This window comes from Spirillospora sp. NPDC049024 (assembly GCF_040649235.1).
GTDB lineage: Bacteria > Actinomycetota > Actinomycetes > Streptosporangiales > Streptosporangiaceae > Spirillospora.
In genome coordinates, this window is sequence record NZ_JBEZFD010000035.1 from 1 (window position 1) to 55,943 (window position 55,943).

A 55,943-nucleotide genomic window follows, 5' to 3' on the forward strand; every position below is an offset into this window, starting at 1 on the left:
GCCGCCCGGCTGCTGGCGCGGCGGCTCGGGCGGCCCGTCCCGCACGGCTTCGTCGCGGCGGGCGGCCCGCCGCTGGACGAGGTCGTCGCGGGACTGCGCGAAGGCGGCGCCCGCCGGGTCGCTGTAGCGTCCTACCTGCTGGCGCCAGGCCGCTTCCACGACCGGATGCGGGCGTGCGGCGCGGACGCGGTGGCGGCGCCGCTGGGCGCGCACGGCGCGATGGCCCGGCTGGTCCTGCGCCGCTACGACGAGGCGCTGCTCCCGCTCGCGACGCCGGCGTCGGCCCGCTGACCCGGCTCGCCCGGCCCGCCCGGCCCGTCCTGCTCCGGCGGGGCGGGCGCGTCGGCGAACCGGTCGTCGTGGTGGGCGAGGACCCGCAGCAGCAGCTCCTTGAACAGGCGCGTCTCGCCGGGGGACAGCGCTCCGAACAGGGTCTCGTCGAGGCGGGCGCGGTCGTCCAGGCACGCGCCGAGGAACAGCCGCCCGTGCTCGGTGGCGTCCAGCGCGTACCGGCGCCGGTCCCGCGGGTCGCGGCGCCGCCGGACGTGCCCGGCCCCCTCCAGCGCGTCCACGATGCCGACGAGGTCGCCGGCGTCCATGCGCAGCCGCTCGGCGACCTGGCGCTGCGACAGCGGCCCGTGCCGGACCACGCACGACAGGACCAGCAGGTACGGCAGCCTCGGCTGGCCGGGGGACAGCCGGGCGGAGGTGCGCCGCACGAGCCGGCCCGTCTCGAACAGCAGGTAGACGGGCGACTCGCGCAGGGGATCGGGCCGGTCCTCCACGACTGCTCCCTCAGGGGTCTTGGCAAGTCCTATTTCTCTTGACCTGAGAGATAGGTTATCCCTACCGTTGGATGGCCCAAAATATGGGTGTTCGCTCCAATCGCGGAGGGAGGCCCCATGCCGGACGGGGGACCGGCCGTCGAGGTCGACGGCCTGACCAAGAGGTTCGGCGACGTGGAGGCCGTGCGGGGGATCGACTTCACCGTGCGGTCGGGGGAGATCTTCGGTTTCCTCGGCCCGAACGGCGCGGGCAAGTCCACGACGATCAACATGCTGTGCACCCTGCTGCGCCCGAGCGGCGGCAGCGCGCGGGTCGCCGGGTTCGACGTGGTGCGCGAGCGCGACGCCGTCCGCCGCAACATCGGGCTGGTCTTCCAGGACCCGACGGTCGACGGCTACCTGTCGGGCGAGCAGAACCTGCGCTTCCACGCCGAGCTGTACGGGGTGCCGCGCGCCGCGACGGCCGCCCGGATCCGGCAGGTGCTGGAGATGGTCAACCTGTGGGACCGGCGCCGCGACCTGGTGCAGACCTACTCCGGCGGGATGAAGCGCCGCCTGGAGATCGCGCGCGGGCTGCTGCACTCGCCGCGGGTGCTGTTCCTGGACGAGCCGACCGTCGGCCTGGACCCGCAGACCCGGGCGTCGATCTGGGAGTACATCCGGCAGCTGCAGGCCGCCGAGGAGATCACGATCTTCATGACGACGCACTACATGGACGAGGCCGAGTTCTGCGAGCGCATCGCGATCATGGATTCGGGGCGGATCGTGGCGCTCGACACCCCCGAGGCGCTCAAGGCCGGCGTCGGCAAGGACCGGATCCGCATCCAGACCGCCGACGACGGGGCCGCGATCGCCGCGCTGAAGGACCGCTTCGGGCTGGAGGCCGTCGTATCGGAGGGCGCGGTCGCGTTCCCGGTGGCCTCCGGCGAGGCGTTCGTCCCGCGCCTGTTCGCCGAGCTGGGCGTCCCGATCAGGTCGGTGAACGTGGCGCGGCCGTCCCTGGACGACGTGTTCATGTCCTTCACCGGCACCACGATCCGCGACGCCGAGGCCTCGGCGAGCGACGGCATGCGCGTCGCGATGCGCGCGATGAGGAGGTGACGATGGCGAGCACGGCCGAGAGGGCAGCGGCGGGCGCCGAGGTCGTCCGGGTGCGGGTGCCCGAGCGCGGCCTGCGGCAGGACCTGCGCGCCGTGAAGATCGTCCTGCACCGGGAGCTGATCCGGTTCTGGCGCGACAAGCTGCGGATGGTGTCCGGGCTGGTCCAGCCGGTGCTGTGGCTGCTGGTCATGGGCACCGGGCTGTCCAACCTGATGGCCAGCGGCGGCGGCGCCGCGGGGGCCGTCGACCTGAAGACCTTCATCTTCCCCGGCGTGTGCGCGATGTCGGTGATGTTCACCGCGATGTTCTCCGCCGGCTCGATCGTGTGGGACCGCGAGTTCGGGTTCCTGCGCGAGATGCTCGTCGCGCCGGTCAGCCGCAGCGCCATCGTCGTCGGCAAGTGCGTGGGGGGCGCCCTGGTGGCGACCCTGCAGGGCGCGGTGATCGTGTCGCTGGCGGGCCTCGCCGGCGTCCCCTACGACCCGGGGCTGCTGCTGGAGCTGCTCGGCCTGATGTTCATCGGGGCGTTCGCGCTGACCGGGTTCGGCGTCATGATGGCCGCGCGGATCACCAGCATGCAGTCGTTCTTCGGCCTCATGCAGATGGCGATGATGCCGATGATGTTCCTGTCCGGGGCCCTGTACCCGCTGAGCGGGCTCCCGGCGTGGCTGACCGTGCTGACCCGGTTCAACCCGCTCACCTACGCCGTCGATCCGCTGCGCCACGCGGTGTTCTCCCGCCTGGACGTCTCGCCGGAGCTGATGCGGACGTTCGACCCGGGCGTCACCTGGGGCGGCTGGGTGGTCCCGATCTGGCTGGAGGTCCTTCTCGTCCTCGGCATGGGCGTGGGCCTGATGGGCGTGGCCATCCTGCAGTTCCGCCGCGCCGACTGACGGAACGCGGAAGGGCCCCGCGTGACCGCGGCGGTCACGCGGGCCCTCCGTTTGCCGGGCCTGCGACGGGTCAGACGGCGAAGTCCAGCAGCGGCCGGGCGTTGCTGGGGTGCCGCAGCTTGGACAGCGACTCCTTCTCCAGCTGCCGGATCCGCTCGCGGGTCAGCCCGAGGGCCTTGCCGATCTCGTCCAGCGTGCGCGGCGTCCCGTCGTACAGCCCGAACCGCATCGCCATGATCTTGGCTTCGCGCGGGGACAGGATGTCGAGGGTGCGGCGCAGCTGGTCGGCCATGAGCTGGCGGTCCACCAGCTCCGAGGCCTCGGGGCTGTCGGTGTCCTCGATGAGGTCGCCGATGCGGGTCTCGCCGTCCTCGCCGATGGTGGAGTCCAGGCTGATCGGCTGGCGGCTGGTGCGCAGCAGCTCGCGGACCTGCTCGGGGCTCTTGTCCAGCTCGGCGGCCAGTTCCTCGGGGGTGGGCTCGCGGCCGAGCCGCTGGTGCATGTCGCGCTCGACGCGGCTCAGCTTGCTGAGCATCTCCAGCACGTGGACGGGCAGCCGGATCGTGCGGGCCGAGTCGGCGAAGCCGCGCTGGATCGCCTGGCGGATCCACCACATGGCGTAGGTGGAGAACTTGTAGCCCTTGGAGTAGTCGAACTTCTCCACGGCGCGGATCAGGCCGAGGTTGCCCTCCTGGACGACGTCCAGCAGCGACAGGCCGCGGTCGGAGTACTTCTTGGCGACCGACACCACGAGCCGGAGGTTGGCCTCCAGCATGTGGGCCTTGGCGCGGCGGCCGTCGGCGGCGACCCATTCCAGGTCGGCGCGCAGGGCGGGGGAGAGGTCCTCGGTCTCCAGCTTGTGCTCGGCGTACAGGCCGGCCTCGATCCGCTTGGCGAGGTCGACCTCCTGCTCGGCGGTCAGGAGCTGGCGGCGCCCGATGGCCTTGAGGTAGGTGTGGACGGAGTCGCCCATCGTGGTCGACTGGTCGTCCAGGTCGGCGGAGGTCTCCTCGACCTCGACCTCGGTGACCTCGAACCCCTCCTCGACCGGGGCGTCGCCCTGCCCGCCCGGCCGCGGCGCGGCGCCGGCGGACTTGGCGGTCCGCTTGGCGGCGCCCCTGCGGGCGGCATGCCTCTTGGCGGCGCCGGCGGAGGTGTCCTGGGCGGTCTCCCCACCGTCGTGGTCGGCGGCCGCGGCCATCTTGCGGACGGCGTCGGACTCGCCCGCCAGGCTGATGCCGGCCTCGGACAGCTCGCGCAGGATGGAGCGGCCCTGGGCCGGGCTGATGCCGGCGGTCTCGAAGGCCCCCCTCACCTCGTCGAGCGAGAGGCGCCCTTGGGCGCGGCCACGCTTCAGGAGGTCGTTGAGCGCGGGGCTCGGCGACTCCGTGAGCGGGGTCTCGACGGCGCTTCGCGGCATGGGGACACCCCCCTCCCTTCGGTGTGTGAGTGCGGCGCTGGATTGTGTTCGCTCGTGGCGCACGCACTTAACGGAACGTCGCAGGACGGGCCTGTTGTTCCCGGCCCCATCGCCGGGCGGCGCTCCGCCGGGGGATCGTGAAGGAGCGATCCAGACGGTCGTGGTGCCCGCAGCCAGCGGTTTCACACCCGCCGAACCACCCCGTTCCTACCTTACTTCGTAAAGGCCCCGGGTCGGCGACGACGTGAGAAAGGCCACTACGCCTCCGGACTCTTGGGCCGCAATGTCCGACCATAACGTGCGATGACGCGTTCGCGCAGCTCAGGGTCGTCGCGGGGCACCGGTTCGAGGAAGACCTCGTCGATCTCCTCGTGCGCGGCGCGCAGGTCGCGGGCCATCCGGACGCAGGCCCGCTCGACCTCGGCGGCGGTGAGGGAGTCGCGGAAGTCGAGCCGGGCGCAGACCAGGACGCGGTCGGCGCCGAAGGTCACCGTGACGATGTCGACGACCCACTCCACCTCGGGCGCGCCGCCGAGGCGCGCGCGGACGTCGGCGACGATCCGCGGGTCGGCCTGCGAGCCGATCAGCAGGTTCAGGTTGATCCGGCCGAGCACGAGCGCGACGGCGGTCAGCAGCACGCCGATGAGCAGCGAGCCCACGGCGTCCCAGGTGGCCGACCCGGTGAGCTGGTGCAGGCCGAGGCCGCCGAACGCGATGACCAGGCCGACGAGGGCCGCCGAGTCCTCCAGCAGGACGCTGACCGCGGTGGGCTCGTCGGTGCGGCGGATGTAGGCGCGCAGCGGCAGGTCCTCCGCCCGCGCGGCGGCCCGGACCTGCCGGACGGCCTGCTGCCACGAGACCGCCTCCAGCACGAACGCCACCCCGAGCACGGCGTACCCGACGATCGTGCCGGACTCGGCGGCGCCCCGGTGCCCGGTGAGCGTCTGGATCCCCTGGTAGAAGGAGAACAGCGCGCCCATCCCGAAGATCGCAACGGCGACGAGCAGGGTCCAGATGTAGCGCTCCTTGCCGTAGCCGAGCGGGTGGCGGCGGTCGGCGGGGCGCCCGCTGCGGCGCAGTCCCACCAGCAGCAGCACCTCGTTGAAGGTGTCGGCGATCGAGTGCGCGGCCTCGGCGGCCATCGACGCCGACCCGGTGATCAGCGCGGCGACGACCTTGGCGACGGCGATGCCGAGATTGGCGGCGAACGCCAGCGCGACGGTCAGGCGGCTCTCGTCGTGCGATCCGCCGTCCCGCCGCTCTTCGACCTTTCGCCCGCCGCTCTGCGCCGCCATGATCCGTCCTCTGCCCAGGGGGTCGCCGTGCCATGCGGGTGCTCCGCGGCCCGGCCGTCAACGCTCGGGGTTCAGTGCGCGGGGGCGCGGAGCCGGGCGCGGTCGGGCTTGCCGGACGCCAGCAGCGGGATGGCGTCCACCAGCTCCAGCTCGCGCGGCGCGGCGTACGGGGGCATCGTCTCGCGGACGAACGCGCGCAGCTCGGTCAGTTCCGGCAGGCCGGACGCCGCGGGGACGACGACGGCGGTGACCCGCTCGCCCCACTCGGGGTCGGGCCGGCCGACCACGACGACGTCGCGGACCTTCGGGTGCCGCGACAGCACGGTGGCGATCTCCCCCGCGACGACCTTCTCGCCGCCGGTGTTGATCACGTCGTCCAGGCGGCCGCGGACGCGGAGCCGGCCGTCCTCTACGGCGCCGAGGTCCTGGGTGAGGAACCACTCGCCGTCCCGGGCGGCGGCGGTCAGCTCGGGCCGCAGCCGGTAGCCGGTGAACAGCGACGGGCCGGCTAGGCGGATCCGGCCGCCGTCACCGAGCGCGACGCGCATGCCGTCCAGGGGCGTGCCGTCGTAGACGCAGCCGCCGCACGTCTCGCTCATCCCGTAGGTGGTGAACACGCGGGCGCCCCGCCCTCGCGCCTCGGCCAGGAGGCCGGGCGAGGCGGCGGCGCCGCCGAGGACGATCGCGCCGAGCCGCGACAGGTCGGCGCCGATGTCCAGGAGCCGGCGCAGCTGGGTGGGGACGAGGGAGAGGTGGAACCCGCCGGCCTCGGCGACGGCGGCGGCGTCGAAGCGGGGCGCGATGACCGGGTCGGTGCCGGCGACGAGAGCGCGGACCAGGACCTGGACGCCGGAGATGTGGCTGGTGGGCAGGCAGCACAGCCACCGGTCGCCGGGCCCGGCCCCGATGCGGGCGAGGGTGCCGGCGGCGGAGTGGCGCAGCGCGCCGGCCGGCAGCTCGACGAACTTGGGGGCGCCGGTGGACCCGGACGTGGCGATCAGCACGGCCGTGTCGGCGCCGACGGGCGCGTGCCCGCCGGCGGGGGAGTGGGGAACGACGCCGCCGGCCGTCTCGACCGCGTCCGGCGCCAGGGCGTCGAGGAGTCCGCGCAGCGCGGCCTCGGGCAGGTCGGGGGAGAGGGGGCAGATCGCGGGGCCGCCGTCCAGGGCGTCGGCCAGGGCTCGCAGCAGGCGGGGGCCGGGCGGCAGGACGACGGCGTGCAGAGGGCGATCCATGATCTCATCAGCGTAGACGACCCCGCTGAACGCGTTCAAACGCGGGGCCGGTTGAATGGAGCCCGAGCGCCGCGCCCCGGCCGCGGCGCGGTCGCCCGACGGAGAGGAAGACATGGTCTCGGAGCTGTTCGACGCGGACGCCTGGAAAGAGGTCGAGGGGTTCGGCTTCACCGACATCACCTACCACCGGGCCGTCGACCACGGGACGGTGCGGGTGGCGTTCAACCGCCCGGAGGTGCGCAACGCGTTCCGTCCGCACACGGTGGACGAGCTTTACCGGGCGCTGGACCACGCGCGCATGTCCAGCGACATCGGCTGCGTGCTGCTGACCGGTAACGGGCCGTCGCCCAGGGACGGCGGCTGGGCGTTCTGCTCGGGCGGGGACCAGCGGATCCGCGGCAAGGACGGCTACAAGTACGCCGAGGGCGAGACGTCCGACACGATCGACCCGGCGCGGGCGGGGCGGCTGCACATCCTGGAGGTGCAGCGGCTGATCCGGTTCATGGGCAAGGTCGTCATCTGCGTGGTGCCGGGCTGGGCGGCCGGGGGCGGGCACAGCCTGCACGTGGTGTGCGACCTGACGCTCGCCAGCCGGGAGCACGCGCGCTTCAAGCAGACCGACGCGGACGTGGCGAGCTTCGACGGCGGCTTCGGGTCGGCGTACCTGGCGCGGCAGGTGGGGCAGAAGTTCGCCCGGGAGATCTTCTTCCTCGGCGACACCTACGACGCCGAGGCCGCCCACCGCATGGGCATGGTGAACGCCGTCGTCCCGCACGCCGAGCTCGAGGCGACGGCCCTGGAGTGGGCGCGGAAGGTCAACGGCAAGAGCCCGACGGCGCAGCGCATGCTGAAGTACGCCTTCAACCTCATCGACGACGGCCTCGTGGGCCAGCAGGTCTTCGCCGGCGAGGCGACCCGCCTGGCCTACGGCACCGACGAGGCCGCCGAGGGCCGGGACTCCTTCCTGGAGAAGCGCACCCCCGACTGGTCGCGTTTCCCCTGGCACTACTGACCGTCCGAGCCCTACGTTGCTGCGGCCGGTCGGCTCACGCTCGCCCTTGGTCGACGGTGCATGCGGGTGCTGCCAGGCGGTGACCTGACCCCCGCGAACCGGTGGCCGCGGTGCGATCCGGCGCGGGGGAGCGGGTGCGGCGGGCATGAACGGGTCGGGGCGGCGTTGCCCGTCACCATTCGATACGTTCTCGGTGGTACTACTAAGGGTCCGAGCGCACGGTGTGATCCGGAAATGCCGTGATTGACGGTCAGGGGGTCGGCGGGTGCGGGTGTACTCCATCCCGATGCGGACGCGGTTCCGCGGCGTGACACGGCGGGAGGGCGCACTGCTGCAGGGGCCCGCCGGCTGGGGGGAGTTCTCGCCGTTCGCCGAGTACGGTCCCGCCGAGTGCGCCCGCTGGCTGGCCGCGGCGCGCGAGGCCGCGGCACAGGGCTGGCCCGCCCCCGTCCGCGACCGCGTCCCGGTGAACGCGACGATCCCGGCGGTCGGCCCGGAGCGGGCGTTCGAGATGGCGCGGGAGTCCGGCTGCCGGACCGCGAAGGTGAAGGTCGCCGAGCGCGGCCAGACCGACGCCGACGACATGGCGCGGGTCGAGGCGGTGCGCGCGGCGCTCGGACCGCAGGGCAGGATCCGGGTCGACGCGAACGGCGCCTGGGACGTCGACCGCGCCGCGCGGATGGTCCGGTCGCTGGACCGGTGGGAGCTGGAGTACGCCGAGCAGCCCTGCGCGACGCTCGAGGAGCTGGCGGCGGTGCGGCGGCGGGTGGACGTGCCGATCGCCGCGGACGAGTCGATCCGCCGCGCCGAGGACCCGCTGAAGGTGCGTGCGGCGGACGCCGCCGACGTGGCGGTGCTGAAGGTGCAGCCGCTCGGCGGGGTCGCGGCGTCGCTGCGGGTCGCGGAGGCGTGCGGGCTGCCGGTGGTGGTGTCGAGCGCGGTGGAGACGTCGGTGGGGCTGGCGGCGGGGGTGGCGCTGGCCGCCGCGCTGCCGGAGCTGCGGTACGCGTGCGGGCTGGGGACGCTGTCGCTGCTGGAGGGCGACGTCGTGCGCGACCCGCTGCGTCCGGTCGCGGGGGAGATCGAGGTGCGCCGGCCGGTGGTGGACGAGGAGGCGCTGCGCCGCTGGGAGGTGCCGAGCGCGCCCTGGCGGGAACGGGCGCTCGCCGCGCAGTCCCATCTGGACGGCCCCGCGGTGGTCGAGGTGGCGCGGTGAACCCGGCGACCGCGCTGGCGACCGTCCTGGTCGACGAACTGGTGCGCTGCGGGATGACCGACGCGGTGCTGGCGCCGGGATCGCGGTCGGCGCCGCTGGCGCTGGCGCTGCACGCGGCCGAGGAGGCGGGCCGCCTTCGGCTGCACGTGCGGATCGACGAGCGGTCGGCGTCGTTCCTCGGGCTCGGCATGGCGAAGCGGTCGGGGCGCCCGGTGGCGCTGGTGTGCACGTCGGGCACGGCGGCGGCGAACTTCCATCCGGCGGTGGTCGAGGCGCACGAGTCCGGCGTCCCGCTCATCGTGATCACGGCGGACCGGCCGCCGGAGCTACGCGACACGGGCGCGAACCAGACGATCGACCAGGTGAAGCTGTACGGGACGGCGGTGCGGTGGAGCACCGAGATCGGCGTCCCGGAGAACCGGCCGGGGATGGTGGCGTACTGGCGGTCGCTGGTGAGCCGCGCGTGGGGGCTGGCGCAGGCGCCCGTCGCGGGGCCGGTGCACATGAACGCGGCGTTCCGCGAGCCGCTGATCCCCGACGGTGACGAGACGTGGTGCGAGCCCCTCGACGGGGACGCGACCGGCGCGTGGACGAAGGTGCGTCCGGCGACGCCCGGTTCGGTGCTGCACGTCCCGCCGACGCGGCGCGGCGTCCTGGTGGTGGGCGACGGTGCCGTGAACGTCAAGCGGTACGTGGCGGCGGCGTCGATGGCCGGCTGGCCCGTCCTCGCCGAACCGAACGGCAACGCCCGCTACGGCGACCACGCCCTGTCGTCGCACCATTTCCTGCTGGGCGTCCCGGAGTTCGTGGAGCGGCACCGCCCCGAGGTCGTGGTGACGCTGGGCAAGCCGGGCCTGTCGCGCCCGCTGCTGTCGCTGCTGCGCCGCGCCGAGGAGCACATCGTGCTGGCGCCGGATCTGGCGCACTGGCCCGACCCGGTCCGCTCGGCGACGCAGGTGGCGCCCGACGTCGAGATCCCGGTGGTGTCGGGCGACGACACGTGGCTGAAGTCGTGGCGCTCCGCCGACCAGGCCGCCGCCGCGGCGGTGGACGCGGTCCTGGACGCCGTGCCCGAGGTGAGCGAGCCGCGGCTGGCCCGCGACCTGGTCGCGGCGCTGCCGGGCGGGTCGCTGCTGTTCACGGCGGCGAGCATGCCGATCCGCGACCTGGACCAGGTGATGCGGCCGCGCCGCGGCATCCGGATCATGGCCAACCGGGGTGCGAGCGGCATCGACGGGCTGGTGTCGACCGCGATCGGCGCGGCGCTGGTGCACAGCGGCCGCTCCTACGCCCTCCTGGGCGATCTGGCGTTCCTGCACGACCAGAACGGCCTGATCGTGGGGCCGCGGGACCGCCGTCCCGACCTGGCGATCGTCGTGGTGAACAACCAGGGCGGCGGGATCTTCTCGCTGCTGCCGCAGGCGGCGCTGCGCGGCCCGTTCGAGCGGGTCTTCGGCACCCCGCACCAGGTCGACCTGGAGGCGGTCGCCGCCGCGCACGGCGTCCCGTACCGGCGGCTCGGCGCCGCCGCGGAGCTGCCGAAGGCGCTGGCGGGGGAGGGGCTGCGGATCATCGAGGCCCGCACCGACAGGGAAGCGAACGCGGCCCTGCACGCCGACCTCCGCAAGGCCGCGCAGGCGGCCGTCCGCAACATCCTCGCCTGACCTGCGAGGACCCGAGCGCCACGGAACGGCGGCGTCCCCGACCTTACTTCAACATTCAAATTACAATGTAAAGGCCTCGGGCTGGATGCATCCCCACCCTGTCAGCCAAGAAAACAAACCCCACACCTGGAACGGAGCCCATCGGTCGGGGAGAGAACCGGCCTAGCCGCCTTGGCCTAGGTCTACGTGAGGTTTTGGAGCATGGGCTCGCGAGGGGACGAGCAATGGTTCGGGTATGTCCGCTCGGGGCGGAGGTCAGCCGAGGAGGCGTTCGCGGAGGGCGTCGGTGTCCTCGGTGGTCCAGCCGTGTCCGGCGAGCCAGCCCAGGGTCCCGCCGTGCTCCTCGTCGACGCGGGTGAAGAGCTTCTCCATGATCGCGGCGTGGGGCCGGTGGCTGTCGGCGGGGCGGGAGTCGAGATCGGCGGCGTAGGTGTCGCTGGCGCGCAGCCGCCGCAGGATCGCTTCGAGGCGCTCGCCCGTCTGGGCGTAGTCGGCGACGATCGCCTCGCGGGTGACGCCGGCCACGTCGAGGGCGAGGGCGCAGACGACGCCGGTGCGGTCCTTGCCGGCGGCGCAGTGGACGAGCGCGGACCCGTCGGTGCGGGTCATGACGCGCAGGGCGGCGACGACGGAGTCGCCCCGGTCGGCGAGGTAGCCGAGGTAGTGCCCGGTGGAACGGTCCTGTTCGGGGCCGTCGGATGCGCGCTCCTGCCAGGGCAGGGCTTTGGCGACGTCGGCGGCGACGTCGGTGTGGCGGCCGCCTTCGGCGAACAGCGACAGCTGGTGGATCGTCACGGACGGGACGCGGGTGAGGGGGCCGGGCCCCTCGAGGCGGACTTCGGCGTCGCTGCGCAGGTCGATGATGTTCTTGAGGGCGTAGTCGTCCAGGAGGAGCCGGACGTCGGCGACGGACAGGTCCTGGAGGTTGTCGGACCGGAGAACGCGTCCGCGCCGGGTGGTGCGGCCGTCGACCGTGGGGAGGCCCCCGAGGTCGCGGGCGTTGACGGCGCCGTCCAGTTCGATCCACCGAGAGTCGTCGTCCATGACTTGTGACCCTATATGGAGGCCCTGTCCCGGCTTCGGCGCAGGGTCCCGGTTCCGCCGCTGGTCGCTCGAGCGGGTGGGAGGGCCGCGCGGTACCGGGACCTGGGAGCCAGGTGGTGAATGGCTCCGCAGCGGGGCGACCGGGCGGTCTCACACTCCGTAGTTTTCGAGGCGTCTTCATCCGCGCCCCGCGCGATGTCCCGTCCTCCGGCGATTGGAGCCTCGATGCCCGCTACCCTGTCCGCCCCGTCCCGACCGTCCGAGCGGTCGGCCGGCAGTGATTTCGCGCCGCTGGCGCGGCGCGTCCGCGGGAGCGGTCTGCTCGACCGTCGGCGCGGCTACTACGCGTGGGCGATCGGGCTGAACCTGGCGGCGACCGCGGCGGTGTGGGCGGCGGTCGCGTGGGCGGGGGACAGTTGGTGGACGGTCCTGCTGGGCGTCCCGCTGGCGGTGCTGTCGGCGCGGACGGCGTTCCTCGGGCACGACTCGGGGCACCGGCAGATCGCGCGGAGCCCGCGGGGGAACCGGTGGCTGGGGTTGCTACTCGGGAACCTGCTGCTGGGCATGGGGCATGGGTGGTGGAACGACAAGCACAACCGGCATCACGCGAATCCGAACCATGTCGGCAAGGACCCCGACGTGGGGGAGGGCGTGCTGGCGTGGACGAGTGAGCAGGCGCAGAGCAAGCGGGGTGTGCTGCGGTGGGTGGCGCGGCACCAGGCCGCGCTGTTCTTCCCGCTGCTGACGCTGGAGGGCCTGAACCTGAAGGTGGGGAGCCTGATGTTCCTGCGGGGGCGGGCTCGCCGGGACCAGGTTCTGGAGGGCGGTCTGCTGGTCCTGCACGCGGTGGGGTACCTGGGGCTGGCGTTCGCGTTGCTGCCGGTGGGGCAGGCGCTGGCGCTGGTCGCGGTTCAGCACGCGGTGTTCGGGGTGCATCTCGGTGCGGTGTTCGCGCCCAACCACAAGGGGATGGCGATGCCGGAGCCGAGGGAGCGGTGGGGGCATCTGCGGCGGCAGGTGCTGACGTCGCGCAACGTGCGGGGCGGTCTGGCGACGGACTGGCTGATGGGCGGCCTGAACTACCAGATCGAGCATCACCTGTTCCCTGGTGTTCCGCGGTGCAACCTGCGGGCGCTGCGGCCGCTGGTGCGTGAGCACTGCGCGGCGGTGGGGCTGCCGTACGCGGAGACGGGGCTGGTGGAGTCGTACCGGTTGGCGCTGGGTCACATGCGGGAGGTCGGGGAGCCGCTGCGGTAGCGCGGGGCTATGCTCCGGGCCATGCCCGAGGGACACACGATCCACCGTCTGGCCGCCGAGCATCAGCGGATGTTCGGCGGCCTCGCCGTCGCCGCCACGAGTCCCCAGGGGAGGTTCGCCGAGGGCGCGCGCCAGTTGGACGGGCGGGTGCTGTCGTCGGCGGACGCGCACGGCAAGCATCTGCTGCTGGCGTTCGAGGACGAGCGGACGCTGCATGTGCATCTCGGCATCTACGGCAAGTACGTGTTCGGGGAGGGGCCGGCGCCGGCTCCGGTCGGGATGGTGCGGCTGCGGCTGGAGGGCGGCGGGGGTTTCGCGGACCTGCGGGGTCCCAATGCGTGCGAGCTGCTGGAGCCGGGGGAGGTGAAGCTGCTGCGCGACCGGCTGGGGCCGGATCCGCTGCGCGGGGACGCCGATCCGGAGGCGGCGTGGCGGCGGATCAGCCGGGCGCGGACGCCGATCGCGGTGCTGCTGATGGATCAGTCGGTGGTGGCGGGGCCGGGGAACATCTACCGGGCCGAGGTGCTGTTCCGGCAGGGGATCGATCCGCGGCTGCCGGGGCGGCGGTTGAGTGCGGGGCAGTGGCGGGCGGTGTGGGACGACCTGGTGGAGTTGATGGCGGCGGGGGTGCGTGCGGGGCGGATCGATACGGTGCGGCCGGAGCACATGCCGGAGGCGATGGGGCGTCCGCCGCGGGTGGACGGCCATGGCGGTGAGGTCTACGTGTACCGGCGTGCGGGCCGGCCGTGCCTGGTGTGCGGGACTGCGGTGGCGACGGCGGAGTTGGCGTCGCGGAACCTGTTCTGGTGCCCGGGCTGCCAACCGCCGGCGGTGTGAGGCGCGGGAAATCCGCTTGAGGGCGGGCGGGGTGGACGTGGCAGGCTTGCGCGGTGATCGTTGAGCTGTCCCCCGCCTATCTGACCTGGGCTGAGGTGGATCCTGCCCTTCATCCTTTCGACGCCGCTGCGGCGGCGCAGGTGGTGCGTTCGCTCGGTCCGGCCCGGCGAGTGCCGTGCCGCCCTGAGGTTCCCCCGGCTGATGCGGCGATGCGTGCTTGGGATCGCGAGGTGGCCGAGCCGTGGGCGGACGCAATGTCCCACGCGCTTGTCGAGCGTTACGGCCATTGGGTCGTGGGCTGGCGCTGGTCGCATGACGAGGGGGACTTCGATGGGGGGCCGGTCGGGAGCTGGTGCTGTCCGCGGGGCTCGATCGGCGGCCCGGAGGAGACGCTCGCCTGTGTGGTCGCGGCGCTGTGCGAGTGGCGCGAGTGGTTGGAGAGTCTGGCCGGATGGTTCGAGGCGTACCCGTTGGAGCTGTCCGCCGTCGAGGACCAGCGGATCCTGTGGGAGCGCGCCGCTCGGAACCTGATCCTGCAGGTGGTCGACCGCACCGGTTGCGGCAGCGGCTGGTACGGGCACTGCGTGCAGGTGCTCACTTGGTTCCTCAGCCACTGGGGGATTCCCGCGGACCTGGCGGAGGACCTGGTCGAGGACGCGGTCGGCGGACGGTTCAGGAGCTGGACGGGTCCCGACACGGTGCTGGTCGAGGACGTCGTGGAAAAGCTTGCGCGGTCGCTGCGGCCGGATGACGGCGTGCGGTCCGCCGGCGGCGTGCCGGACCATTTGGAGCGCTGGCTCGCGGTGCGCGAGGCCGTGCCGTGGCCGGAGGGGGCGGCCGTTGGTGCGGAGGAGCCGGTGGTGTCGTCGCGTGACGGCGCCGCGGAGGACATCCGGGCCTTCGACGGCGCCGTGGATCCTGCCCGTGCCGAGGGTCTGCTCGCCGCTCTGGAGCGGGTGCGGGCGGACGCTGCGCGCGGCGCTTCGCTCGACTTCGCGTTGCTTCGCGGGTGGCAGCGGCACGTCTTGGGCACCGCGGAGCCGCCGCCGTTCCGCAGCCTGCCCGCGTTCGCCAAGGGGGGCAGGGAGCGCTATGGCATCGGGCCGGATACTCGGGCACGCTTGGACGCCTGCTTGGCCGAGAGCGCGGCGGGCGGTGAGCGGTCGTTGGCGTTGACCGCGCGCGCTGCGCGCGCCTATCTGGACGTCTGCTTCTTCCATCCTTTCGGTGACGGCAACGCTCGGTGCGCCTTCCTCACCCTGATGTTCGTCCTCGCTCGTGAGGGCGTCGTGCTCAACGGCGTCAGCCTGCTTCGCCGTATTTCCTTTCAGGCCGACAGCCTTAAGGACGCTCTGACCCTCACCGGGTACATCGACGTCCATCTGAAGGAGACCCGACGCAGGGCTGCTCTCGGCTCTTAGCGGCCGTGGAGCACGCGGCGGCCTGGCCGAGAGGATCGGGGTTCGGGTCAGTCGTCGGCGGGGGTGTAGCGGGCGGTGATGGCGCGGGCGGTGGCGGCGATCATGTCGCGGAGGTGCGGGGGGTCGACGACCTCGACGTCGGCGCCGAGTTTGAGGAATTCGACGTGGGCGTGGCGGACGGACTCGATGGGGAGGGTGGCGTGGACCCAGCCGTCGGGGCCGGGTGGGGTGGCGGTGTCGAGGGCGGCGCGGGCCATGGTGGGCGGGAGGAGGATCTGGGAGCGGGTGAGGCCGTCGGGTGAGAGCTTGACGGTGGCGTATTCGCGGTAGGCGTCGGCTTCGAAGCGTTCGGCGTAGGCGGCCCAGTAGGCGGCGAGGTCGAAGCCGTGGGGGCGGTCGAAGTGGCCGGGCAGGGCGCGCAGGGTGAGGACGCGTGAGACGCGGTAGGTGCGGGGTGCGTCGGCGGTGCCGTCGGCGGGCGCGTCGGGGTGGGGTGCGGGTGCGGGGTCGGCGGCGCGGGCGATGAGGTACCAGGTGCCGGCTTTGAGGACGACGCCGAGGGGGTCGAGGGTGCGGGTGACCTGCTGGGGGCGGCGCCAGCGGCGGTAGAGCACCTCGATGCGGTGCTGGTTCCAGACGGCGTCGGCGATGGCGTGCAGGTGGGGGACTTCGTCGGGGGAGCGGAACCAGCCGGGGGCGTCGAGGTGGAAGCGTTCGCGGATGCGGGCGGCGCGGGTGCGCAGGTCGGGTGGGAGGGCGGCCATGAGTTTGAGTTCGGCGGCGAGGACGTCGCCGAGGCCGAGTTGGGAGGCGGGGCCGGGCAGGGCCGAGAGGGTGAGGGATTCGGCTTCGGTGGCGGTGAGGCCGGTGAGGCGGGTGCGGTAGCCGTTGAGGAGGCGGTAGCCGCCGTCGGGGCCGCGGTCGGCGTAGACGGGGACGCCGGCGGCGCTGAGGGATTCGACGTCGCGGTAGACGGTGCGGACGGACACTTCCAGTTCGGCGGCCAGTTCGCGGGCGGTCATGCGTTCCCTGGTCTGCAGGAGCAGCAGGAGGGACAGCAGCCGGCTCGCGCGCATGGGTCCAGTGTGCCCTGGGCGGTGGTCAGCCGTGGAGGGCGTACTGCATGGGGCGGAACTTGGTGCGGGCTTCGGCGAGTTCGGCGTCGGGGTCGGAGTCGGCGACGATGCCGCAGCCGGCGAACAGGCGGGCGCGGGTGCCGTCGATCTCGGCGCAGCGCAGGGCGATGCCCCATTCGCCGTCGCCGCGTGCGTCGACCCAGCCGACGGGGCCGGCGTAGCGGCCGCGGTCCATGCCCTCGAGTTCGCGGATGAGGTCCATGGCGGTGTCGGTGGGTGTGCCGCAGACGGCGGGGGTGGGGTGCAAGGCGGCGACGACGTCGAGGACGGAGCGGTCGGCGGCGAGGCGTCCGCGCAGGGGGGAGGCGAGGTGCAGGACGTTGGGGAGGGTGAGCAGTTCGGGCTGGTCGGGGACGGTGAGGTGGGAGCAGAGGGGGGTGAGGGCGTCGCGGACCATTTCGGCGGCGTAGCGGTGTTCTTCGCGGTCCTTGGGGGAGGCGAAGAGGCGGGCGGCGCGGGCCTGGTCGTCGGCGGGGGTGTCGCCGCGGGCGGTGGTGCCGGCGAGGACGAGGGATTCGATGTCGCCGCCGGTGCGGCGGATGAGGAGTTCGGGGGTGGCGCCGACCATGCCGGCGCAGGAGAAGGTGTAGCAGCCGGGGAAGCGCGCGGCGAGGCGCTGGAGGAGGACGCGGGCGTCGATGGGGGTGTCGGCGCGGACGGTGAGGTCGCGGGCGAGGACGACTTTGCCGAGGTGGCCGGTGCGGCCGGTCTGCTCGGTGTGGTCGGTCTGCTCGGTGTGGTCGGCGGCGCGGGGCGGCGGCGGGGCGAGGTGGCCGCGGCGGATGCGGTCGACGGCGGTGGCGACGGCGTGCTTCCAGGCGTCCTCGGTGAGGGCGCCGTCGCTCCAGTGCAGGCCGGTGGGGGCCTGGGGCGGGTGGGCGAGGGCGAGGGGGTCGGTGTCGTCGCCGATGGTGGTGAGCCAGGCGCGGCCGTCGCGGCGGCCGAGGATGCGCCGGGGGACGATGAGGGTGGAGTCGGGGGATTTGGGGTCGAAGCCGAAGGTGCCGAAGGCGACGGGTCCGGAGCCGGGGACGTCGACGGGGTCGTCGACGGCGGCGGCGCCGAAAAGGTCGTGGAGCAGGCGGGCGGCGGCGTCGAAGCGGTCGTCGCCGCCGGGGAGGGTGAGGCGGGCGGCTTCGCCCCAGCCGACGATTCCCTCGCCGTGGCGGATCCAGGCCAGCGCGGACGGGTGCGGAAGCCGCGCGATGAGGTCGCCCGGGTCGGGGATCGGGACGGTGCGGACGGTGAGTCGGTCCGGTGCTGTCACGGCGAGCTTCACGTGAGCCACTGTACGCCAGATTTGAACCTGTTCAAACGGGCGGGGTGGCGGGGGGTCGTGAGGCGTGCGCCACATCGGGTCCGCGGCGGGGCGGCCGGTGGCGGGCGGGGCGGCCCGGTGGTGCCGGGCCGCCCGGGCCTGGGTGGTGCTGGTTGCGCGTATGCCCGTCCGTCCCGTTCCCATGCGCGGGGTGGGGGCGGGGGCGCGCGGGGGTCAGCGGCGGTCTGCGCCGGTGATCTTCCATGCGGCGGGCAGCAGTCCGGCCGCGAGCAGGACCTTCAGCGCGTCGCCGGCCAGGAAGGGGACGACGCCGAGGTCGAGCGCCTTGGCGAGGTCGACGTGGAGGGCGGCCATCAGGTAGGGGACGCCGGCGGCGTACATGATGGCGGTGCCGACGAGCATGGTCCCGATGGTGCGCAGCGGGGTGCGGTCGCCGCCGAGCTGCGCGAGCCGTCCGACGGCGGCGCCGGCGGCGACGAATCCGATGACGTAGCCGAGCGTGGGGAACCCGGCGCCGGAGGTGCCGTCGGTGAACCAGGGGACGCCGGCCATTCCGGCCAGCAGGTAGACCAGCATGCCCAGGCCGGCGCGGCCGAAGCCGAGGGCGGCGCCGGCGAGCAGCACCGCGAAGGTCTGCCCGGTCACCGGCACGGGGGTGCCGGGCAGCGGGACCGCGATCTGCGCGGCGACGCCGACGAGCGCGGCCGCGCCGATGACGAGCGCGGCGTCGCGGGCCAGCGAGCCGGGCAGCAGGTCGCCCAGGACGGCGGGACGCCGCCGGGCTGCGTGGGCAGTAGCCACAGATCCTCCCAAAACGGTTGTGTCAGGCCGAAACCTAGCGAACGGCCGGCGCGGGGTGGACGGCGCGGCCTACAGAAACGGGCGGGGCCGCTTTGTCGCCGCCGTCCATCGACGGCGCCGGGCGGCCGCGGACGGCGTCCGGCGGGGCCCGGCCGTGGTCAGGCGGAGGCGCGGGTGCGCGGGTCGCGGGCGAGGTAGACCACGTCGGGTTCGCCGCGCGGCACCGGGACCGGGCGGACCTCCACGGCCGCGAACGTGTCGCGCAGCAGCGCCTCGAACGCCGGCGCGGCGTTGGCGCTCCACACCGCGAGCACGCCGCGCGGCGTCAGCAGCGCGGCGAGGGCGTCCAGGCCGGTGGCGGCGTAGAGGCGGGCGTTGCCGGGGGTGACGGTCCAGTCGGGGCCGTTGTCGATGTCCAGGCAGACCGCGTCGAAGCGGCCCGCGTCCGGGGCGGAGACGTAGTCCAGCAGGTCGGCGCGCTCGACGGTGACGCGGGGGTCGTCGAGCGCGCCCCGGGACCAGGGCCGCAGCGCGGTGGCGTGCCAGGCGACGACGGCGGGCTCGCGTTCGACGACGGTGACGTGCGCCACGTCGGGGAGGGTGAGGGCCTCGGCGAGGGAGAACCCGACGCCCAGGCCGCCGATGAGGACCCGCGCGGGCCCGCCGGGGCGCCGCGCGGCCGCCTCCAGGGCGGCGCGGACCAGCAGCCGCTCGGACTCGCCGTTGCGGGTGTCCATGAGGAACACGCCGTTGCTGATGATCTCGTAGTCGCCGCCCGCGCGGCGCAGCACCAGCTCGCCGCCCAGTCCGGCGGCGCGCTCGACCACCACGGGCTCCTCGCGCGCGTCCGCAGCCGTTCCCATGCCCGCACCCTAGCCGCCGCGCGGGGCCTGCCGCGCGGGGCCTGCCGCGCGGGGCCTGCGGTGCGAGGCGGGCCGGGGCTGGGCGTCGGCGGCGGCGTCCGCTACGGTGCCGGTCATGCCCGAGATCGCACCGCCCGGCGGGCTGCTGCCGGGCCGCCGGATCCTGGTCGTCGGCGCGGGGACGCGGCCCAGCGACGATCCCGCCGCGCCGGTCGGCAACGGCCGCGCGATCGCGGTCACCGCCGCGCGGGAGGGCGCCGCGGTGGCGTGCGCCGACCTCGACGAGCACTCCGCGGGGCAGACCGCCGCGATGATCGAGGCGGAGGGCGGCCGGGCGCGGGTGGTGGTGGCGGACGTGACCGACCCGGCGTCCTGCGACGCCGTCGTGACGAAGGCCGCCGAGGGCCTCGGCGGCCTGGACGGGGTGGTGTTCAACGCCGGGATCGGCATCGGGTACGGGCTGGCGGGCACGGCGCTGGCCGACTGGGACCGCGTCCTGCAGGTCAACCTGCGGGCGCCGTTCCTGGTCGGCAAGGCCGCGATGCCGGCGCTGGAGGCGGGCGGCGCGATGGTGTTCATCGGGTCGCTGGCCGGGACCAAGCCGGGCTCGCGGTCGCCGTCCTACGACGCCTCCAAGGCGGGCCTGACCGGGCTGGTGCGGCACATCGCCGCCGAGGGCGCGCCGCGCGGGGTGCGCGCCAACGTGGTGGCGCCGGGCCTGATCGACACGGTGATGGGGCGCGCCGCGTCCGACGGGAACGCGAGCCGCGACCGGGTCGCGGGGCTGATCCCCATGCGCCGGCAGGGCACGGCGTGGGAGGTCGCCGACGTCGCGGTGTTCCTGCTGTCGGAGCGCGCCTCCTACGTGACCGGGCAGGTCCTGCACGTCGACGGCGGCCTGTCCACCCTGCGCTGACCTTGGGAGCGGCATGAGCGAGACCTCCACCGGCAGGACCGGACAGCCCGTGCGGAGCGCCGGGGTGGCGCTGCGGCCCGTCGCCGAGGCGGACCTGCCGCTCATCGAGCGGCTGCGCGGCGATCCGGAGCTGGCCGCGCCGTTCCTGTGGGAGGGGTTCCGCGATGTCCGCAGGTTCCGGCGCCGCTGGGAGGACGACGGCATGCTCGGCGAGGACACCGGCAACCTCGTCGTCGCCCGCGGCGCCGCGTTCCTCGGCATGGTGTCCTACCGGCGCGTCGCCGGCGCCGGGCGGGCGTGGTGCTGGAGCATCGGGATCTCGCTGCTGCCCGAGGCGCGGGGCCACGGCGCCGGGTCGCGGGCGCAGCGCCTGCTGGCGGAGTACCTGTTCGCGCACACCACCGCCCACCGCGTCCAGGCCGAGACAGAGACCGGCAACCTCGCCGAGCAGCGCGCCCTGGAGAAGGCGGGGTTCACCCGCGAGGGCGTCATGCGCGAATGGGGGTTCCGCGACGGCCGGTACCGCGACGAGGTCCTGTACAGCCTCCTGCGCTCCGACCTGCACCCGCACGGGCCGGGTGAGGGCGGGGGCGACCTGGACGGCGCGGGCCCCGGCGTGGCGGGGTAGCCGGGAACACCCCTTCCCCTCCCACCGTTACCGTGTAACGATGTAATCATCGGGAGGTGTGATGGTCCCCCATGACAGCGATCCCCGCCAGGCCCCGCGGGACGAGCCGCCGCTGGACGCCTACTCCCGCGTGGTGTCCTCCGTCGCCCGCGATCTGACCCCGCGCGTGGCGGCACTGCGCGTCCGCGGCCGCCGCGGCGAGGGCACCGGGTCGGGCTTCGTGTTCACCGGCGACGGGTTCCTGCTCACCAACGCCCACGTCGTCGGCGCCGCGTCCGGCGGGCAGGCCGCGTTCGCCGACGGCGCCACCGGCGCGTTCACCGTCGTCGGCACCGACCCCCTGTCGGACCTGGCCGTCGTGCGCGCCGACGGGCCCGTCCCCGACCCGGTCGCCCTCGGCGACAGCGACGCCCTGGTCGTCGGGCAGCTCGTCGTCGCCGTCGGCAACCCCCTCGGTCTCGCCGGCTCGGTCACCGCCGGCGTCGTGTCCGCCCTCGGCCGGTCGCTGCCGACCTCCCAGCCCACCCGCAGCGGCACCGCCGTCCGCGTCATCGAGGACGTCATCCAGACCGACGCCGCCCTCAACCCCGGCAACTCCGGCGGCGCGCTCGCCGACGCCCACGGCCGCGTCGTCGGCGTCAACACCGCCGTCGCCGGGATCGGCCTGGGCCTGGCCGTCCCGATCAACGCCACCACCCGCCGCATCATCGCCGCCCTGATCCGCGACGGCCGCGTCCGCCGCGCCTACCTCGGCCTGGCCGCCGCGCCCGTCCCCGTCCCCGCCGCCCTGCGCGAGCGGATCGGGCAGGACGACGCGCTGCGCGTCGCCGAGGTCGTGCCCGCCGGCCCCGCCGACCGGGCCGGGCTGCGCCGCGGCGACCTGGTCCTGACCGCCGGCGGCGCGCCGGTCTCCCACGCCCAGTCGCTGCAGCGGCTCATGTTCGCCGAGGCCATCGGGCGGCCCCTGCCGATCACCGTGCTGCGCAACGGCGCCATGGTCGACGTCATCGCCGAACCCGTCGAGCTCGACGCCGAACGCGCCTGACCCCCGGTCACGCGCCGCCCGGGCCCTGCGGTCCGTCCGGGCCTCCAGGGCCCTCGGGGCCGCGGAACGTCGCGCGGTAGGACGAGGGCGACACCCCGATCGCCGCGTGCAGGTGCGCGCGCAGCGACGCCGCCGTCCCGAACCCCGCCCGCTCGGCGACCCGGTCCACCGGAAGGTCGGTCTCCTCCAGCAGCCGCCGCGCCGCCTGCACCCGCTGCGCCGCCAGCCACACCTGCGGCGACACGCCCGTCTCCTGCCGGAACCGGCGCGTGAACGTCCGCACGCTCATCGACGCCCGCGCCGCCAGCTGCGCCAGCGTCACCGGGCGGTCCAGCCGCTCCAGCGCCCACGCCCGCGCCGCGCCCGTCGAGGACTCCCGCGACTCCGGCACCGGCAGCGCCACGAACTGCGCCTGCCCGCCCTCCCGGTGCGGCGGCACCACCGTGCGGCGCGCCACGTCCCCCGCCACCGCCGCGCCGTGGTCGCGGCGGATCATGTGCAGGCACAGGTCGACGCCCGCCGCCTCGCCCGCCGAGGTCAGCACCGCGCCCTCGTCGACGAACAGCACCGCCGCGTCCACCCGCACCCCCGGGAACATCTCCGCCAGCCGGGCGCACGACAGCCAGTGCGTCGTCGCCCGCCGCCCCTCCAGCAGCCCCGCCGCCGCCAGCACGAACGCGCCCGTGCACACCGACGCGACCCGCGCGCCCCGCCCGGCTGCCGCCGCGACCGCGCCCGGCACCGGCCCGTCCCCGGGACGGGTCTCGTCCAGCAGGTGCGACGCCGGCACGACCACCGTGTCCGCCGCCTCCAGCGCCTCCAGCCCGTGCGGCACCGTCACCGCGAAATCGGCGTCCGCCCGCACCGCCCCCGGCTCCACCGCGCACGACACCACCTCGTACAGCGGCGCGCCCCCCGCCGACCGGGCCTGCCCGAACAGCTGGTGGACGATCCCCAGCTCCATCGGCAGCACGCCCTCGCGCACCACCACCGCCACCCGGTGCACCCCGCCCGCCATGGCCCGATCCTTGCACAGCATGGCCCACCGGCCACTCACGCTCGGCGCGGCCGCCGGGCAGCATCGACACCGGACCGGCCGCCGCCGAGCAGCCCGGCCGGGAAGGCGGGCACCGGGAAGGCCGGCACCGGAGCCGACGAACCGGGAAGGAAGACAGCGCCGTGAACGTCCTGTGGATCTTCGCCCACCCCGAGGGCCGCTCCCTCAACGGCGCGCTGCGCGACCGCGGCGCCGCCACCCTGCGCCGCGACGGGCACCGCGTCCGCCACTCCGACCTGTACGCGATGGGCTGGAACCCCGTCGTCGGCCCCGCCGACTTCGGCCACGACCCCGCGCGCCGCCTCATCGTCGGCGCCGCGTCCGAACGCGCCCACGCCGCCGGCGCCCTGGCCCCCGACATCCGCGCCGAACAGGACAAGATCACCTGGGCGGACGCGCTGGTCGTGCAGTTCCCCCTGTGGTGGTACGGGATGCCCGCCATCCTGAAGGGCTGGTTCGACCGCGTCTTCGTCCAGGGCTTCGCCTTCGGCGTCACCGACGCCGAAGGCCGCACCCTCCGCTACGGCGACGGCGGCCTCGCCGGACGCCGCGCCCTGGTCGTCACCACCGCCGGCGCCCGCTCCACCGGCCTGGGCCCCCGCGGCGTCCACGGCGCCGCCGAGGACCTGCTGTTCCCCCTCCTGCACGGCACGCTGTTCTACACCGGCATGGACGTCCTGCCGCCCCTGGTCGTCACCGGCGCCGACCGCGCCACCCCCGCCGACCACGCCGCGGCCGCCGCCGCCCTCGACGCCCGCCTGCACGCCCTGCCCACCGCCGACCCCATCCCGTACCGCACCGAGCACGGCGGCGACTACACCGACGACCTCACCCTGCGCCCCCACCTGGCCCCCGGCCGCTCCGCCCCCTCCATCCACCGCCGCCCCACCCCCGCCCCCACCGCACCCTGCCCCTGACCCTCCGATGCCGGAGACACCGGACCTCTACCTGCCCAGCGAGTCTGCTCACTCCTACCCGGCCTCTGCTCCTGAAGGGGAGGCGTCGGATACGACCCCGTCGGCCACGACATTCCCCGCAGCGGTGACGATTTCGAACAAAGGGATCTTCGATCCCAGGGCGGTTATGGAGTGGATGCCCAAGGGCGCATCGCTCTTGAGCGCCGTCCCTTCCATGGACGTCTTCCGGGTGATCGCCGGTCGGATGGTGTGGAACAGCCGTGTCCGCTCACGCAGACCTCCGACGAGCCGGATCGGGGTCACCGGCAGGTTGACGAAAGTGCGCGGAGCTTCACGCACCACGCGGAAACCGAAATGGAGCAGGCAGTCGGTGATCATGGACAGGATCTGCGGATCGGAGTTGGAGAACCTCAGAATCCCCTTGCTGCAGGATCCCTCCGCGTCGAAGACGCCGGCCAGGAACCCCTTCCGCCATCCTTCGGATGGCGACGCCAACGGCCAGCGGACGATTTCTTCGATCGCCTCGACCGCCGAGGCGCTCTGAGCGCGGATGGCGCTCACCCTGCGCCGTGCCTCCGTGGCCTCGGAGAAGACGAACTCGCGAGTGGGAACACCGAAACCTGTGAGATAGCGGCGACTCCTCTCAAGTGCCTCATCATCGGCCAATGCAAGACGAAAGCGGTGAACGACGGCATAGGGCCTGCCCGGGGCGCCCTGGGGATAATGGCCCAACTGCCCGTCTCCTCGTATCATCCCGCACAGGTAACCGCGCCGGTAATCCTCGTCCGCCTCAGGGGGTGAGGCGAATCGGCCGATCCCCATCAGGCTGTTGTTCACGGTGAGATGCGGCCGCCTTCGAGAACCTTGCTCTGCTCCCGTGACGTGCTTCCAGCCCCGCTCGCTGAGGAAGCGCTGGTCGGCGCCCACCGTGAGCCGGGTCCCGTCGTCCAGGACCACCAGGAACGCCGGGTCCACCCTTCGCCGTAACTCGACTACATGGGTGACGAGGTAGCGGCGGTAACGACCGACCATGTGCGACCCGTAGACGCGGTCCTCGGACCGCAGTTCGCCCAAGCGCTTCGTCCGTCCGTCCGCCGTCAGAATCGGAGTGCTCCCGGCCAGCCCGGCGTTCACTTTCCGAGCCGGGCCGGTCAAGGCCCGGCCTGCGAACGTTCCACGCATGCGACACACCTCCTCGTCACGCTGGCGACTCGGTTCGCCACGCAGAGTATGGAACGCGTGTTCGAAGATCGCAATGCAGTGGATCGGGCATAACGGGACAGTGGGGGATCACACGGGCATCGCTGTTTCGTCCATGGCATCGCGGCGCGTGCGTAACAATGGGCCGCTATGGCATGGCGATCGAGGACCCGGCAAGCGGCGGCGGCGTTGACGGCGGGAGTATCGGCGGGCGCGCTCGCCGCCTGCGGCATCACCGCCCTCGGCGGCACGGGCGGGCGCGGGGACGGCGCCCGCGGGCCCGTGCCCCCCGACGCCAGGGCAGAGTGCCCGGGCGTCCCCGCGCCCGACGGCGCCAAAGGGCGGCAGCTGCGCGGCATGTGGATCGCCAGCGTCGGCAACACCGACTGGCCCAAGGACCCCGGCGCCTCCGCCGCCGACCAGAAGAAGCAGTTCACCCGGCTCCTCGACACCGCCACCGCCATGAACATGAACGCGGTGTTCGTCCAGATCCGCCCCAACTCCGACGCGTTCTACGCCTCCCCGTACGAGCCGTGGTCGCAGTGGCTCACCGGCACCCAGGGCAAGGACCCCGGCTACGACGCGCTGGCGTTCATGCTCGAGGAGGCCCACACCCGCAACCTGGAGTTCCACGCCTGGTTCAACCCCTACCGCGTGTCCCGCCAGGCCGACCTGAAGAAGCTGTCGCCCAAGAGCCCCGCCCGGCAGCACCCCGACTGGGTCCGCAAGTACGGCAAGGGCCTGTGGTACGACCCGGGCCTGCCCCAGGTCCGCGACCTGGCGACCAAGGCCGTCATGGACGTCGTCGGCAAGTACGACATCGACGCCGTCCACTTCGACGACTACTTCTACCCCTACCCCGAGGACGGCGACTTCCCCGACGACGCCGCCTACAAGGCCTACGGCGACGGCATGAAGAGGGCCGACTGGCGCCGCCGCAACGTCGACACCCTCGTCGAGTCGCTGTCGGCCCGCATCCACGCCGCCAAGCCCTGGGTGCGGTTCGGCATCAGCCCCTTCGGCGTGTGGCGCAACAAGAGCAGCGACCCCGCCGGATCGTCCACCTCCGCCCTGCAGAGCTACGACGACATCTACGCCGACACCCGCAAATGGATCAAGAAGGGGTGGCTCGACTACGTCACCCCCCAGCTGTACTGGCCCATCGGCGACCCCCGCGCCGACTACGCCGAGCTCGCCCCCTGGTGGGCCCGCCAGGTCGAGGGCACCGGCGTCCAGCTGACCATCGGCCAGGCCGCCTACCGCGTCGGCGAGGACGCGACCTGGCGCAAGCCCGCCGAACTGTCGCGCCACCTCACCCTCAACGCCCGCTACCCGCAGATCGGCGGCGACGTGTTCTTCAGCGCCTCCGACCTCGCCGCCAACCGGCGCGGGTTCGCCGCCCGCCTCCGCGAGGACCACTACGCCCGCCCCGCCGTCCCGCCCGTCCCCGCCCGCCGCGGCGGACAGGCGCCCCCCTCGGTGCAGGGCACCACCGCCGTCCCGGCCACCGGCAAGGACGGCAAGGGCGTGAAGGTCACCTGGCGGACCTCGCAGGGCGCGGTCTCCTACGCCGTCTACCGGGTCGAGGGCGGCAAGCCCGGCTGCGCCCCCGTCCGCCCCCGCGACCTCATCGCCGACGTCCGCGGCGGCGGCATCATCGACCCCGCCGCCAAGCCCGGCCGCTCCTACACCTACTACGTCACCGCCCTCGACCGGCTCCACCACGAGAGCCGGCCCGGACGCGGCGCGACGGCCACCGCCCCCGAGGGATAATGATCATGGTCCGTGGGCAGGAATCCTGTCACCTGACCACCCCCCGGAGGTATGAAGCATGGCGCTGTCGATGGAGGAGCAGCGGATCCTCAGCCAGATCGAGGTCCGCCTGAGCGAGGACGACCCCCGCCTGGCCCAGCGCCTCGCACGCCTCGGCACCCCCCGCGCCCGCCGCGCCCGCACGATCGCCCTCGCCGCGGCCGCCGCCCTCATCGTCCTGGCCGCCGTAGCCGCCGGAATCGCCGCCGCCCTCCTCTAACCCCACCCCACCCCGCCGCCTCCCGCTACCAAGCCATTGCGGGTGCCGGGGCGGACTACGGGAGGGGCCGTGGGACGTGCGAACGCCAAGGCCCCGGCGGGACGAGCCCGCCGGGGCCTTGGCGTTCAAGCCGGTGTGGTGGTCGCCTCACGGCGAAAGGCACAACGAAGCTCCAGCCCGGACCGCATGGGACCGGCGGTATTCCCCGAAGGCATCAGGTAGAGCCCGGGGGACACATGCCACACCGACGCACCCACTGTAGCGGCTCCGCGCGGGTGCCTCCTCCATCGCCACCCCGCATGTGAACTTCACCTCACCCCGCGGTGAGGGTTGCCTGCGCCCGTGCACCGGTCCGCCCGCAGACGCGTCCACGAATATGAGTCATGCGGGAAATGCGCGGAGACCGCCCGGTCGCCACGCGGGGGGCCCGCACGACCGCGAGCACCGGCGGCGAAACCCGGCACAGGTGAGGAGACGGGGAAGTGCGCACCACGGGGACGGGGACCACGAGGCCTGCGGGCGGCGGAACCACCGGCAGGGACGACGGCGGCGTGGCGATGGCCTGGGACCTGGACCCCGGGCCCCGCGCCGCGGCCCGGGCACGCGAGCTCACCCGCCGGACACTGCGGCGGTGGCGCGTCACGGGCCCCGACGACACCGACGACATCGTCCTCATCGTGGACGAGCTCGTCACCAACGCCGTCGTGCACGGCGCCGGGCCCGTGCGCCTCGCCCTGCGCCTGGACGCCACCCGGGCCGGGGTCCGCCTCACCGGAGAGGTCGGTGACGCCGACCCCCGCGCGCCGGGCGCGCCCGCCGCGCCGCCCCCCGTCCTGGACTGGTCCGAGGCCGGCCGCGGGCTGCTGCTGGTCGCCTCCCTCGCCACCGAGTTCGGCGCCAGGCCCGCGCCGCCGGGCAAGGCCGTCTGGTTCACCCGCGACCTCGACCCCCTGGACACCCCCGCCCTCGCCGTCGACGCCCCGGCGGACTGACCCCGCCCGGGTCAGGCCTGCAGGGGGCAGCGGTCCACGACCCACACGTCCTCGTCGTCGCCCGCCGGAGGCGGCGGCTCGTCGGTGAGCCGGTCCAGGTGCCACTCGATGTGGGCGAGCGGGCCCCGCCAGCCCGCCAGCAGATCCGCCAGGGGACGCGGCGGGCCCGGCGGCCCGTACGGGCGCGGATCGGGCAGCTCGGCCTCCCACAGCGCGTCGTCGCAGTCGGCCGCCCAGTGCGCCACCGCCTCCAGCACCTGCTGCAGATCGCGCGCCAGGTCGCTCAGGGACCGCAGCGCCATCGCGTCCTGGATCATCCGCTCCCGCGCGTCATAGGGCATCTCCCGCCCGAAGGCGGGCGGGAACGCCGGGGGGCGGCCCTCCAGCACCGGCTCCTCACCCGTCGCCGCCGACCGGATCGCCGCCGCCTGCCAGCGCGTCCACTCCGCCAGATGCCCCAGCACCCCGCGCAGCGCCGCCGCGCCCGCGCCGCCGCCGCGGACCTCCGCGGCCGAGTCGCGCAGCCGCGTCCGCACCGACTCCAGCCGGTCCAGCGTCCACGCCCGGGCGCGTGCCGCGCCCGCCGGGCCGCGCGGACCCGCCTCGGCCGCCGGGCGCGGCACCGGTACCCGCAGCGCCGCCAGCAGCTCGTCCAGGTCCCGCACCTCCGCGCCCCGCCCCGACAGGAACGCCGCGCCGATCCGGTCGAGCCGGAACATCCGCGGCCCGTCGCGCATCCGGCACCACCCCACCAGGTACTCCCCGTAGGGGGCCACGACCAGGCCGTGCGCCTCGACGTCGCGGAAGCTGCGCGCCCCCGCCTGGTCGGTGTAGGCCAGCCGCACGACCCGGCGGGTGCGGACCGCCTCGGCGAGCGTGTCGTGCACCGGGCCCATCAGCGACCCCGCCTCCGACAGCGGCTCGCGCGCGGCGGGCTCGGGCAGCGCGTACCCGCGGCCCTTCTCGGCCCGCACCGGCAGCCCGCCGTGCGTCAGCAGCTCCAGGTCGCGGCGGAGGGTCCGTTCGCTGACCCCGAGCCGCGCGGCCAGCACCGCCGGGTCCAGCGGGTCGGGGGAGGCCGCACGCAGCTCCGCGACGAGCGCCAGCAGCCGATCTACGCGATCCACGTACCCATCGTGACCCCGCCCGCCGCCCACGCGCCCTTCCGAAGGGGCTTAAAACCCTTACCGGCAAGGGTTTTCGGGCCTCGCGCCGCACCGGGCCCCGGTGGCCGGGGCCGGTGCGGCGCGGGTCAGCGGCCCGACAGCTCCACCGCCAGGCCCTGGAAGTCGGCCGCCGTCAGCGACAGCGCGCTGCCGATCGCCTGCGTCGCCTCCGCGCTGCCCAGGTGCCGCTGCGCGGCGCGGTCCAGGTAGGCCTCCACGAGCCGCGCGCCGGTCAGCCTGCCCCGCGGCCGCAGCGATCCGACCTCGCGGTTCACCACGGCCCACGCGTCCGACCCGAGCCGCAGGCTGCGCTCCTCGGCCAGCAGCCGTACCAGCGCCGCGCGCGCCTGCGCGCCCGACAGGTCCGGCAGCCGCACCGCCCGCAGGTCGGTCACCAGCTCCGGCGACACCGCCGACAGCTCACCGACGCGGTCGGGCTCGCACGTGCCGAGCAGCGCGGTGTCGTTCACGCCCTCCAGCCGCGTCCGGTACAGCACCGACGCGTAGGCCGGGCCCTGCGCCTCGTCCAGGATCAGCCCGTCCAGGCCGTCCAGCAGCAGGACGTGGCCGGAGTGCTCCTCCAGCGCGGCCCGCAGCCCGTCGGGGCCGTGCTCGCGGAGGTCCTCGGCGTGGACGGCGTGGACCTCGCCGCTGGAGGCCTCGACCTCCGCCAGCGCGCGGGCCACCATCCGCGCCAGCCGCCGCTGCCCGCTGGACGGCGCGCCGATCAGCAGCAGCGCCGGCGCCGACGCGCTCGAGACCTCCTGGCCGCGCAGCCGCCGCGCCCACTTGCCGCGCCGCCGCACCTCGGTGACCACGCGCTCGATGTCGTCGGCGCCGCACAGGAACCGGACGCCGTAGGCCTCGGCGACCTGCGGGGCCTGCTCGGGCACGGGCGCGGGCGGCAGCGGGGGCGGCGGCTCGGGGACCGGCGCCGGAGGCGGCGGCAGGTCCGCGTGCGGCGCGGGCGCCGGCGCGGGGGACGGCGGGGCGGGAGGCGGGGCGTCCGCGCCGGGCCACGCGGGGCCCGGATCGAGCTGGGTGCGGAACGCGTCGGTGTCCAGTTGCGTCTCGTGCGGCTCCGACGGCCATACCGGCTCCGGCGCCGGCTCGGGGGCGTGCCGGGTCGGCGGCGCCGGGGCGGGGGGCTCGGGCGCCGGGGGAGGCGCGATCCGCGGCGGCGGCACGTCCGAGCCGAACGGGTCCGGCGCCGGCGCGGGCGCGGCGGGCGGCTGCTCGTACCGGGGGGGCTCGGGCCGCCCCTGCTCGTGGTGGGCGCTCGGCTCGGGCGGTGGCGAGGACGGGCCCGGGAACGGCGGCGGCGACACCGGCGGCGAGACCGGAGGGGGCGGGGGCGCGTACTGGAAGGGCGGCTCCGACGGGCCCGGCGAGGCGTGCGCCGCCGGGGCGGGCGGTTCGGGCGCGGCGGGCGGCGGCACCGGCGGGGCGGCCGGGGGAGGGGCGGGCGCGACCGCGGGCGGCGGGCCCGGGGCCTCCTGTGCGGGCTCGGGCACCGGCGCGACCGGCTGGTCGCCGCCGGAGGAGGCGCGCTCGGCGGCCATGTGGGCGCGGGCGGCCTTGATGATGTCCCACGCCGACAGCTCGTCGGTGGACGGCGGGGTGTGCATCGCCGGGGACGTCAGCTCCGCCGCGACCGCCTGCGGCACCGCGAACCCCGTCGACGGCGGCGGCACCTGCGCCAGCCGGCACCACGTCAGCCCCAGGGTGTAGGTGGTGGCCAGCAGTGCGGCGAGGGCGTCGGAGTCGTCGCTGCGCAGCGCGTCGGGGAGGCGGCCGTCGCGCGGCCACAGCGACCGCAGCGGGTTGGCCGGGTCGGTCAGCACCGCCTGCAGGGTGCGGGCGCTGTCGGCGTCCAGCCAGCGCTGCAGCGCCGGCAGCGCGCCCGGCGCGGCCTGCAGGTCGGCGGCCAGCACCGCGATCCCGGCGCGGCGGACCTCGTCGTGGCTGCGTCCCGCCGCGGCCGGGCGCGGCCCGGTCAGCCCTGCGACGATCTCCTGGAGGTCGTACAGGGCCAGGCGCAGGTACTCGCCCGGCGCGGTGTCGCGCACCATCGGGGTGGCGAACTCGGCGGGGCAGCGGCGCCGCCACTCCTGCACGATCGCCTCGGGCCCGTACCGGACGGTGGCCATGTCCTGGTTGACCATCCGCAGCGACGCCGCGGTGACCGCGGCGAGGGCGTCGGCGCCGGGACGGAACCGGGGGTCGGCCTGCAGGCCGGCGGCGACCTCGTACATGACGCGGGCGATGTGGGCGGCGCCGCCGCCGTCGCCTGCGCCGAGCCGGTGGACGTAGTAGCCGGCCAGGGTGCCGAAGTCGGGCGGCATCATCCAGTGCAGCTGCTCGGCGGAGGTCGTCAGGAACGGGATGAACGACTCGATCAGGGGGTGCTCGGTCAGCACCACGGGGGATCCCGCGCACCACAGCAGTGCGCCCCACGCGGCGGCGACGGTGCTGGGCGTGCCCGGCTGGAACATCGGGTCGCGCTGGGCGAACTGCTGCGGGTTCACCGCCAGCGCGGTGGTGAGGGCCTGGGAGATGCGGGCGACGACGGCGGTGTCGGGGACGGGCCCGAGGAATCCCAGCGGCGCGACGCGCCCGGCCGCGAGGTCGGGGCCGGTGGGGAACAGCTGCGGCGGGACGGGCGGCGTCCCGGCGCCCTGGGGCGCGGGGACGGCGACGCGGCGGTCCTCGAACTGCGCGGGGGGCGGGCAGGGGTGCCAGGTGCCGTCCAGGCCGCACCGGTACCAGCGCCCCCACGCCCCGTACAGCCACCACTCGCCGGCGCCCCACAGCATCCGCGCGGCGATCTGCGCCGCGCGGTCGGCCGGCTGGGCGGTCTGCCACCACGGTGAGGCCACCAGCTCGCGCACGTTGCCCTCGACCGAGGCGAACAGGTCGCCGCTCGGGCCCCCACCGGTTCCGCCGGGCCCCGCCCCGGCCGCCTGCCAGCTCATCCGGCGAATAGTAGTAGCAGCGGGCGTTCCGTCCGGCATCGCCCGTGTTACGGACCGGTAGCCCTCCATCGACGTGTAAGGAGCGTTATGGAAGGATGCTCATTAGCCCGCCGGGAGCGGGCTCGGCGGCACACCGCGCGACCCGGGGGTGAGGATGGACGGCGCCGCACGGACCCGCGCCTGGGGCCTCGGCCTGGCGCTGTTCTCCTCGGTGTGCTTCGGCGCGTCCGGGCCGTTCGGCAAGGCCCTCATCGAGGCCGGGCTCGGCCCCCTGCAGGCGGTGTGGCTGCGCATCGCGGTCGCCGCGCTGGTCCTGGCGCCGCTGCCGTTCCTGCTGCGCGGGCGGGGCGCCGTCCGCGGCCTGCGCCCCCACCTGCCCGCCCTGGCCCTGTACGGGCTGACAGGCGTCGCCGGCTGCCAGGCGTTCTACTTCGTGGCCGCCTCCCGCCTGCCGGTCGGCGTGGCGATCCTGCTGGAGTTCAGCGGCCCGGTCATCGTGCTGGCGTGGCTGCGGCTGGTGCGCCGCGCCCCGGTGCACCGCACCGCCGCCGCCGGCGTCGCGACCGCCATGGCCGGCCTCGCCCTGGTCGTGCAGGTGTGGACGGGCCTGTCGCTCGACCCGGTCGGCCTGGCCGCCGGGCTCGGCGCCGCCGCCTGCCAGGCCAGCTACTTCCTCATCGTCGACCGGCTGACCGGGCAGGTCGACCCGCTCGTCATCACCTCCGCCGGGAGCGTCGTCGCCGCGCTCGCCCTCACCGCCCTGGCCGCGCCGTGGACGCTGCCCTGGCAGGTGCTGCCCGCCCCCGTGCCGGTCGCCGGGCACGCCGCGCCCGGCTGGGCGCTGGTCGCCTGGATCGGCCTGGTCAGCACCGTCCTGGCCTACCTCACCGGCGTCGCCGGACTGCAGCGGCTGTCGGCGCAGGTCGGCGGCGCCATCTGCTACACCGAGGCCGTCGCCGCCGCCCTCATCGCCTGGGCCGCGCTGGGGGAGCGCCTCACCGCCGCGCAGATCACCGGCGGCGCGATCGTGCTCGCCGGCGCCTACATCGCCCAGCGCGCCGCCGTCGCCCGTCCCGAGGTCCTGAACGCCGCCACCGCACCGGCAGGCGGTCCGCGGGACGGCGGGCGGGAGGCCGCGCGGGACGGCGGGCCGGGCACGCGGCCCCGGACCGCCGCCCTGCCCCCGTGACCCGCCCCGGACCGCCTCCGGAGCCGGGTCAGGCGTTCTCGCGGCGGAACCGGCGGGCGCCCAGCGCCACCGACGCCACCAGCAGCACCACCGCGACCAGCGCGCCCTCCGCGACCGCCGCCGACGCGTAGTCGCCCAGGAACGCCGCCCGCGCGGCGTCCACCGTGTACCGGAACGGCGTGAACCGCGACACCGCGTCCAGCCAGCCCGGCGCCAGGCTCATCGGCAGCAGGAGCCCCGACAGCAGCATCAGCGGCAGCGTCACCGTCGTCAGGATCGGCGCGAACGCGTCCTCGCTGCGCGTGCGCAGCGCCACCACGTACGACAGGGACGCCACGCTCACCGCCAGCGCCACCACCAGCAGCAGCCCGACGGCGATCCCGCCCGCCGGGGCCCGCAGCCCCAGCGCCAGCCCGACCGCCACGACCACCGCCGCCTGGAACGCGACCACCACCGTGTCGCGCAGGACCCGCCCCAGCAGCAGCGCGGTCCGGCTGGCCGGGGTGACCCGCAGCCGGTCCACCACCCCCGACCGCAGGTCCGCGATGAGCCCGAACCCGGCGAACCCGGCGCCGAACATCGACAGCTGGACCAGCACCCCCGGCACGAAGACCTGCCAGGCGCTGCCCGCGCCGAACCCGCGCACGTCGACCAGGTCCGAAAGCAGCGGCCCGAACAGCACCAGGTACAGCATCGGCTGGACCGCGCCGAACACCACCGCGACCTTGCTGCGCAGCGTCTGCCGCATGTACCGCAGGAAGACCAGCCGGGTGTCGGACGCGACCCGGGCGAGAGCGGCGGCCCGCCCGGACGCCGCGGAAGACGCGGAGGACGCCGACGGGGCGACAGAAGCGGTCGGTTTGAGAGACATGGGGGAGACTCCTGGGTTCAGGCCGCTTCGCGCAGCGACCGGCCGGTGATGGTGAGGAACACGTCGTCCAGCGTGGGGCGGGCCAGGTTCAGCGACGCCAGCTCCACCCCCGCGCCGTCCAGCGCGCGGATCAGGGACATCAGCGCCTTCTCGCCGTCCTCGACGGTCAGCCGCAGCGTCGCGCCGGTCACGGCGGCCTCGCGGACGGCCGGGTGCGCCGACAGCGCCCCGCGGGCGGACTCGACCCCGGCCGGCTCCGCCAGCTCCACCGTGACGACGTCCCCGGCGACGCGGCGGCGCAGCTCGGCGGGCGTGCCCTCGGCGACGATGCGCCCCCGGTCGATGATCAGCAGCCGGTCGCACAGCGCGTCGGCCTCGTCCAGGTAGTGCGTGGTCAGGAACACCGTCGTGCCGTCCCGGTCGCGCATGGCGCGGATGTGGTCCCACAGGTTGCCGCGGCTCTGCGGGTCCAGGCCGGTCGTCGGCTCGTCCAGGAACAGCAGCGGCGGGCGGTGCACCAGCCCGAGCGCGATGTCCAGGCGGCGGCGCTGTCCGCCCGACAGCGACCCGGCCGGACGCTGGCCCAGGCCAGCCAGGTCCAGGCGCGCGCACAGCGCCGCGATCCGCGCGGACCGGTCGCGCACCCCGTACAGGCGCGCCTGCAGGTCCAGCTCCTCGGCGACCGGGACGCCCGGGTCGGTGCCGCCGCCCTGCGCGACGTAGCCGATGCGCCGCCGCACGCCCGCCGGGTCGGCGCGCAGGTCGCGGCCGGCGACGGCCGCGGTCCCCGCCGTCGGCGCCAGCAGCGTCGTCAGCATCCGCAGCGTCGTGGTCTTCCCGGCCCCGTTGGGGCCGAGGAATCCGACGATCTCGCCGGGCGCGACCGACAGGTCCACGCCGCGGACGGCCTCGACCGTCCCGTTCCGGCCGGTGAAGGTGCGGGCGAGCCCGCGGGCCTCGATCACGATGACCTCCTCTGAGAACGACGCCGCTAGCGTAACCCCAAATTTGCAGTCACTCCAAGATTTCAGTGACACCAGTGAAGGTATATTCCTGGGCATGGCTGAGGACCACGTCCCCGAGGTCGAACCGGAACTGGGGCTGCGGGAGCGCAAGAAGCGCGAGACGCGGCGCCGCATCGCCGACATCGCCACCGGCCTGTTCATGACCCGCGGCTTCGACAACGTCACCATCGCCGACGTCGCCCGCACCGCCGACGTGTCGGTCAACACCGTCTTCAACTACTTCCGGACCAAGGAAGACCTGTTCTTCGACCGGCAGGACGAGATCATCGAGGCCGCCGCGCGCGACTTCCGCGACCGCCGCCCCGGCGAGGGCGCCGTGGCGCTGTTCCGCCGCCGCTTCTTCGAGGGCCTGGACGCCCGCGCCTACCACACCGCCTTCCACGAAGGCTCGGAGGTCTGGACCCGCACCGTCCGCGACAGCCCCGCGCTCCTGGCCCGCCAGCGCGAGATCGGCCGCCGCGCCCAGGACCGCCTCGCCGACCTGATCGCCGAGGCCACCGGCGCCGACCCCGACGACATCGCCCCCCGCGCCGCCGCCGCCATGATCTTCGCCGTGCAGAACACGCTGGTCGAGCAGATCGCCGACCGCAAGGCCGCGGGGGAGACCCTGCAGGAGATGGCCGAGGACGTCTACGCCGCCGCGGCCCGCGCCTTCGACCTGCTCGAACACGGCCTCGGCCGCTACGCCGCCGCGCCCGGCCCCGCGACCGCCGACACCTCCGCAGCGGGCCCGCCCACCGGAAATTGAGTGTCGAGGCGCTCCCGATCATTCCTACACTCCATGGTTGCGGAGGCCGACAACCATGGACACCCCCACGCTCCTTGACCACCTGCACGACCACGACACCGCCCTGAGCCTGCCCCGGGGCGCCTCCCTGCGCTGGGACGACGCCGACCTGCACCGCGCCGCGCACACCGGCGACCCCGAGGGCTACGCCCTGCTCGGCGTCGCCCCCGGCGTGCGGCCCTGGCAGCGCGCCCGCGTGCTGCTGCAGGTCCTGGCCGCCTCCCAGGCCGGGCTCGACGACCGCACCCGCGCCGTGCAGGCCCGCGTCGCCCGCGTCCTGACCCTCGGGCTGCCGCCCGCCCACGTCATCACCGTCCTGCTCGCCCTGCGGCGGCTGCGCGCCAACCACAAGCACACCACCCGCACCGCGCTGCGGTTCGTCCTGGAGCACCCCGCCGCCGACGCCCTCATCGCCGCGCGCCGCCCCGCCCTGCGCGACTGCTTCGAGCACGCCCTCGGCGCCGCCACCGCCCGCGGCTGCGCCCGCCGCATCGCCGGCGGCGACACCGCCTCCGACTACCTCCAGCGGCGCCTGCTGCGCTTCCTCACCGACCCCGCCGCCGCGCCCGCCCGCGTCCAGGCCCTCTACCACCCCGCAGACGCCGCCTCCGGCCCGGCCGGCCCCGCCGCCGTCTCCGCGGCGCCGGGCGAACCGGTGCTGCCCGTCGACACCGTCCGCGAACGGCCCGCCACCATCACCGCGACCAACCGCGGCGACATCGCCGCCGCCCTCGTCCACCTGTACCGGGGCGGGCCCGCCGAGGACCTGCACGCCGCCCTCGCCCGCCACGTCGGCGCCGCCGCCGCGGCCTTCCCCCGCTTCAACGGCACCGTCGCCCTGGTCCTGGACGCCTCGGCGTCCATGCGCGGCTACGGCGACCGCGAATGGGCCGCCCTGTCCCAGGCCGCCGCGCTGCGGATGGTGCTGGCGGAGGTCTGCGCCCGGCTGGAGGTCATCGAGACCGGCGGCGACGAGCGCTCCCCGCGCGGCGCCACCGACCTGGCCACCGCCGTCCTGGACGCCCTCGGCACCGGCCCCGACCTGGTCGCCGTCGTCTCCGACGGCCACGAGAACGTCTTCCCCGGAGACCTGGCAAGGGTCGCCGCGAGCCTGCCGCACGCCGGCGTCACCACCCCCGTGGTGTTCTGCCACGCCATGTTCACCGGCAGCGACGACCTGACGCTGCGGCGCCCCGCCCCGTCCCTGCCCCAGCGCGGCTTCTGGCACCAGGACGACTTCGCCGAACTGCTGCCCTGGATGTTCGGGCACTGCGCCGCCGGCGCGCCCTGGCTGCGCGCCGCCCTGCACGACCGCCTCGACGCCCTCGACCGGCAGGCCGACACCCTCACCGCCCGCCTGGCCGCCTGAACAGGCCCGGCCGCCTGAACCCGCCCGTGCGCGGACGTGCCGGCGCCCCCGCCGGCCCCGTCGAACTCCGCGAGGAGGAGCGCCACCCGACCTGCGGCTGTCCACCGCCACCGGCCCCCATCTGGCCGGGCAGATCGTCACCGACGGCGACCGGACCGTCTACGCGTCCCTGTCCGCCCGCTGAACCAGCGCCCGCGGCCCGGGGCGACCCCGAAAAAAAGGGGGTTGCCCCGGGGGCGCGTCACCCACTTGAATCGGAGCCGCGGGAACTGTGCCGGGCACGTCGGGCCGAACCCCGATTCCAGATCCGGGAAACGCGCGATGCTCGAACCATCGTCAAGGCGATTGCGAACCCGACGCGGCGCCGGCCGCCTGTCCCGCCCCGTCCAGGTAAGGCTCCAGAACCGACCTCACCTGCGGCGGCATCTCCTTCTTGGCCTTGGACACCGGGTCGATGAACACGTGCCGCACCTCCCCGTCGGCGATGAGCCGCCCACCCACCCGGAACACCGGGCGGACCACCATGCTCGTCGTCCCCAGATGCGCCACCGGCATCGACACCTCCAGCAGCTCGTCGAACCGCGCGCCCTCCCGGAACCGGATCCGCGCCTCGGCCACCACCAGGTCGTAGCCCTGCTCCACCATCTGCGCGTAGTCGCCGAACAGCTCCCGCCACATCTCCGTCAACGCCACGTCGTAGAAGAAGAGGTAGTGGCCGTTGAACACCACCCCCTGCTGGTCGCACTCGCTGTACCGGACCCGCAGGCGATGCGCGAAGGTCTCCGTCATACCCGGCATTCTGCACCGCCGGCCGGCCCATAAGCATCGCTTCTGGACAGGAGAAGAACCCTCTCTTGGACTTCTGGAGCGCGGCGGACGAGCATGGGAGGCGCCGACCCGAACGAACTGGGAGAACGCCATGACGGAATACGAGAAGGCCATGCGGCCGGAGGACATCACCCGCCTGTTCGTCGAACGCTCCAACGCCGGCGACGCGGCCGGCGTCGCCGCCCTCTACGAGGAGGACGCGGTGCTGGCCTACCCGCCCGGCTCCCAGACCGTGGGGCGCGACGCGATCCGCGAGATGTGGGAGAAGGTCCTGGCTTCACGCCCCCGCTTCGAGCCCGAGGAACCGCTCCCCACCCTGGTCAGCGGCGACCTCGCCCTCACCTCCACACCGCCCAGGGACGGGGCGGGGGCGCGCGCGCAGGTCGTCCGCCGCCAGCCCGACGGCAGCTGGCTGCGCGTCCTGGACCAGCCGGAGTTCGTCCCGCCGCCCGGAGCCGGGGCCTAGGACCCCGGCCACAGGGTGGGAGCATGGCCCCGTGACTGCGAGCGATAGGCGATCACGGGTCGTCGGGACGGTGCTCGGCTCGGCGGTGGGGGATGCGCTCGGGGCACCGTTCGAGTTCGGCCCCGCGGGGGCGTTCTCCAAGAAGTACCCGCCCGGTCACGGCGACGAGATGCAGGCAGGCGGCGGCTGGGACCGGGGCGAGGCCACCGACGACACCCAGATGGCGGTGCTGGTGGCCCTGTCCCTTCTGGAACGCGGTGGGCTCGACCTGCCCGACATGTTCGCCAGGTTCCAGCGGTGGGCCGCAGCAGAGCCGAAGGACATCGGGCTCCAGACCGAGAACGTCCTGGCCGGCGGCCACCCCTGGGACCTGGCCGCGGCCCGCCATTGGCCGGCGAGGTCGACGGGCCTGAGTACCCGGTCGAACCCGGGAAGCGGGACGTGCAGTGCCCTGGTCCAGCCTCGCCCTTTCCCTCGCCGCGGCGGGAGCGGGAGGCGGCGAAGGATAGAAGCCCGACGGCCGCGCCTTCGTGTTGGCGACCACGGGCGACCAGCCCGTCGGCCGGGGCTAGGGGCCCGGCCAGATCGGTTAGGCGACATAGCCGCGGGCACCGCCGCCGTAGTGGGCGGCCTCGTCGCTGCGCGCCGTGTCCAACTCCGCCACGTCGGAACCAGGCCGCGGGCGGACGCGCGGCCCGCGTCAGCGGCGCCATCACCACCCGGTTGGGCAGCTCCAGGTCCCCGAGCGCCACCGGCCGCAGCAGCGGCCGCGCGCCCGGCTCGCTACCCTGGTCGTGTCGGATCATCTGTCTCCCGTCCCCCCGCCGTCGTCGTCTCCCGGATGCCACGGAGCAGACGGAACGCGGCACGGAAAGGTGACCGATGGACGACCGACTCGCCGAACGCTTCGAGGCGCACCGCGCGGTACTGCGCGCGGTCGCCTACCGGATGCTGGGCTCACCGGGCGAGACCGACGACGCCGTCCAGGAGGCGTGGCTGCGGCTCCAGCGCACCGACCCCGCCGGCATCGACGACCTGGAGGCGTGGCTGCGCACCGTCGTGGCCCGCATCTGCCTCGACATGCTCCGCACCCGCGCCTCCCGGCGCGAGGAGCCCTACGGATGGCGCTCGCCCGTCCAGCCGCACGACGGCGACCCCGAGACCGAGGCCGTCCTCATCGAGTCGGTCGGGCGCGCGATGCTCGTCGTTCTGGACACCCTGGGCCCCGCCGAACGCGTCGCCTTCGTCCTGCACGACGTGTTCGCCGTCCCCTTCGACCAGATCGCCCCCATCGTCGAGCGCACCCCGGCCGCCGCCAAGAAGCTCGCCAGCCGCGCCCGCCGCCGCGTCCGCGGCACCACCGCCGCGCCGGCACGCGAACTCGCCGAGCAGCGCCGCGTCGTCGAGGCCTTCCTCGCCGCGGCCCGCAGCGGCGACCTGGACGCCCTCCTCGGCGTCCTCGCGCCCGACGTCGTCCGCCGCGCCGACCACGCCGCCCTCACCCCCGGCCGCCCCGCCGTCCTGCGCGGCGCCGACTCGGTCGCCCGCGAGATGCAGCGGTTCGGCCGCCGAGCCCGGTACGCCGGGCCCGCCCTGATCGATGGGACGGTCGGCGCCGTGGTCGCCCCGCACGGCCGCCTCCTGCTCGCCCTGGCCGTCACCGTCCGCGGCGGCCGCGTCGCCTCCTACGAGATGATCGCCGACCCGGCCCGCCTCAAGGCGCTCGACCTCGCCGTCCCCTGACCGGGGGATCGACACGGGCTCGGGGCGAGGCCGGGCGGGCCGGATGGCGCGCCCGGCCCGCCCGGCTAGTCCCCGGGCATCACCGTGAAGGCGAACCCGGCACTGGTCGGACGCCGCAGCGAGATGTCGCACTTGATGCGGCGCAGCACCTCGTTCCTGCTGAGGCCGAGCCCTCGCGCGATGAGCCGGTCCGGGCGCACCGGCACCGGATCGTCGAAGGCGACCTCCACCCGGACCGGCCACGCCTCGTCGAGGCGCTCCGGCGGGGTGTGCAGCCGCCAGGCGCCCGTCCAGTCCAGGCTGAACCGGTTGCGCCGGGCGAGCAGCGGATCCAGCAGCCGGGAGGCCACCAGCCGCGGATCGTTGACGCGGTAGCCGTGGAGATCGACCGGATCGAAGGAGCCGACCGGGGTCCGCTCGTGCACGGTGAGCTTGGCGGTCCGATCGCACGAGACGCAGCGGACCAGCAGCCACACGTCCAGCAGCTTGCCGTTGGCGTTGACGCGGAACCTGCCCTCGCCGGTGGTGGCCGACTCCGAGCGGCAGTCGGCGCACCGCAGCGACAGCAGGGGCAGCCTGGTCCGGCGGACGACCCAGGGCAGCACGATATGAGGTTGTGAAGACATGAGCTCTCAAGACCTGACACGAGGCCGATTGCGCGCGGCCTCGAACGCTGAACGACCGGGCGCGCGGAGGGCAGCCCGGCGGAACCGACGAGTCGTCGGCTACAGGTGAGCGGAAGAAGGTGTCAGGTCTAAAGAGCAGGCGGGGTCACGCTGGTCTGTCCTTTGTCCTCACTGCGATGGGCCGAGGGCAACCTACGGGAACGCGGAAGGAAGGCTCAAGCGGTTTTCCGGCCGCGCACGCGCCGGCGACGGGCGGCAGGCTCCGCGTCAGCCCCGGCCGAGCACGCAGAACTCGTTGCCCTCCGGGTCGGCCATAACCGTCCACGGCACCTCGCCCTGGCCGAGGTCGATGTCGGTGGCGCCGAGCTTCCGCAGCCGGGCCACCTCCGCCTCCTTCGCCTCGACGGGGTGGGGCAGCAGGTCGAGGTGCACGCGGTTCCACCAGGCCCGCGCGTCCGAAGCGCGCCAGAACTCCAGATACGGGCCCACGCCCTCCGCGGAACGCAGCAGCGCGCGGTCGTCGGTCAAATCGTGCACGGTCCAGTCCATCGCCTCGCCCCAGAACCCGACCATGGCCCGCGGATTCGCGCAGTCGACCACCACCGCGGCGATCGGCCCGGTGTCCCGGTAGACCTCCCGAGGCTCCAGGACGCAGAACACGTTGCCCTCCGGGTCGGCCATGACCGTCCACGGCACCTCGCCCTGGCCTATGTCCACGGGCTTCGCGCCGAGTTCCTTCAGGCGCGCGGCCAACTCCGCCTGGTGCTCCGCGGACGTGGTGGCCAGGTCCAGGTGCACGCCGTACTTCACCGTCTCGGGATCCGGTACCCGGACGACGTCGACGCAGACGGCGCTGGGGTCCGGCCAGTCGAAGCCCACGGGCTCGACGTTGGTCACACCGGGACCCTCGCTGGACACGCCCCAGCCGAGCGCCTCCGCCCAGAACCGGCCGAGGGCCGAGTCGTCCCGGGCCTTGAAGTTCACCTGAACAAGCCGCAGCGTCATGCCGCCCAACTCTAGGGCCGGACGGGATGCGGGGCGGGGCCGTGCCGCTTCCGCCGCACTTCAGGACAATCCAGAGCATGGCCGTTCGTCCCGCCCCGCCGACCGCGAGGTCGCCGCTGGCGTTCCTGGTGCTGCTGTTCGCCCTCTCGCTCCCATTCTGGGCGGCGGGAGCGCTGATCGAGCGCCCGGACGCGCTGCCCATGGGCATGCCCGTGAGCGCGTTCCAGTTCGTCCTGCCCCTCGTGGTGGCCGTGGTGCTCACCGCGCGGGAGGAGGGGCGCCGCGGAGTCGGAGCGCTGCTGAAGAGGGCCCTGTCCCTCCGGGGTTCCGGAGGGAGGCCGTCGTGGCCGGCGGCCTGGCTGCTGGTCCCCGCGATCGCGCTGCTGGTCTACGTGCTGATGCCGCTCACCGGGACGCCGCTCGACGGGTCGCACTCGCCGCCGGCGGCCGTCCCGGCGCTGTTCGCCGTCTACCTCGTCACCGCGCTCGGCGAGGAGGCGGGGTGGACCGGCTACCTTCTGGCCCCGCTGCGCGAGCGATGGGGGCCGCTCGGAGCCGGGGCGCTCATCGGAGTGGTCTGGGCGGTCTGGCACGTCGTCGGCTGGGCCCAGGGCGACCGCTCCGCGCTGTGGATCGCGGGCCAGTCCCTCAGCACGGTCGCGCTGCGGGTCCTCATCGTCTGGATCTTCGAGAGATCCGGCGGGGTCATGCTCACGGCGCTGGTCGTCCACGCCCTGGTGAACGTCACCGAGTCGATGATCCCCGGGTACACCGAGTACGCCGCCCCCGCGCTCCTCAACGGCGGGATCCAGGCGGCCGCGGCCGTCATCGTCGCCCTGCGATGGCGCCCGGGCCGGCAGGAGACGGCGGGAACCCTGCGGGACGCCCCGAGCTGAGGCCGCCGGCGGCCGTGTCCTCGGGTGGACGGCCGCGCAGGATGGCCGTGCATGGAGATCAGCTCGGTGATCTCGGTGCGGTCGTCGGCGGTGAACGCCATCGCTCCTCCTCGGGGCGGGACAATAAACGGGGAAGTCCCCGTTTAGTGCTCCGCTACCCTAGCCGAGCAGGTCCCCGTCGGACGACCAGGGAGCCGGAATGACCGCCGCCTCGGGACGGGGGCGCCGCGCCGACGCCGAGCGCAACGCCCGGCTGCTCGTCGCCGCCGCCAGGGAGCTGTTCGAGGAGCGGGGGCCCGGTGCGCCCCTCGACGAGATCGCCCGGCGCGCGGGCGTCGGCAACGCGACCCTCTACCGGCACTTCCCGACCCGCGACGACCTGCTCGTCGCGGTCTACGCCGACGAGGTCGCCGCCCTGTGCGACCAGGGCGCCGCCTTGGAGTCCGAGGCCGACGCGGGGGAGGCGCTCCACGCCTGGCTGGAGGCCTTCGCCGTCCAGGTCGCGACCGGACGGGCCCCGGCCTTCGCCGGGGCGGGCGGCGGCGACGCACGGCGCACCGCGCTGTTCGCGCGCTGGCACGCCGCCCTGACCTCAGCCGCGGAGACGCTCCTGACGCGAGCACAGCAGGAGGGCGCCGTCCGGGGGGACCTCACCGTGGCCGAGGTGCTGACGCTGGCCCACGCCGTCGCCACCTCCTGCACCGACCCCGCCCAGGTCCGCCGCCTGCTCGCGATCGTCCGGCACGGCCTGACCGACCGGTGAGGCCGGGCGCCCTGCGGCCAGTTCGAGGCGGGCGCCGGTGAACGCGGCGCGCAGGCGCCGGTCGTGCGTGACCACCACCAGCGCGCCCTGGTAGGAGGCCAGAGCCTCCTCCAGCTGCTCCGTGAGCATGGGCGACAGGTGGTTGGTCGGCTCGTCGAGCAGAAGCAGGTCCCGGGGCTCGCTCACCAGCCGCGCCAGCTCGACCCGGCGCCGCTGCCCAGGGGACAGCTCCCTGAGGCGGAGGCCCAGGTCAGACGGCCGGAACAGGCCCAGGGCGAGCAGGGCGTCCGCGTGCTCGTCGGGAGTGCCCGGACGTCCGTGCGAATAGGCCTGGAGCACGGTCCGGTGACCCGCGCCGACCGGCCCGTCCTGCCGGAGGTACCCGACCCGTCCGGTCCGGCGCACCTCGCCTGCGTCCGGGTGGAGTTCTCCGGCGATGAGCCGCATCAGGGTGGTCTTGCCCGCTCCGTTCGGGCCGGTGACGAGAAGCCGCTCACCGGCGCGGACGGTCAGGGACTCCAGGCGGAGCCGTCCGTGCACCACCACGCCGCCGATCGTGAGCACCTCGTCCCCGGCGGCGCCCGGGGCCGCGGGGACGGCGGTGAAGCGCAGCGGCTCGGGCGGTGGCGCCGCGGGGTGATCGGCGAGCCACCGCAGCCGCTGCCGGGACTGCCGGATGCGCCCGGCCGCCCCGTGGGTGCGCGAGCGCGCCCGCCAGGCGCCGGTGCCCATGCCTGCCTTGGCCGTCTTGCGCGGGATCTCGGCGAGCCGGCCCGCGTTCGCGGCCACCAGCGCGGCATGCCGGTCCAGCTCCGTCCTCCATTCCTCGTGGGCCCGCGCCTGCGCGGCGCGTTCGGCGGCCTTGGCGGCGAGGAAGCCCGGGTACCCGTCGCCGTAGCGGCGCACCTGCCCGCCGTCCACCTCCACGACGGCGGTGGTCACCCGCTCCAGGAACATGCGGTCGTGCGTGATCGCCACGACCGTGCCGCGGTGGGCGCGCAGCCGCCGTTCGAGCCAGGCCGTGGCCTGGTCGTCCAGGTCGTTGGTCGGCTCGTCGAGCAGCAGCAGCTCGGGGGAGGACGCCAGCGTGGCGGCGAGGGCGAGCCTGGAGCGCTCGCCGCCGGACAGCGCGCCCAGCGGGCGGCTCCGGTCGAGTCCGGGCAGCCCGAGCCCGTGCAGCGCGAGTTCCACGCGGACGTCGGCCTCGTAGCCGCCCCGCGCCTCGAACTCCGCCACCAGCTCCGCGTAGGCGTCCAGGTCCGCACGGCCGGGCGCGCCGAGCGAGCGTTCGGCGGCGCGCATCCGGGCTTCGAGGTCGCGCAGGTCGGCCAGTGCCAGGTCGACGGCGTCGGCGACGGTGGCCTCCGGCGGAAGCGCGAGCGACTGCGGCAGGTAGCCGATCCCGCCGGGCGCGACGGTCACGACCTCGCCGTTGTCCGGACGCTCGACGCCCGCCATGAGCTTGAGCAGCGTGGACTTGCCGGACCCGTTGTCGCCGATCACGCCGAGCCGCTCGCCGGGCTTGACGGTGAGCGAGACCCGGTCCAGGACGGCGCGGGTCCCGTAGCGCTTGGAGATCTGGTCGAGTGCGAGTTGGGCAGGGGCGCGCAGAGCGCCACCTCCTTATCGTCGGTGCGGACTCGGTCGGGTGGGGATGGGGGTCAGCCCGGGGCCTTGCGGCTGAGGTGCTCCCAGGCCCGGTACTCCTCGGTGCGCGCCCGGTCCATCTCCTGGACCATGTCGTAGGAGGCGGCGCCGACGATCAGCCGCAGTGGCGGGTCGTCCAGGCCGGCCAGCTCCATGACCACCGGGGCCGCGGTGCTCGGGTCGGGGCCGGCGTCCTCGCCCCACATCTCGGCCAGCCGGGCGCGCAGCGTCTCGTACTCCGGGCGCGGCCGGGTCTGCGTGATGCCCCGCGTGAACAGGTCCGTGTCGTACCCGCCCGGCTGCACGATCGTCACCTTGATCCCGAACGGCGCCACCTCCATCGCCAGCGCCTGGCTCAGCGAGTCGAGCGCGCTCTTGCTCGCGGCGTAGAACCCGGCGGACGCGACCCCGCCCCCGGTCCCCATCGTGGTGACCTGCAGGATGCGGCCGGAGCCCTGCGCCCGCAGATGCGGCACCACGGCCTGGGCCACCCAGACCGCGCCGAAGAAGTTGACGTCGAACTGGGCGCGGATCTCCTCCTCGGTCGCCTCCTCCACCATGCCGAGCAGCATCGTGCCGGCGTTGTTGACCACGACGTCGAGCCGCCCGAACGCGGCCGCCGCCCGGTCCACCGCCGCGTGCACGGCCGCGCGGTCGCGGACGTCCAGCGCCAGCCGGACGAGGTGGTCGGGGTGGGCGGCGGCAAGGTCGTCCAGCGGGCCGAGGTCGCGCGCGGCCGCCACGACCCGGTCTCCGGCGGCGAGCGCCGCCTCGGCGTAGGCCCTGCCCAGGCCCCTGGAAGCGCCGGTGATGAACCAGACGCGGGCGGTCGCCATGCACTCTCCTCCACTCATTCAAGACGAGACGGTTCGTCTCGGCAGGCTTGAGTATGGAAGGCGGCCGGTCCGTCGTCAAGACGAGACGTATCGTCTCGTTAAGTGGTAGGCTTCCCGGCCGTGTCCGGCAACAGAACCCCGAACCCGGCGCGGCGCAGCGAGCGGTCCCGGCGGGCCGTGCTCACCGCCGCGCGCGAGCTGGTCTCCGAGATCGGGTACCCCAAGATGACGATCGAGGCCATCGCCGCGCGGGCGGGCGTCGGCAAGCAGACCATCTACCGCTGGTGGCCGTCCAAGGGCGCGGTGGTCTTCGACGCGTTCCTGGCGCTCAGCGAGGGGGAGGAGGGCGTCCGGCTGCCCGACACCGGCGACCTCGAGGCCGACCTCAGGACGGTCATGCGGGCGACCGTCGCCGAGTTCGCCGACCCGGCGTTCGAGGCGCCGCTCAGGGCGCTCAACACCGAGATCGTCGACGACCCCGACCTGGCCGCCCTGTACCGCGAGAAGCTGGCCGGCCCGCTCGACCGGGCGAAGAAGGAGCGGCTGCGCGGCGCCCAGCGGGCGGGGCAGCTGCGCGCGGACGCCGACCTCGACCTGGTGCTCGAGGTGCTGTACGCCCCGCTCTTCCAGCGCTGGCTGCACCGTTCGGGGCCGCTCACCCCCGAGTACGCCGACGCGCTCGTGGACGTCACCCTCCGCGCGTTCGCCCCCTGAGCGCTGTCAGAGCCGGGGCCTACGGTGAGGCGCCATGGACGAGGAGACCGACGAGGAGACCTTGGTCGTTCCGGCGGCGTGGCGGCGCCGGCTGCATCCGCGGCGGGGCGGCACGCCCGGGGCCGCGCTCAAGCTCGATCCGGCGGCGGGCGACGCGCTCGCCGAGAAGGTCCGGGCGCGGTCGGCCGGTGTCGAGTACGCGCTCGGCCACCCCCGCAGCGACCCCGGCCTCGTCGCGGCGGCCCGCCGCCACCTCGGCGGGGAGGACGACCCGCTCGGCGCGGCGGTCGTCGGACAGCTCGTCATACGCCAGGAGGACCAGCGGGACGACCCGCACGCCCGGCTCGTCGACGCCTGGTGCGCCGACCGCGGCCCCGCGTTCGCCGCCGCCGCGGTCGCGTGCATCGGCAAGGCCGAGCCCACGTGGCGGTGGACCGACCAGGGCGACCGGACCGAGTCGTGGGTCCGGCTGCGGGACCCGGACGAGAAGCACGGCCACTGGTGGGTGGCGCGGTCCGCGCTGACCCGGATGCGGGCCGTCCTCGCCGCGGCCGACGACGCCGAGTACGAACGGGCCGTCGCGCGCCTGGAGGAGTACCGCGGCACCGTCCTGCTCCGCCTCGTCGCCGCCTACCTCGCGCCGACGCGCCAGGACTGGGTCGAGGAGTCGCTGGACGAGTTCGGCGGGCCGCAGGAGCACTTGTACTCCTGGATGCTGTGGTGCTCCGTCACCGCCCCCGCGCAGCTGCCCCGCCTGGGCGTCCTGGGATGGCAGGCGGCGAGAGCCGACCTGGTGACCACCGCCGTGGACGGCGTCGGCGCCCCGCTCGCGCCGCTGCTGGCCCACGCCTACGACACCGCCGGCAACGCCAAGGCCCGCAAGAACACCGCCGAGGCGCTGGCGGTCCTGCCGACCGACGAGGCGTTCCAGGCCCTGGTGGACCGCGCCGACCGCGAGCGCGTCAGGCCCGCGCTGACCGCGGCGATGAAGCGGTTCCCCGCGCGGGCCGCGCGGCTGCTCGCGGACGCGGCGGCCGGCACCGGCAAGGCCGCCGCGGTCGCCGCCGAACTGCTCGAGGAGCATCTGCTCACCCGCCCCGAACTGGGCGGGGGGAAGGCGGGCCGGGCCCGCGTGCCCGACGCCCCGGCGCGGGAGGTGCCCGCGTCGCTGGCGAACCCGCCCTGGAGGCGCCGCCGCCGGGAACGCCGAGCCGTGGTGATCGCCGGGCTGGCGCCCCCGGACACCGACGCCGTCCGCTGGGCGCCCGGCGAACGCGAGGCCTGGTACCCCGACCCGTCCGCCCGATGGTGGGACGGGGACGGCTGGCTCGCCAAGGTCCAGGACCACAAGGCCGGGCGGCTGTCCCCCTGGGAGAGGCTGCAGCTGTTCACGCAGGGCCCCGAGGACCTGGTCCGGCCGCTGTTCGTCGAGTGGGCAGCCGGAGACGTCCCCCTCACCTGGGCCCAGAAGGAACTGGCGGCCCGCTTCGAGCTCGATGCCGCGGCGCCGCTGGCCAGGGCCGCGTCGAAGGCGCCGGCCTCCGACGGCGAGGTGCTGCTGCCCTTCCTCACCCCGCGCGTCGCCGCGCTCATGGCCGACTGGTCGCTGCGGCTGAAGTCGGCGCGGCCCATCGCGCACGCGTGGTTCGCCCGCCACGGCATCGCCGCCGCCCTGCTGCTCGTCCCGGCGGCTCTCGGCCCGGCCGGGCGGGAGCGCCTCGCCGCCGAGGCCGCGCTGCTGCACATCGCCGGGCGCGAGGGCGCGGAGGCGGTCGTCGAGGCCGCCCGCGTCCACGGCGACGCCGCCGCGGCCGCGATCGCCGACCTGATGGCCACCGACCCGCTCGACCTGGTCCCGGTCCGCGCCCCGGCGATCGGCGACTGGGCCGACCCGGCGCTGCTGCCGCAGATCCTCACGACCGGACGCGACCGGGCCCTGCCGCCCGCCGCGACGCGCGACCTGCTGCTGACGCTCGCGCTGGAGCGCCCCGGCGGCGCCCGCCCCGACCTCTCCGACGTCAGGCGGGCCTGCGACCCCGAGTCGCTCGCCGCGTTCTCCTGGGCGGTGTTCGAACGGTGGGAGGCGGCCGGGCACCCGGCCAGGGACGGCTGGGCCCTCACCCAGCTCGGCCTGCTCGGCGGCGACGAGGCCGCCCGCCGCCTCACCCCGCTGATCCGGGCATGGCCCGGTCAGAGCCGCCACAAGAACGCCGCCGCGGGCCTGGACGTCCTCGCCGAGATCGGCACCGACGTAGCGCTCATGCACCTGCACGGCATCTCCCAGAAACTGCGGTTCAAGACCCTCAAGGAGCTGGCCCTCCGCAAGATCGACGAGATCGCCGACGGGCTCGGGCTCACCCAGGACGAACTCGCCGACCGCCTCGTGCCCGACCTCGGCCTCGACGCCGCCGGTACCCTCGTCCTGGACTACGGGCCCCGCCGCTTCACCGTCGGGTTCGACGAGCGGCTCGCCCCCTACGTCCGGGACGAGGCCGGCAAGCCGCGCAAGGCGCTGCCAAAACCGGGCGCCAAGGACGACCCCGACCTGGCCCCCGCCGCCCACAAGCGGTTCGCGGCGCTGCGCAAGGACGCCCGCGCCGTGGCCGCCGGCCAGGTCCGCAGGCTGGAGACCGCGATGGTCCGGCGGCGCTCCTGGCCCCTGACCGACTTCCAGCGGCTCCTCGCCGGCCACCCCCTGCTGCGCCACATCGTGCAGCGGCTGGTGTGGGTCACCGGCGACGGCACGACCTTCCGGGTCGCCGAGGACGGCACCCTCGCCGACCTCGCCGACGACGCCCTCGTCCTGGACGGCGCGGTCCGGGTCCGGGTCGCGCACCGCCTCGACCTCACCGAGGAGGACCTGGCCGCCTGGGCCCGGGTGTTCGCCGACTACGAGATCGCCCAGCCGTTCCCGCAGCTGGACCGGCCCGTCCACGCCCTCACCGACGAGGAGCGCCGGACCGGCGTCCTCGCCCGCTTCGAGGGCGCGCAGGTCCCGCTCGGGCGGCTGCTGCGCCTGGAACGCGACGGCTGGGAGCACGACGCGCCCGCCGACGCCGGCATCGTCTCCGGCATGTCGCGCCGGCTCCCCGGCGGCGCCACCGCCGGGCTCGGCTTCGAGCCGGGCGTCGCGATCGGCGACCGCGACCCCGCCGAGATCGTCACGATCGGCGGCGTCCACGTGACCGGCGAACTCGACGCGGTCCACGCCAGCGAACTGCTCGCCGAACTGACCGCCGCGACCGAGGACCGACCGTGAGGCGGCGCCGGCCGCGGCGGGGGCTGAAATCCCGGCAAAACTTGCCCCTGCCGCGGTGCGGGACGCCCGGAATGCCGGTCCGGACGCCGTTAACGTGCGGGAATGCCGCAGCCGCCCGGCCCGGCCCCCGGCGACAAGCCCGGCGACACGCCCGCCGGCGAACCCGCCGAGGGTCCTGCCGACGAACCCGCCGGCGAACGCGAACGCGCCGAGGGGCCCGCCGACGTCCCTCCCGAGGCCCCCGCCGCCGAGCGGGCCCCCGAGCGTGCGCAGCGGATGCCCCCGTGGCTGCCCAAGGCGTTCGCGCTCGCGGGCGCGAGCGTGCTGGCGTTCCTGGCGGGGCTCTGGCTGCTGGAGCGGCTGCGCGACCTGCTGCTGCTCCTGCTGATCTCGCTGTTCCTGGCCTTCGCGATCGAGCCGGCGGTGAACTGGCTGGCCGCGCGCGGATGGCGGCGCGGCGCGGCCACCGCGGCGATGTTCGTGGTCGTGGGGCTGCTCCTGGCCGCGTTCCTCGGCGGCATCGGTTCCCTGCTCGCCGCCCAGGCCACCAACCTGATCGGCGGGTTCCCCGGCTACGTCCGCCAGTTCGTCGGATGGGTGAACTCCACGTTCGGGACGCACCTGTCCCAGCGGACGATCTTCCAGCGGCTCCCCACCATCACCGACACCCTGTCACGGCACCTGTCGAGCCTCGCTGCGAACGTGTGGGGCTTCGGCACCACCGCCTTCGGTGTCGTCTTCAACGCCCTCGGCGTCCTGCTGTTCACCTTCTACCTGTCGGCCGAGGGCCCCCGGTTCCGCCGTACGGTCTGCTCCCTGCTGCCGCCGCGACGCCAGCGCGAGGTCCTGCGCGCCTGGGAGATCGCCGTCGACAAGACCGGCGGCTACATCTACTCGCGAGGACTGCTCGCCCTCATCTCCGGCATCGCCCACTTCGCCGCCATGGCCCTGCTCGGCGTCCCGTACGCGGCCGCCCTGGCACTGTGGGTGGGGGTGGTGTCGCAGTTCATCCCGGCCGTCGGCACCTACCTCGCCGGCGCCGTGCCCGTGCTCATCGCGCTGACCAAGTCGCCGAGCACGGCGCTGTGGATCCTGCTGTTCATCGTCGCCTACCAGCAGTTCGAGAACTACCTGCTGCAGCCGCGCATCACCGCGCGGACCCTGGACATGCACCCCGCGGTCGCGTTCGGGCTGATCCTGGCCGGCGCCGCCGTCGCCGGGCCCATCGGGGTGCTGCTGGCGATTCCGCTCGGCGCCAGCCTCCAGGCGTTCGCCGGCGCCTACGTGCGCCGCTACGAGGTGGAGGAGCACCCGCTGACCAAGCCCGACGCGCCCCCGAGCCGCTGGTGGCGGTGGCTGCGCCGCTGACGCCGCCGCGCGGGGCTTTACCGGATCGGGGACGGTTCCGGGCCGGATCGTCGACCATTGCCGTGGACGGGCGCCGACCGCCGCGGTTAACGTGCCGGAAGAACCTTGATCATCAGGCAGCTCGGGGGAGGGAGGGGGCCGTCATGCACCGTCCTCGAACGCGCCGCCGCCGGTGGCTCGCCGGCCTCGCGGCGGGAGCGCTCGCGGTGACCGGCCTCAGCGGCGTGGACGCGTCCGCGCAGGCCGCACCGGACGCCGGCAGGGACCCCCGGCTGATGCGGATCCTGCGGTCGATGTCGCTGCAGGACAAGGCCGCGCAGCTGTTCGTCCTGCAGATCTACGGCAAGAGCGCGACCACCGCCGAGCCGGCCGACGTCGCCGCCAACCGCAGGCTGTACGGGGTCGACAACGCCGCGCAGGTCGTCGCCCGCTACCACCCCGGCGGCTTCATCTACTACGGCGACAACGTCGCCGACCCGAAGCAGCTCGCCGCGTTCTCCAACGGCATCCAGCGCGCCGCCGCGGCGCAGCCGCTGCGCGTCCCCGCCACGATCGCCATCGACCAGGAGGGCGGCATCGTCGCCCGCGTCCAGCCGCCCGCGACGCAGTCGCCGGGCAGCATGGCCCTGGCCGCCGGGCGCCGCACCGGCGACGCCCGCGCGCTCGCCCGCATCACCGGGACCGAGCTGCGCGCCATCGGCGTCAACCAGGACTACGCGCCCGACGCCGACGTCAACGTCAACCCGGCCAACCCCGTCATCGGCGTCCGGTCCTTCGGGTCCGACCCCCGGCTGGTGTCGGACATGGTGACCGCGCAGATCGGCGGGTACCGGGACGGGGGAGTGACCCCGACCGCCAAGCACTTCCCCGGGCACGGCGACACCACCACCGACAGCCACACCGGTGTCCCGCGCATCGACCACACCCGCGCCGAATGGGAGCGGCTCGACCTGCCCCCCTTCCGCGCCGCGATCAGGCACGGCGTCGACTCCATCATGACCGCGCACATCGTCGTGCCGTCGCTGGACCCGTCCGGCGACCCCGCGACCCTGTCGCGGCCCATCCTCACCGGCATCCTGCGCGACCGGCTCCACTACCGGGGCGTCGTCGTCACCGACGCCCTCGACATGCAGGGCGTCCGCGACAAGTACGGCGACGAGAACATCCCCGTCCTCGCCCTCAAGGCCGGCGTGGACGTCCTGCTGAAGCCGCCCGCGGACGCCCAGGGCAACGGCGTGTTCCCCCGCCAGCTCGCGGCCGTCGTCAACGCCGTGAAGTCCGGCGAGCTGACCGAGAAGCGCATCGACGAGTCCGTCTACCGGATCCTGGAGCTCAAGCAGCGGCGCGGCCTGTTCCGCGACCCCTACGCCGACGAGTCGAAGATCGACCAGGTCGTCGGGACGCCCGCGCACCTGGCCGCCGCCCAGCGCGCCGCCGACCGCACCACCACCCTGGTCAAGAACGGCGCCGGGATCCTGCCGCTGCGCCCAGGCGCGCGCAGGGTCCTGGTCACCGGATGGGGCGTGTCCACCACCGCGACCCTGGGAACCGAGATCGCCCGGCGCGGCGCCGTCACCACGATCAAGCAGACCGGCATCAGCCCCGGCCAGGCCCAGATCGACGAGGCGGTGGCCGCCGCACGGGACCAGGACCTCGTCGTCGCCGTCACCAACCGCGCCTGGGACATCAAGGAAGAGCCCAACCACAACGGGCCCGGGCAGATGAACCTCGTCAAGGCGCTCGTCGCCACCGGCAAGCCCGTCGTCGTCATCGCCGTCCGCGACCCCTACGACATCGCCTGGTTCCCCGAGGCGACCACCTACGTGGCCACCTACTCCTACACCGCCGAGGCGCTGCGGTCGGCCGCCAAGGTCCTGTTCGGAGAGCTGGACCCGCGCGGGCGGCTGCCCGTCGCGATCCCCGCCCGCGACCAGCCGGGCACCGTCCTGTACCCGTTCGGGCACGGCCTGGGCTACTGACCCCCGGGACCGGGCCGCACACGCGGCGGCCCGGTCCCGGCACGGCAGCCGCCGCCGCACCGGAACCGGGCCGGGTTCCGCTCAGGGACCTGCCCCGCGCGTCACACCCTCCGCGCGCCGATCGACTTCATCAGCGTCGGCCACACCCCGCTCGCCTCGCGCACCCACGCCGGCCAGTTGTGCCGGCCGTCGCCGTAGATGTGGGCGGTGTAGGGGATCTTCAGCTCGTCCAGCCGCCGCTGGAAGTCCTTGTTGTTCGCGCCGACCGCGATCTCACTGAGCAGGCCGATGTCCCACGGCGCCACGTCGGGGTCGCCGGGGCCGGGCCGCCCGGTCGTGCCGGCGGAGAAGAACAGGCCGGTGCCGCGCAGCTTGGGGGCCAGCGAGTACGGGTCGTGCGCGGCCCAGTTGGCGTCGTCGGACCACGGGACGCCCCAGATCGCGAACGGGTCCTGCCCGTTGCCCGCGTTGGTGAACATCAGCAGCGCCGGAATCCCGATCGAGCGCATCGACAGGATCCCGCTCAGCGACGCCGCGTACTTGAACATCCCCGGGTGCCGGGCGGCGTAGGACATCGCGCCCGCGCCGCCGGAGGAGTTGCCGATCGCCGCGCGCACCGCCCCCGCGTGGTAGTTGCGCTCCATCAGCTGGCGGACCTCGGCGGTGTGGAAGGTCTCCCACTTGGGAGTCCCGCCCTTGCCGTAGTTGTACCAGTCGGTGTAGGAGCCGTTGTCGCCCTCCGGCATGACGACGATGACGTTGTACTTGGCCGCCCACGCCTCGATGTCGGTGTTGCGCGTCCAGGAGGTGTAGTCGTCCTGGCCGCCGTGGTAGGCGTACAGCACCGGCCACGTCGCGGTCGCGTTCCGCGTCCAGTTCTTCGGCAGCAGGATGCGGGTCTTGACCGTCTTGCCCAGGGCCGGCGAGGCGATGGCGATGTCGACCTCGTACGAGGCGATCTTCTTCTCCGCGGTGATGCGGGCCCCGTCGTCCGCCCTGGCCGGTCCCGCGAGCGCCTGCGCCGGGCCGGTGCCGACCGCGCCGAGGCCGGCCGCCAGGACGGCCGTGATCGCCCCGGACGCCAGCGAGCGCCGCCAGGTCACCCGGTGCGGTCGGCGGCGGACGGTCGGTGTCGTGTGCAAGGCTCACCTCGCCGATAGGCCCGACCCCCGTGGCCGCGCGACTTCCGCAGAGTGTCCTCGCCTCCGCCGAAATGATCTACATGGCCGGGTTACAAGATTTCTTCGAGTGGCTGTGGAGAAGTGAGTCCTTCAGGTGCCGCCGGAGGCGGTCCCGGCCAGCAGCGCGGCGAGATCGCGGGGCCTGGAGAACATCGGCCAGTGCCCGGTCGGCAGCTCGTGGTAGGTCCAGCCGGGCCCGGTCATCATCGAGAAGACCGGGTGCCCGCCCTCGCCCATCTCCCTCACCGCGGCCAGCGGAATCGTGGTCGCGATGAGCGTGCGGGGAACGGCCGGCAGCGGGTCGGGGCGGGTGAGCGCCTGCGTCGCGGTGCCGAACGGCTGCGGCGTGCCGCGCTCGCGCATGGCGGCCAGCGCCTCGCCGCTCAGGCCTGCGAGGTTGACCGGGTCGTCCTGCGGGTCGAACGCCGGCACCGGGATCCGCCAGCCGTCGCCGTGCTCGGCGACCGCCTTCTCCAGCTCCGCGCGCGAGGCGGGGTCGCGGAAGTCGATGCCGGCCAGCCCGGACGGCATCGGGCCGCTGTCGACGTAGACGACCCGGGCGATCCGCTCGGGCACCCGGTCGGCGGCGCCGGTGACGGCCATGTTCGCGCCGCTGTGCGCGACGAGCACGACCCCCGTCAGGTCGCGGTCCTCGACGAGACGCAGCAGGTCGGCGATCTGGGCCTCGACGTCGGCGCCGGGCGGGGTCTCGGCGGCCCGCTCGGCCTGCCCGGCCGGCGTCACCGCGTGCACCTCGTGACCCGCGGCCCGCAGGTCGGCCGCCACCTCGTCCCACGCCCACGCGCCGAGCCAGTACCCGGGGACCAGTACGAACGTCGCCTTGCCGGTCCCTGTCATGCCGGTCGCCGTCTTGCCTTCTGCCATGGTGGGCCGTCCTCTCTCGGTGGGTGTGACCCCACGCTAGGGTCGATACAGGACAGAACCCGCCCGGATTAAGCGAGTGACCCATGTCACAACCTGCGTCGTCCCATCCGACGACCCGCGTACTGGCCATGCTCGAACTGCTCCAGGCCAACCCCCGCATGGGCGGCCCGGAACTGGCGCGGCGGCTCGGCGTGGACGAGCGGACCGTCCGCCGCTACGCCTCCCGGCTGGAGGACCTGGGCGTCCCCGTCGTCGCCGAGCGCGGCCGGTACGGCGGCTACCGGCTCATGCCCGGCTACAAGCTGCCGCCGCTCATGCT

The 55,943-nt window shown here is 74.6% G+C and carries 49 protein-coding genes and 2 pseudogenes (1 of these 51 running past the window's edge); 29 read left to right on the forward strand and 22 right to left on the reverse strand.

The annotated features are described in order from the left end of the window. On the forward strand, nt 1–291 hold a 291-nt coding region (locus AB0C21_RS40145), incomplete at its 5' end, for a CbiX/SirB N-terminal domain-containing protein (protein WP_500211458.1). Here the strand turns inward: AB0C21_RS40145 and AB0C21_RS40150 are convergent. Further along, on the reverse strand, nt 243–785 hold the full coding sequence (locus tag AB0C21_RS40150; protein WP_500211459.1) for a MarR family winged helix-turn-helix transcriptional regulator: 543 nt from the start codon (nt 783–785) through the stop codon (nt 243–245). The genes AB0C21_RS40145 and AB0C21_RS40150 overlap by 49 nt on opposite strands. A gap of 117 nt (nt 786–902) precedes the next feature. Here AB0C21_RS40150 and AB0C21_RS40155 point away from each other — a divergent pair, with 117 nt between their 5' ends. Together AB0C21_RS40155 and AB0C21_RS40160 are read left to right on the forward strand one after the other, a co-directional pair. Beyond that, nucleotides 903–1,886 carry an ATP-binding cassette domain-containing protein gene (locus AB0C21_RS40155; RefSeq protein ID WP_500211461.1) on the forward strand — a complete coding sequence of 328 codons (984 nt, stop codon included), beginning with the start codon at nt 903–905 and terminating at the stop codon, nt 1,884–1,886. 2 nt (nt 1,887–1,888) lie between these two features. Continuing rightward, a complete protein-coding gene (locus tag AB0C21_RS40160) occupies nt 1,889–2,779 on the forward strand; it encodes an ABC transporter permease (protein ID WP_149258521.1) in 891 nt (296 codons plus the stop codon). 70 nt (nt 2,780–2,849) lie between these two features. On the opposite strand, the gene AB0C21_RS40165 is transcribed toward AB0C21_RS40160, so the two are convergent. The 3 genes from AB0C21_RS40165 to AB0C21_RS40175 form a co-directional block, all read right to left on the reverse strand. Continuing rightward, entirely contained in the window at nt 2,850–4,199 is a 1,350-nt protein-coding gene (locus AB0C21_RS40165; RefSeq protein ID WP_500211462.1) for an RNA polymerase sigma factor, read from the reverse strand. Between the two features lie 257 nt (nt 4,200–4,456). After that, nucleotides 4,457–5,494 carry a cation diffusion facilitator family transporter gene (locus AB0C21_RS40170; protein ID WP_500211463.1) on the reverse strand — a complete coding sequence of 346 codons (1,038 nt, stop codon included), beginning with the start codon at nt 5,492–5,494 and terminating at the stop codon, nt 4,457–4,459. 71 nt (nt 5,495–5,565) lie between these two features. Further along, nucleotides 5,566–6,729: an AMP-binding protein gene (locus AB0C21_RS40175; protein ID WP_500211464.1), complete on the reverse strand. Its 1,164-nt coding sequence runs from the start codon at nt 6,727–6,729 to the stop codon at nt 5,566–5,568. A 112-nt stretch (nt 6,730–6,841) separates the two neighbouring features. Here AB0C21_RS40175 and AB0C21_RS40180 point away from each other — a divergent pair, with 112 nt between their 5' ends. The 3 genes from AB0C21_RS40180 to menD all read left to right on the forward strand — a co-directional run bounded on the left by AB0C21_RS40180 (nt 6,842) and on the right by menD (nt 10,621). Next, nucleotides 6,842–7,741, forward strand: coding sequence for a 1,4-dihydroxy-2-naphthoyl-CoA synthase (locus tag AB0C21_RS40180; protein ID WP_149258517.1), 900 nt, complete (start codon nt 6,842–6,844; stop codon nt 7,739–7,741). Nucleotides 7,742–8,006: 265 nt separating this feature from the next. Further along, nucleotides 8,007–8,957 (forward strand): o-succinylbenzoate synthase, encoded by a 951-nt coding sequence (locus AB0C21_RS40185; protein ID WP_500211465.1) that lies wholly within the window; start codon nt 8,007–8,009, stop codon nt 8,955–8,957. Beyond that, nucleotides 8,954–10,621: a 2-succinyl-5-enolpyruvyl-6-hydroxy-3-cyclohexene-1-carboxylic-acid synthase gene (gene menD / locus AB0C21_RS40190; RefSeq protein ID WP_500211466.1), complete on the forward strand. Its 1,668-nt coding sequence runs from the start codon at nt 8,954–8,956 to the stop codon at nt 10,619–10,621. The genes AB0C21_RS40185 and menD overlap by 4 nt, the downstream gene beginning before the upstream one ends. Nucleotides 10,622–10,876: 255 nt before the next feature. Here the strand turns inward: menD and AB0C21_RS40195 are convergent, their stop codons facing one another. Then, complete coding sequence (locus AB0C21_RS40195; RefSeq protein ID WP_149258514.1) at nt 10,877–11,665, reverse strand: tyrosine-protein phosphatase; 789 nt, start codon at nt 11,663–11,665, stop codon at nt 10,877–10,879. Nucleotides 11,666–11,890: 225 nt separating this feature from the next. Between AB0C21_RS40195 and AB0C21_RS40200 the strand changes: the two genes are divergently transcribed. From AB0C21_RS40200 to AB0C21_RS40210, 3 genes are read left to right on the forward strand one after another with little or no spacing between them, the layout of a single operon-like run. Continuing rightward, nucleotides 11,891–12,922 (forward strand): fatty acid desaturase family protein, encoded by a 1,032-nt coding sequence (locus AB0C21_RS40200; protein ID WP_500211468.1) that lies wholly within the window; start codon nt 11,891–11,893, stop codon nt 12,920–12,922. Between the two features lie 21 nt (nt 12,923–12,943). After that, nucleotides 12,944–13,759 carry an Fpg/Nei family DNA glycosylase gene (locus AB0C21_RS40205; protein ID WP_500211470.1) on the forward strand — a complete coding sequence of 272 codons (816 nt, stop codon included), beginning with the start codon at nt 12,944–12,946 and terminating at the stop codon, nt 13,757–13,759. Between the two features lie 53 nt (nt 13,760–13,812). Continuing rightward, nucleotides 13,813–15,180, forward strand: coding sequence for a hypothetical protein (locus AB0C21_RS40210; protein ID WP_500211471.1), 1,368 nt, complete (start codon nt 13,813–13,815; stop codon nt 15,178–15,180). A 47-nt stretch (nt 15,181–15,227) separates the two neighbouring features. Here AB0C21_RS40210 and AB0C21_RS40215 read toward each other — a convergent pair whose 3' ends face one another. From AB0C21_RS40215 to AB0C21_RS40230, 4 genes are all read right to left on the reverse strand, one after another. Further along, nucleotides 15,228–16,256, reverse strand: a complete 1,029-nt coding sequence (locus AB0C21_RS40215; RefSeq protein ID WP_500211472.1) for a helix-turn-helix transcriptional regulator — start codon at nt 16,254–16,256, stop codon at nt 15,228–15,230. A 25-nt stretch (nt 16,257–16,281) separates the two neighbouring features. Then, a complete protein-coding gene (locus tag AB0C21_RS40220; RefSeq protein WP_500211473.1) occupies nt 16,282–17,595 on the reverse strand; it encodes an isochorismate synthase in 1,314 nt (437 codons plus the stop codon). A 213-nt stretch (nt 17,596–17,808) separates the two neighbouring features. Beyond that, nucleotides 17,809–18,396, reverse strand: a complete 588-nt coding sequence (locus tag AB0C21_RS40225) for a biotin transporter BioY (protein WP_149258508.1) — start codon at nt 18,394–18,396, stop codon at nt 17,809–17,811. A 158-nt stretch (nt 18,397–18,554) separates the two neighbouring features. After that, on the reverse strand, nt 18,555–19,259 hold the full coding sequence (locus tag AB0C21_RS40230; protein WP_500211474.1) for a spermine/spermidine synthase domain-containing protein: 705 nt from the start codon (nt 19,257–19,259) through the stop codon (nt 18,555–18,557). A gap of 115 nt (nt 19,260–19,374) precedes the next feature. On the opposite strand from AB0C21_RS40230, the gene AB0C21_RS40235 reads away from it, so the two are divergent. The 3 genes from AB0C21_RS40235 to AB0C21_RS40245 all read left to right on the forward strand — a co-directional run bounded on the left by AB0C21_RS40235 (nt 19,375) and on the right by AB0C21_RS40245 (nt 21,848). After that, a complete protein-coding gene (locus AB0C21_RS40235; protein WP_500211476.1) occupies nt 19,375–20,175 on the forward strand; it encodes an SDR family NAD(P)-dependent oxidoreductase in 801 nt (266 codons plus the stop codon). A 13-nt stretch (nt 20,176–20,188) separates the two neighbouring features. Continuing rightward, nucleotides 20,189–20,803, forward strand: a complete 615-nt coding sequence (locus AB0C21_RS40240) for a GNAT family N-acetyltransferase (RefSeq protein ID WP_500211477.1) — start codon at nt 20,189–20,191, stop codon at nt 20,801–20,803. Nucleotides 20,804–20,864: 61 nt separating this feature from the next. Continuing rightward, nucleotides 20,865–21,848: a S1C family serine protease gene (locus AB0C21_RS40245; protein WP_500211478.1), complete on the forward strand. Its 984-nt coding sequence runs from the start codon at nt 20,865–20,867 to the stop codon at nt 21,846–21,848. 7 nt (nt 21,849–21,855) lie between these two features. Here the strand turns inward: AB0C21_RS40245 and AB0C21_RS40250 are convergent, their stop codons facing one another. Further along, on the reverse strand, nt 21,856–22,866 hold the full coding sequence (locus AB0C21_RS40250) for a GlxA family transcriptional regulator (RefSeq protein WP_500211480.1): 1,011 nt from the start codon (nt 22,864–22,866) through the stop codon (nt 21,856–21,858). A gap of 161 nt (nt 22,867–23,027) precedes the next feature. Here AB0C21_RS40250 and AB0C21_RS40255 point away from each other — a divergent pair, with 161 nt between their 5' ends. Further along, nucleotides 23,028–23,822 (forward strand): NAD(P)H-dependent oxidoreductase, encoded by a 795-nt coding sequence (locus tag AB0C21_RS40255; protein WP_500211481.1) that lies wholly within the window; start codon nt 23,028–23,030, stop codon nt 23,820–23,822. A 54-nt stretch (nt 23,823–23,876) separates the two neighbouring features. On the opposite strand, the gene AB0C21_RS40260 is transcribed toward AB0C21_RS40255, so the two are convergent. Then, complete coding sequence (locus AB0C21_RS40260) at nt 23,877–25,004, reverse strand: LAGLIDADG family homing endonuclease (protein WP_500211482.1); 1,128 nt, start codon at nt 25,002–25,004, stop codon at nt 23,877–23,879. Nucleotides 25,005–25,172: 168 nt separating this feature from the next. On the opposite strand from AB0C21_RS40260, the gene AB0C21_RS40265 reads away from it, so the two are divergent. The 3 genes from AB0C21_RS40265 (at nt 25,173) to AB0C21_RS40275 (ending at nt 28,046) form a co-directional block, all read left to right on the forward strand. Next, nucleotides 25,173–26,795 (forward strand): glycoside hydrolase family 10-like protein, encoded by a 1,623-nt coding sequence (locus AB0C21_RS40265; RefSeq protein ID WP_500211484.1) that lies wholly within the window; start codon nt 25,173–25,175, stop codon nt 26,793–26,795. 58 nt (nt 26,796–26,853) lie between these two features. Further along, the gene (locus AB0C21_RS40270; protein WP_149258499.1) at nt 26,854–27,054 is read left to right on the forward strand and encodes a DUF3040 domain-containing protein; all 201 of its coding nucleotides are present in this window, start codon (nt 26,854–26,856) and stop codon (nt 27,052–27,054) included. Nucleotides 27,055–27,536: 482 nt separating this feature from the next. Continuing rightward, entirely contained in the window at nt 27,537–28,046 is a 510-nt protein-coding gene (locus AB0C21_RS40275) for an ATP-binding protein (protein ID WP_500211485.1), read from the forward strand. Nucleotides 28,047–28,057: 11 nt separating this feature from the next. Here AB0C21_RS40275 and AB0C21_RS40280 read toward each other — a convergent pair whose 3' ends face one another. Both AB0C21_RS40280 and AB0C21_RS40285 read right to left on the reverse strand, forming a co-directional pair. Next, nucleotides 28,058–29,173 carry a helix-turn-helix transcriptional regulator gene (locus tag AB0C21_RS40280; RefSeq protein WP_500211487.1) on the reverse strand — a complete coding sequence of 372 codons (1,116 nt, stop codon included), beginning with the start codon at nt 29,171–29,173 and terminating at the stop codon, nt 28,058–28,060. A 125-nt stretch (nt 29,174–29,298) separates the two neighbouring features. Then, on the reverse strand, nt 29,299–32,187 hold the full coding sequence (locus tag AB0C21_RS40285; RefSeq protein ID WP_500211488.1) for a hypothetical protein: 2,889 nt from the start codon (nt 32,185–32,187) through the stop codon (nt 29,299–29,301). 154 nt (nt 32,188–32,341) lie between these two features. Between AB0C21_RS40285 and AB0C21_RS40290 the strand changes: the two genes are divergently transcribed. After that, nucleotides 32,342–33,376, forward strand: a complete 1,035-nt coding sequence (locus AB0C21_RS40290) for an EamA family transporter (RefSeq protein WP_500211489.1) — start codon at nt 32,342–32,344, stop codon at nt 33,374–33,376. Nucleotides 33,377–33,404: 28 nt separating this feature from the next. Here AB0C21_RS40290 and AB0C21_RS40295 read toward each other — a convergent pair whose 3' ends face one another. Together AB0C21_RS40295 and AB0C21_RS40300 are read right to left on the reverse strand one after the other, a co-directional pair. Beyond that, on the reverse strand, nt 33,405–34,247 hold the full coding sequence (locus tag AB0C21_RS40295) for an ABC transporter permease (protein WP_500211491.1): 843 nt from the start codon (nt 34,245–34,247) through the stop codon (nt 33,405–33,407). A gap of 17 nt (nt 34,248–34,264) precedes the next feature. Further along, complete coding sequence (locus AB0C21_RS40300) at nt 34,265–35,212, reverse strand: ATP-binding cassette domain-containing protein (RefSeq protein ID WP_500211493.1); 948 nt, start codon at nt 35,210–35,212, stop codon at nt 34,265–34,267. Between the two features lie 94 nt (nt 35,213–35,306). On the opposite strand from AB0C21_RS40300, the gene AB0C21_RS40305 reads away from it, so the two are divergent. Both AB0C21_RS40305 and AB0C21_RS40310 read left to right on the forward strand, forming a co-directional pair. Then, nucleotides 35,307–36,020, forward strand: a complete 714-nt coding sequence (locus AB0C21_RS40305; protein ID WP_500211494.1) for a TetR/AcrR family transcriptional regulator — start codon at nt 35,307–35,309, stop codon at nt 36,018–36,020. A 55-nt stretch (nt 36,021–36,075) separates the two neighbouring features. Beyond that, complete coding sequence (locus AB0C21_RS40310; protein WP_500211496.1) at nt 36,076–37,428, forward strand: hypothetical protein; 1,353 nt, start codon at nt 36,076–36,078, stop codon at nt 37,426–37,428. Nucleotides 37,429–37,764: 336 nt separating this feature from the next. On the opposite strand, the gene AB0C21_RS40315 is transcribed toward AB0C21_RS40310, so the two are convergent. Further along, complete coding sequence (locus AB0C21_RS40315; RefSeq protein WP_500211498.1) at nt 37,765–38,217, reverse strand: acyl-CoA thioesterase; 453 nt, start codon at nt 38,215–38,217, stop codon at nt 37,765–37,767. Between the two features lie 130 nt (nt 38,218–38,347). On the opposite strand from AB0C21_RS40315, the gene AB0C21_RS40320 reads away from it, so the two are divergent. From AB0C21_RS40320 to AB0C21_RS40330, 3 genes and pseudogenes are all read left to right on the forward strand, one after another. Then, nucleotides 38,348–38,722 (forward strand): YybH family protein, encoded by a 375-nt coding sequence (locus AB0C21_RS40320; protein WP_500211500.1) that lies wholly within the window; start codon nt 38,348–38,350, stop codon nt 38,720–38,722. 31 nt (nt 38,723–38,753) lie between these two features. Further along, nucleotides 38,754–39,146 (forward strand): annotated as a pseudogene (locus tag AB0C21_RS40325) (ADP-ribosylglycohydrolase family protein); the annotation flags it as partial. A 458-nt stretch (nt 39,147–39,604) separates the two neighbouring features. Continuing rightward, nucleotides 39,605–40,465 carry a sigma-70 family RNA polymerase sigma factor gene (locus AB0C21_RS40330; protein ID WP_500211502.1) on the forward strand — a complete coding sequence of 287 codons (861 nt, stop codon included), beginning with the start codon at nt 39,605–39,607 and terminating at the stop codon, nt 40,463–40,465. 65 nt (nt 40,466–40,530) lie between these two features. Here the strand turns inward: AB0C21_RS40330 and AB0C21_RS40335 are convergent, their stop codons facing one another. After that, entirely contained in the window at nt 40,531–41,070 is a 540-nt protein-coding gene (locus tag AB0C21_RS40335; RefSeq protein ID WP_500211504.1) for a DUF1062 domain-containing protein, read from the reverse strand. 288 nt (nt 41,071–41,358) lie between these two features. After that, entirely contained in the window at nt 41,359–42,096 is a 738-nt protein-coding gene (locus tag AB0C21_RS40340; protein ID WP_500211506.1) for a VOC family protein, read from the reverse strand. Between the two features lie 77 nt (nt 42,097–42,173). Here AB0C21_RS40340 and AB0C21_RS40345 point away from each other — a divergent pair, with 77 nt between their 5' ends. Both AB0C21_RS40345 and AB0C21_RS40350 read left to right on the forward strand, forming a co-directional pair. After that, nucleotides 42,174–42,992, forward strand: a complete 819-nt coding sequence (locus AB0C21_RS40345) for a CPBP family intramembrane glutamic endopeptidase (protein ID WP_500211508.1) — start codon at nt 42,174–42,176, stop codon at nt 42,990–42,992. Between the two features lie 199 nt (nt 42,993–43,191). Then, on the forward strand, nt 43,192–43,755 hold the full coding sequence (locus tag AB0C21_RS40350) for a TetR/AcrR family transcriptional regulator (protein ID WP_500211509.1): 564 nt from the start codon (nt 43,192–43,194) through the stop codon (nt 43,753–43,755). Here AB0C21_RS40350 and abc-f read toward each other — a convergent pair. Both abc-f and AB0C21_RS40360 read right to left on the reverse strand, forming a co-directional pair. Then, nucleotides 43,756–45,366, reverse strand: a pseudogene (gene abc-f, locus AB0C21_RS40355) (ribosomal protection-like ABC-F family protein); the annotation flags it as partial. 50 nt (nt 45,367–45,416) lie between these two features. Then, the gene (locus tag AB0C21_RS40360) at nt 45,417–46,238 is read right to left on the reverse strand and encodes an SDR family NAD(P)-dependent oxidoreductase (protein ID WP_500211511.1); all 822 of its coding nucleotides are present in this window, start codon (nt 46,236–46,238) and stop codon (nt 45,417–45,419) included. A gap of 120 nt (nt 46,239–46,358) precedes the next feature. Between AB0C21_RS40360 and AB0C21_RS40365 the strand changes: the two genes are divergently transcribed. From AB0C21_RS40365 to AB0C21_RS40380, 4 genes are all read left to right on the forward strand, one after another. Further along, nucleotides 46,359–46,952 (forward strand): TetR/AcrR family transcriptional regulator, encoded by a 594-nt coding sequence (locus AB0C21_RS40365; RefSeq protein WP_500211512.1) that lies wholly within the window; start codon nt 46,359–46,361, stop codon nt 46,950–46,952. A gap of 34 nt (nt 46,953–46,986) precedes the next feature. Next, nucleotides 46,987–50,211, forward strand: coding sequence for a DUF4132 domain-containing protein (locus AB0C21_RS40370; protein ID WP_500211514.1), 3,225 nt, complete (start codon nt 46,987–46,989; stop codon nt 50,209–50,211). A gap of 102 nt (nt 50,212–50,313) precedes the next feature. Continuing rightward, nucleotides 50,314–51,579 carry an AI-2E family transporter gene (locus AB0C21_RS40375; protein ID WP_500211516.1) on the forward strand — a complete coding sequence of 422 codons (1,266 nt, stop codon included), beginning with the start codon at nt 50,314–50,316 and terminating at the stop codon, nt 51,577–51,579. Between the two features lie 143 nt (nt 51,580–51,722). Continuing rightward, nucleotides 51,723–53,558 (forward strand): glycoside hydrolase family 3 protein, encoded by a 1,836-nt coding sequence (locus AB0C21_RS40380; RefSeq protein WP_500211518.1) that lies wholly within the window; start codon nt 51,723–51,725, stop codon nt 53,556–53,558. Between the two features lie 101 nt (nt 53,559–53,659). On the opposite strand, the gene AB0C21_RS40385 is transcribed toward AB0C21_RS40380, so the two are convergent. Both AB0C21_RS40385 and AB0C21_RS40390 read right to left on the reverse strand, forming a co-directional pair. Then, nucleotides 53,660–54,700 carry an alpha/beta hydrolase gene (locus AB0C21_RS40385; RefSeq protein ID WP_500211520.1) on the reverse strand — a complete coding sequence of 347 codons (1,041 nt, stop codon included), beginning with the start codon at nt 54,698–54,700 and terminating at the stop codon, nt 53,660–53,662. A 129-nt stretch (nt 54,701–54,829) separates the two neighbouring features. Continuing rightward, nucleotides 54,830–55,624, reverse strand: coding sequence for an alpha/beta fold hydrolase (locus tag AB0C21_RS40390; RefSeq protein WP_500211521.1), 795 nt, complete (start codon nt 55,622–55,624; stop codon nt 54,830–54,832). An 83-nt stretch (nt 55,625–55,707) separates the two neighbouring features. Between AB0C21_RS40390 and AB0C21_RS40395 the strand changes: the two genes are divergently transcribed. Further along, nucleotides 55,708–55,943, forward strand: the 5' end (the start) of a protein-coding gene (locus AB0C21_RS40395) for a helix-turn-helix transcriptional regulator (RefSeq protein WP_500211523.1). It continues 727 nt past the right edge of the window; 236 of the gene's 963 nt are visible here — the first part of the coding sequence; the start codon lies at nt 55,708–55,710; its stop codon lies off the right edge, out of view.

Bases quoted from the DNA above. Each gene is read 5' to 3' on its own strand.
- AB0C21_RS40155 (WP_500211461.1), top strand. From the start codon at position 903: ATGCCGGACGGGGGACCGGCCGTCGAGGTCGACGGCCTGACCAAGAGG.
- AB0C21_RS40160 (WP_149258521.1), top strand. From the start codon at position 1,889: ATGGCGAGCACGGCCGAGAGGGCAGCGGCGGGCGCCGAGGTCGTCCGG.
- AB0C21_RS40165 (WP_500211462.1), bottom strand. From the start codon at position 4,199: ATGCCGCGAAGCGCCGTCGAGACCCCGCTCACGGAGTCGCCGAGCCCC.
- AB0C21_RS40170 (WP_500211463.1), bottom strand. From the start codon at position 5,494: ATGGCGGCGCAGAGCGGCGGGCGAAAGGTCGAAGAGCGGCGGGACGGC.
- AB0C21_RS40175 (WP_500211464.1), bottom strand. From the start codon at position 6,729: ATGGATCGCCCTCTGCACGCCGTCGTCCTGCCGCCCGGCCCCCGCCTG.
- AB0C21_RS40180 (WP_149258517.1), top strand. From the start codon at position 6,842: ATGGTCTCGGAGCTGTTCGACGCGGACGCCTGGAAAGAGGTCGAGGGG.
- AB0C21_RS40195 (WP_149258514.1), bottom strand. From the start codon at position 11,665: ATGGACGACGACTCTCGGTGGATCGAACTGGACGGCGCCGTCAACGCC.
- AB0C21_RS40200 (WP_500211468.1), top strand. From the start codon at position 11,891: ATGCCCGCTACCCTGTCCGCCCCGTCCCGACCGTCCGAGCGGTCGGCC.
- AB0C21_RS40205 (WP_500211470.1), top strand. From the start codon at position 12,944: ATGCCCGAGGGACACACGATCCACCGTCTGGCCGCCGAGCATCAGCGG.
- AB0C21_RS40215 (WP_500211472.1), bottom strand. From the start codon at position 16,256: ATGCGCGCGAGCCGGCTGCTGTCCCTCCTGCTGCTCCTGCAGACCAGG.
- AB0C21_RS40230 (WP_500211474.1), bottom strand. From the start codon at position 19,259: ATGGGAACGGCTGCGGACGCGCGCGAGGAGCCCGTGGTGGTCGAGCGC.
- AB0C21_RS40235 (WP_500211476.1), top strand. From the start codon at position 19,375: ATGCCCGAGATCGCACCGCCCGGCGGGCTGCTGCCGGGCCGCCGGATC.
- AB0C21_RS40240 (WP_500211477.1), top strand. From the start codon at position 20,189: ATGAGCGAGACCTCCACCGGCAGGACCGGACAGCCCGTGCGGAGCGCC.
- AB0C21_RS40245 (WP_500211478.1), top strand. From the start codon at position 20,865: ATGGTCCCCCATGACAGCGATCCCCGCCAGGCCCCGCGGGACGAGCCG.
- AB0C21_RS40250 (WP_500211480.1), bottom strand. From the start codon at position 22,866: ATGGCGGGCGGGGTGCACCGGGTGGCGGTGGTGGTGCGCGAGGGCGTG.
- AB0C21_RS40260 (WP_500211482.1), bottom strand. From the start codon at position 25,004: ATGCGTGGAACGTTCGCAGGCCGGGCCTTGACCGGCCCGGCTCGGAAA.
- AB0C21_RS40265 (WP_500211484.1), top strand. From the start codon at position 25,173: ATGGCATGGCGATCGAGGACCCGGCAAGCGGCGGCGGCGTTGACGGCG.
- AB0C21_RS40270 (WP_149258499.1), top strand. From the start codon at position 26,854: ATGGCGCTGTCGATGGAGGAGCAGCGGATCCTCAGCCAGATCGAGGTC.
- AB0C21_RS40285 (WP_500211488.1), bottom strand. From the start codon at position 32,187: ATGAGCTGGCAGGCGGCCGGGGCGGGGCCCGGCGGAACCGGTGGGGGC.
- AB0C21_RS40290 (WP_500211489.1), top strand. From the start codon at position 32,342: ATGGACGGCGCCGCACGGACCCGCGCCTGGGGCCTCGGCCTGGCGCTG.
- AB0C21_RS40295 (WP_500211491.1), bottom strand. From the start codon at position 34,247: ATGTCTCTCAAACCGACCGCTTCTGTCGCCCCGTCGGCGTCCTCCGCG.
- AB0C21_RS40305 (WP_500211494.1), top strand. From the start codon at position 35,307: ATGGCTGAGGACCACGTCCCCGAGGTCGAACCGGAACTGGGGCTGCGG.
- AB0C21_RS40310 (WP_500211496.1), top strand. From the start codon at position 36,076: ATGGACACCCCCACGCTCCTTGACCACCTGCACGACCACGACACCGCC.
- AB0C21_RS40315 (WP_500211498.1), bottom strand. From the start codon at position 38,217: ATGACGGAGACCTTCGCGCATCGCCTGCGGGTCCGGTACAGCGAGTGC.
- AB0C21_RS40320 (WP_500211500.1), top strand. From the start codon at position 38,348: ATGACGGAATACGAGAAGGCCATGCGGCCGGAGGACATCACCCGCCTG.
- AB0C21_RS40330 (WP_500211502.1), top strand. From the start codon at position 39,605: ATGGACGACCGACTCGCCGAACGCTTCGAGGCGCACCGCGCGGTACTG.
- AB0C21_RS40340 (WP_500211506.1), bottom strand. From the start codon at position 42,096: ATGACGCTGCGGCTTGTTCAGGTGAACTTCAAGGCCCGGGACGACTCG.
- AB0C21_RS40345 (WP_500211508.1), top strand. From the start codon at position 42,174: ATGGCCGTTCGTCCCGCCCCGCCGACCGCGAGGTCGCCGCTGGCGTTC.
- AB0C21_RS40350 (WP_500211509.1), top strand. From the start codon at position 43,192: ATGACCGCCGCCTCGGGACGGGGGCGCCGCGCCGACGCCGAGCGCAAC.
- AB0C21_RS40360 (WP_500211511.1), bottom strand. From the start codon at position 46,238: ATGGCGACCGCCCGCGTCTGGTTCATCACCGGCGCTTCCAGGGGCCTG.
- AB0C21_RS40370 (WP_500211514.1), top strand. From the start codon at position 46,987: ATGGACGAGGAGACCGACGAGGAGACCTTGGTCGTTCCGGCGGCGTGG.
- AB0C21_RS40375 (WP_500211516.1), top strand. From the start codon at position 50,314: ATGCCGCAGCCGCCCGGCCCGGCCCCCGGCGACAAGCCCGGCGACACG.
- AB0C21_RS40380 (WP_500211518.1), top strand. From the start codon at position 51,723: ATGCACCGTCCTCGAACGCGCCGCCGCCGGTGGCTCGCCGGCCTCGCG.
- AB0C21_RS40390 (WP_500211521.1), bottom strand. From the start codon at position 55,624: ATGGCAGAAGGCAAGACGGCGACCGGCATGACAGGGACCGGCAAGGCG.